At 40.0% G+C, this 57,671-nt stretch carries 47 protein-coding genes and 1 pseudogene (1 of these 48 cut by a window edge); 14 read left to right on the forward strand and 34 right to left on the reverse strand.

Annotated features, from left to right (window positions below):
* The 5 genes and pseudogenes from CTN01_RS02870 to CTN01_RS02890 all read right to left on the reverse strand — a co-directional run.
* Nucleotides 1-1,403, reverse strand: the 5' portion of a protein-coding gene (locus tag CTN01_RS02870) for a zinc/cadmium/mercury/lead-transporting ATPase (protein ID WP_107342081.1). It extends 1,177 nt beyond the left edge of the window; 1,403 of the gene's 2,580 nt are visible here — the first part of the coding sequence; the start codon lies at nucleotides 1,401-1,403; its stop codon lies beyond the left edge, outside the window.
* A 125-nt stretch (nucleotides 1,404-1,528) separates the two neighbouring features.
* Nucleotides 1,529-1,897: pseudogene (locus CTN01_RS02875) on the reverse strand (response regulator); the annotation flags it as partial.
* Between the two features lie 36 nt (nucleotides 1,898-1,933).
* Entirely contained in the window at nucleotides 1,934-3,451 is a 1,518-nt protein-coding gene (locus CTN01_RS02880) for an MATE family efflux transporter (protein WP_080896221.1), read from the reverse strand.
* Between the two features lie 111 nt (nucleotides 3,452-3,562).
* Nucleotides 3,563-3,979, reverse strand: a complete 417-nt coding sequence (locus tag CTN01_RS02885; protein WP_005368672.1) for a CBS domain-containing protein — start codon at nucleotides 3,977-3,979, stop codon at nucleotides 3,563-3,565.
* A 228-nt stretch (nucleotides 3,980-4,207) separates the two neighbouring features.
* The gene (locus CTN01_RS02890; RefSeq protein ID WP_045149515.1) at nucleotides 4,208-5,524 is read right to left on the reverse strand and encodes a DUF945 family protein; all 1,317 of its coding nucleotides are present in this window, start codon (nucleotides 5,522-5,524) and stop codon (nucleotides 4,208-4,210) included.
* Nucleotides 5,525-5,737: 213 nt separating this feature from the next.
* Here CTN01_RS02890 and CTN01_RS02895 point away from each other — a divergent pair, with 213 nt between their 5' ends.
* On the forward strand, nucleotides 5,738-6,730 hold the full coding sequence (locus CTN01_RS02895) for a 2-hydroxyacid dehydrogenase (RefSeq protein WP_045083387.1): 993 nt from the start codon (nucleotides 5,738-5,740) through the stop codon (nucleotides 6,728-6,730).
* 80 nt (nucleotides 6,731-6,810) lie between these two features.
* Here CTN01_RS02895 and dsdC read toward each other — a convergent pair whose 3' ends face one another.
* Both dsdC and CTN01_RS02905 read right to left on the reverse strand, forming a co-directional pair.
* On the reverse strand, nucleotides 6,811-7,716 hold the full coding sequence (gene dsdC, locus CTN01_RS02900; RefSeq protein ID WP_045083386.1) for a DNA-binding transcriptional regulator DsdC: 906 nt from the start codon (nucleotides 7,714-7,716) through the stop codon (nucleotides 6,811-6,813).
* An 88-nt stretch (nucleotides 7,717-7,804) separates the two neighbouring features.
* Nucleotides 7,805-8,404 (reverse strand): TfoX/Sxy family DNA transformation protein, encoded by a 600-nt coding sequence (locus CTN01_RS02905; RefSeq protein WP_005368682.1) that lies wholly within the window; start codon nucleotides 8,402-8,404, stop codon nucleotides 7,805-7,807.
* 305 nt (nucleotides 8,405-8,709) lie between these two features.
* On the opposite strand from CTN01_RS02905, the gene CTN01_RS02910 reads away from it, so the two are divergent.
* The 3 genes from CTN01_RS02910 to CTN01_RS02920 all read left to right on the forward strand — a co-directional run bounded on the left by CTN01_RS02910 (nucleotide 8,710) and on the right by CTN01_RS02920 (nucleotide 11,468).
* Nucleotides 8,710-9,297 (forward strand): LON peptidase substrate-binding domain-containing protein, encoded by a 588-nt coding sequence (locus CTN01_RS02910; RefSeq protein WP_045127849.1) that lies wholly within the window; start codon nucleotides 8,710-8,712, stop codon nucleotides 9,295-9,297.
* A 123-nt stretch (nucleotides 9,298-9,420) separates the two neighbouring features.
* A complete protein-coding gene (locus CTN01_RS02915; RefSeq protein ID WP_045129860.1) occupies nucleotides 9,421-10,344 on the forward strand; it encodes an HDOD domain-containing protein in 924 nt (307 codons plus the stop codon).
* A gap of 224 nt (nucleotides 10,345-10,568) precedes the next feature.
* Nucleotides 10,569-11,468: a LysO family transporter gene (locus tag CTN01_RS02920; RefSeq protein ID WP_045083384.1), complete on the forward strand. Its 900-nt coding sequence runs from the start codon at nucleotides 10,569-10,571 to the stop codon at nucleotides 11,466-11,468.
* A gap of 51 nt (nucleotides 11,469-11,519) precedes the next feature.
* On the opposite strand, the gene CTN01_RS02925 is transcribed toward CTN01_RS02920, so the two are convergent.
* The 16 genes from CTN01_RS02925 to yceD form a co-directional block, all read right to left on the reverse strand.
* Complete coding sequence (locus CTN01_RS02925) at nucleotides 11,520-11,975, reverse strand: RDD family protein (protein ID WP_236687997.1); 456 nt, start codon at nucleotides 11,973-11,975, stop codon at nucleotides 11,520-11,522.
* Between the two features lie 22 nt (nucleotides 11,976-11,997).
* Nucleotides 11,998-13,614 (reverse strand): PTS transporter subunit EIIC, encoded by a 1,617-nt coding sequence (locus tag CTN01_RS02930; RefSeq protein ID WP_045083382.1) that lies wholly within the window; start codon nucleotides 13,612-13,614, stop codon nucleotides 11,998-12,000.
* 850 nt (nucleotides 13,615-14,464) lie between these two features.
* The gene (locus tag CTN01_RS02935) at nucleotides 14,465-15,970 is read right to left on the reverse strand and encodes a PTS transporter subunit EIIC (protein WP_045127845.1); all 1,506 of its coding nucleotides are present in this window, start codon (nucleotides 15,968-15,970) and stop codon (nucleotides 14,465-14,467) included.
* A 601-nt stretch (nucleotides 15,971-16,571) separates the two neighbouring features.
* A complete protein-coding gene (locus CTN01_RS02940) occupies nucleotides 16,572-17,348 on the reverse strand; it encodes a TatD family hydrolase (protein WP_005368699.1) in 777 nt (258 codons plus the stop codon).
* A 56-nt stretch (nucleotides 17,349-17,404) separates the two neighbouring features.
* Complete coding sequence (holB, locus tag CTN01_RS02945) at nucleotides 17,405-18,367, reverse strand: DNA polymerase III subunit delta' (protein WP_045083380.1); 963 nt, start codon at nucleotides 18,365-18,367, stop codon at nucleotides 17,405-17,407.
* A 1-nt stretch (nucleotide 18,368) separates the two neighbouring features.
* Nucleotides 18,369-18,998 carry a dTMP kinase gene (gene tmk, locus CTN01_RS02950; protein WP_045149516.1) on the reverse strand — a complete coding sequence of 210 codons (630 nt, stop codon included), beginning with the start codon at nucleotides 18,996-18,998 and terminating at the stop codon, nucleotides 18,369-18,371.
* The gene (gene mltG, locus CTN01_RS02955) at nucleotides 18,995-20,014 is read right to left on the reverse strand and encodes an endolytic transglycosylase MltG (RefSeq protein ID WP_045149517.1); all 1,020 of its coding nucleotides are present in this window, start codon (nucleotides 20,012-20,014) and stop codon (nucleotides 18,995-18,997) included. The genes tmk and mltG overlap by 4 nt, the downstream gene beginning before the upstream one ends.
* Nucleotides 20,008-20,817 carry an aminodeoxychorismate lyase gene (gene pabC, locus CTN01_RS02960; RefSeq protein WP_045149518.1) on the reverse strand — a complete coding sequence of 270 codons (810 nt, stop codon included), beginning with the start codon at nucleotides 20,815-20,817 and terminating at the stop codon, nucleotides 20,008-20,010. Before pabC ends, mltG begins: the two co-directional genes overlap by 7 nt.
* A 112-nt stretch (nucleotides 20,818-20,929) precedes the next feature.
* The gene (gene fabF / locus CTN01_RS02965; protein WP_005368709.1) at nucleotides 20,930-22,168 is read right to left on the reverse strand and encodes a beta-ketoacyl-ACP synthase II; all 1,239 of its coding nucleotides are present in this window, start codon (nucleotides 22,166-22,168) and stop codon (nucleotides 20,930-20,932) included.
* A gap of 89 nt (nucleotides 22,169-22,257) precedes the next feature.
* Complete coding sequence (gene acpP, locus CTN01_RS02970) at nucleotides 22,258-22,491, reverse strand: acyl carrier protein (protein WP_005368712.1); 234 nt, start codon at nucleotides 22,489-22,491, stop codon at nucleotides 22,258-22,260.
* Between the two features lie 157 nt (nucleotides 22,492-22,648).
* A complete protein-coding gene (gene fabG / locus CTN01_RS02975) occupies nucleotides 22,649-23,383 on the reverse strand; it encodes a 3-oxoacyl-ACP reductase FabG (RefSeq protein WP_005368713.1) in 735 nt (244 codons plus the stop codon).
* A gap of 26 nt (nucleotides 23,384-23,409) precedes the next feature.
* Nucleotides 23,410-24,339 carry an ACP S-malonyltransferase gene (gene fabD, locus CTN01_RS02980; RefSeq protein WP_005368714.1) on the reverse strand — a complete coding sequence of 310 codons (930 nt, stop codon included), beginning with the start codon at nucleotides 24,337-24,339 and terminating at the stop codon, nucleotides 23,410-23,412.
* A 120-nt stretch (nucleotides 24,340-24,459) separates the two neighbouring features.
* Complete coding sequence (locus CTN01_RS02985; protein ID WP_005368715.1) at nucleotides 24,460-25,416, reverse strand: beta-ketoacyl-ACP synthase III; 957 nt, start codon at nucleotides 25,414-25,416, stop codon at nucleotides 24,460-24,462.
* A gap of 5 nt (nucleotides 25,417-25,421) precedes the next feature.
* The gene (gene plsX / locus CTN01_RS02990; RefSeq protein WP_161793982.1) at nucleotides 25,422-26,447 is read right to left on the reverse strand and encodes a phosphate acyltransferase PlsX; all 1,026 of its coding nucleotides are present in this window, start codon (nucleotides 26,445-26,447) and stop codon (nucleotides 25,422-25,424) included.
* Between the two features lie 9 nt (nucleotides 26,448-26,456).
* Nucleotides 26,457-26,627 carry a 50S ribosomal protein L32 gene (gene rpmF, locus CTN01_RS02995; RefSeq protein ID WP_005368719.1) on the reverse strand — a complete coding sequence of 57 codons (171 nt, stop codon included), beginning with the start codon at nucleotides 26,625-26,627 and terminating at the stop codon, nucleotides 26,457-26,459.
* Nucleotides 26,628-26,647: 20 nt separating this feature from the next.
* Nucleotides 26,648-27,166, reverse strand: a complete 519-nt coding sequence (yceD, locus tag CTN01_RS03000) for a 23S rRNA accumulation protein YceD (RefSeq protein WP_005368721.1) — start codon at nucleotides 27,164-27,166, stop codon at nucleotides 26,648-26,650.
* Between the two features lie 459 nt (nucleotides 27,167-27,625).
* Between yceD and CTN01_RS03005 the strand changes: the two genes are divergently transcribed.
* Nucleotides 27,626-28,207, forward strand: coding sequence for a Maf family protein (locus CTN01_RS03005; protein ID WP_045149519.1), 582 nt, complete (start codon nucleotides 27,626-27,628; stop codon nucleotides 28,205-28,207).
* 63 nt (nucleotides 28,208-28,270) lie between these two features.
* On the opposite strand, the gene rluC is transcribed toward CTN01_RS03005, so the two are convergent.
* On the reverse strand, nucleotides 28,271-29,215 hold the full coding sequence (gene rluC, locus CTN01_RS03010; RefSeq protein ID WP_045083428.1) for a 23S rRNA pseudouridine(955/2504/2580) synthase RluC: 945 nt from the start codon (nucleotides 29,213-29,215) through the stop codon (nucleotides 28,271-28,273).
* A gap of 436 nt (nucleotides 29,216-29,651) precedes the next feature.
* On the opposite strand from rluC, the gene rne reads away from it, so the two are divergent.
* The 6 genes from rne to CTN01_RS03040 all read left to right on the forward strand — a co-directional run bounded on the left by rne (nucleotide 29,652) and on the right by CTN01_RS03040 (nucleotide 37,949).
* On the forward strand, nucleotides 29,652-32,936 hold the full coding sequence (rne, locus tag CTN01_RS03015; RefSeq protein ID WP_045149520.1) for a ribonuclease E: 3,285 nt from the start codon (nucleotides 29,652-29,654) through the stop codon (nucleotides 32,934-32,936).
* 240 nt (nucleotides 32,937-33,176) lie between these two features.
* Nucleotides 33,177-34,733, forward strand: a complete 1,557-nt coding sequence (locus CTN01_RS03020) for a SulP family inorganic anion transporter (RefSeq protein WP_045149521.1) — start codon at nucleotides 33,177-33,179, stop codon at nucleotides 34,731-34,733.
* 160 nt (nucleotides 34,734-34,893) lie between these two features.
* Nucleotides 34,894-35,922, forward strand: a complete 1,029-nt coding sequence (gene cobT, locus CTN01_RS03025; RefSeq protein WP_045149523.1) for a nicotinate-nucleotide--dimethylbenzimidazole phosphoribosyltransferase — start codon at nucleotides 34,894-34,896, stop codon at nucleotides 35,920-35,922.
* A complete protein-coding gene (locus CTN01_RS03030; protein ID WP_045149524.1) occupies nucleotides 35,919-36,746 on the forward strand; it encodes an adenosylcobinamide-GDP ribazoletransferase in 828 nt (275 codons plus the stop codon). Before cobT ends, CTN01_RS03030 begins: the two co-directional genes overlap by 4 nt.
* A 9-nt stretch (nucleotides 36,747-36,755) precedes the next feature.
* Entirely contained in the window at nucleotides 36,756-37,361 is a 606-nt protein-coding gene (cobO, locus tag CTN01_RS03035) for a cob(I)yrinic acid a,c-diamide adenosyltransferase (protein ID WP_005368737.1), read from the forward strand.
* A gap of 153 nt (nucleotides 37,362-37,514) precedes the next feature.
* Nucleotides 37,515-37,949, forward strand: a complete 435-nt coding sequence (locus tag CTN01_RS03040; protein ID WP_005368738.1) for a phosphate-starvation-inducible protein PsiE — start codon at nucleotides 37,515-37,517, stop codon at nucleotides 37,947-37,949.
* 56 nt (nucleotides 37,950-38,005) lie between these two features.
* Here CTN01_RS03040 and CTN01_RS03045 read toward each other — a convergent pair whose 3' ends face one another.
* The 6 genes from CTN01_RS03045 to apbC all read right to left on the reverse strand — a co-directional run bounded on the left by CTN01_RS03045 (nucleotide 38,006) and on the right by apbC (nucleotide 45,558).
* On the reverse strand, nucleotides 38,006-39,058 hold the full coding sequence (locus tag CTN01_RS03045) for a metal-dependent hydrolase (RefSeq protein ID WP_045149526.1): 1,053 nt from the start codon (nucleotides 39,056-39,058) through the stop codon (nucleotides 38,006-38,008).
* 344 nt (nucleotides 39,059-39,402) lie between these two features.
* Complete coding sequence (yhjD, locus tag CTN01_RS03055) at nucleotides 39,403-40,368, reverse strand: inner membrane protein YhjD (protein WP_045149528.1); 966 nt, start codon at nucleotides 40,366-40,368, stop codon at nucleotides 39,403-39,405.
* 168 nt (nucleotides 40,369-40,536) lie between these two features.
* Complete coding sequence (locus CTN01_RS03060) at nucleotides 40,537-42,729, reverse strand: AsmA family protein (protein ID WP_045149529.1); 2,193 nt, start codon at nucleotides 42,727-42,729, stop codon at nucleotides 40,537-40,539.
* Nucleotides 42,730-42,960: 231 nt separating this feature from the next.
* Complete coding sequence (dcd, locus tag CTN01_RS03065; protein WP_005368745.1) at nucleotides 42,961-43,554, reverse strand: dCTP deaminase; 594 nt, start codon at nucleotides 43,552-43,554, stop codon at nucleotides 42,961-42,963.
* 124 nt (nucleotides 43,555-43,678) lie between these two features.
* Entirely contained in the window at nucleotides 43,679-44,323 is a 645-nt protein-coding gene (gene udk, locus CTN01_RS03070) for a uridine kinase (RefSeq protein ID WP_005368747.1), read from the reverse strand.
* A 143-nt stretch (nucleotides 44,324-44,466) separates the two neighbouring features.
* Nucleotides 44,467-45,558, reverse strand: a complete 1,092-nt coding sequence (gene apbC / locus CTN01_RS03075) for an iron-sulfur cluster carrier protein ApbC (RefSeq protein ID WP_045127831.1) — start codon at nucleotides 45,556-45,558, stop codon at nucleotides 44,467-44,469.
* A 244-nt stretch (nucleotides 45,559-45,802) separates the two neighbouring features.
* Between apbC and metG the strand changes: the two genes are divergently transcribed.
* From metG to CTN01_RS03090, 3 genes are all read left to right on the forward strand, one after another.
* Nucleotides 45,803-47,848: a methionine--tRNA ligase gene (metG, locus tag CTN01_RS03080; protein ID WP_045149531.1), complete on the forward strand. Its 2,046-nt coding sequence runs from the start codon at nucleotides 45,803-45,805 to the stop codon at nucleotides 47,846-47,848.
* Between the two features lie 448 nt (nucleotides 47,849-48,296).
* On the forward strand, nucleotides 48,297-49,610 hold the full coding sequence (locus CTN01_RS03085) for a dicarboxylate/amino acid:cation symporter (protein ID WP_045083364.1): 1,314 nt from the start codon (nucleotides 48,297-48,299) through the stop codon (nucleotides 49,608-49,610).
* Between the two features lie 189 nt (nucleotides 49,611-49,799).
* The gene (locus CTN01_RS03090) at nucleotides 49,800-50,654 is read left to right on the forward strand and encodes a hypothetical protein (RefSeq protein ID WP_107342082.1); all 855 of its coding nucleotides are present in this window, start codon (nucleotides 49,800-49,802) and stop codon (nucleotides 50,652-50,654) included.
* Between the two features lie 45 nt (nucleotides 50,655-50,699).
* Here CTN01_RS03090 and serS read toward each other — a convergent pair whose 3' ends face one another.
* The 4 genes from serS to CTN01_RS03110 form a co-directional block, all read right to left on the reverse strand.
* Nucleotides 50,700-52,007, reverse strand: a complete 1,308-nt coding sequence (serS, locus tag CTN01_RS03095; RefSeq protein WP_045083363.1) for a serine--tRNA ligase — start codon at nucleotides 52,005-52,007, stop codon at nucleotides 50,700-50,702.
* Nucleotides 52,008-52,135: 128 nt separating this feature from the next.
* Complete coding sequence (locus CTN01_RS03100) at nucleotides 52,136-53,491, reverse strand: replication-associated recombination protein A (RefSeq protein ID WP_279615362.1); 1,356 nt, start codon at nucleotides 53,489-53,491, stop codon at nucleotides 52,136-52,138.
* Between the two features lie 89 nt (nucleotides 53,492-53,580).
* Complete coding sequence (lolA, locus tag CTN01_RS03105; RefSeq protein ID WP_039872481.1) at nucleotides 53,581-54,195, reverse strand: outer membrane lipoprotein periplasmic chaperone LolA; 615 nt, start codon at nucleotides 54,193-54,195, stop codon at nucleotides 53,581-53,583.
* Nucleotides 54,196-54,296: 101 nt separating this feature from the next.
* On the reverse strand, nucleotides 54,297-57,437 hold the full coding sequence (locus CTN01_RS03110; protein ID WP_107188260.1) for a DNA translocase FtsK 4TM domain-containing protein: 3,141 nt from the start codon (nucleotides 57,435-57,437) through the stop codon (nucleotides 54,297-54,299).
* Nucleotides 57,438-57,671 lie beyond the last annotated feature (234 nt).

A 57,671-nucleotide genomic window follows, 5' to 3' on the forward strand; every position in this document is an offset into this window, starting at 1 on the left:
AATTTATCAATAAAACGCTCTAGCGGTGCTTTACGTGATTCTGCATCTTCAATGAGATGAAGAATACGGTCGATCGCATTTTCACCTTGCGCAGACACAATCGTTAATCGAACCACTTTGTCTGATGCCATACTACCAGCCATGACTTTTTGGCCCGGTGTTCTTTCAACAGGTACAGATTCCCCTGTTAGTGCGCTTTCATCAAAACTCGCAACCACATCTAAAACTTGACCGTCAGCAGGTAAACGCTCGCCGGGTACGACTTCAATCACATCACCGGGTTTTAATTCGCTTGCTGGAACTTTTTTCTTCTCGCCATTTGGCAGCACAACATTGGCATCTTCAGGCACCAAATCCATTAATGCTTTTACACCACTTCGTGCACGTGATGCGGCATACCCTTCTAATTGCTCGCCAATTAAAAACAGTAGAATCACCATTGCCGCTTCTGCGGTTTCCCCTAAGTACAATGCACCAATGGCAGCAATACTCATTAGGGTTTCAATCGAGAATGGTGAACCTGATTTACCTAAGCTAATGGCTTTTTTCACAATCGGCACTAAACCAACAATAGTGGTTAAAGTAAATGCCGCTAAACCCCATGAATGTGACACTTTATCAATTAAGAAAGAGGCAATCATCATTGCCGCAATGACAAGGACTTCTAAGTGTTCTTGAATAAATGACTTTTTTGGTAATGCTTCAGCCGCAGCAGCACTAGAAACTAGAGTAAAACCCGTTGCCTGTGCTTTATCTTCAATCTGTTTTTTTAATTCATTATTATCGGCTTGCTGATTGGCTTGCATGTTGACGATTAACTTTTCTGTCGCAAACATCACTTTTGCCGTTTCAACTTGAGTAAGACTCGAAATTGATTTTTCCAATTTAGCTGCACAGCTTGGACAATCCATGCCAATCACTTTCCAGCTAAATGTTTGACCATGAGCCGATTGTGCTAAAGACGCTTCAATCGCTTGATCTTGTTCTTTTGATGAGGTTGACTTTGAACAACAACTTTTTACTGAAGATGAATGACTTGAGTCGTCATGTTCTGAATGCTGGTTCTCAGACTCTACGTGCGCGTGTTGAGAAGCTATTTCAGTGTCTGATGGACTAATAGAAGATACTGTAAAGGTTGATTGTTTTTTATTTGGGTGAATGGCATCTATTGCTGATAATTTTGCAGCGTTAAGTACTGTGTCACTTTTTGATGAGCAACAGGAAGCAGGGCCGTCGGTATCAGATTCACCACAACCTTCGGTATGTTTTTGTACACTCTCAGAAGGGGTTGATGAACAGCATGTCGCTGATTCACAAGATTCAACAGTGACTGTCGCTTTTGTTACCGCTGTTGGTTTTGCAGCATGAACATGCATTTTTTTATTATTACATTGAGCACACATAATCGTTCTCCTTGAGTGCTTTGATTATCTGTAGTCAATATAAACCTTGGAGTAATGTCTAAGGTCAATAAAAAAAGCCAAACTTTTATCGTTTGGCTTTTGCAATCAATTTTTACTATGCGCATCTAACGTAATCGACATAATACCGTTGTGTTGTCTAACACCTCACCCCACGCTTGATAATCGAACCCCATATCGAAAATGTATTCCGTAAGCAGTGTTCTAACGCAATTCACCAACGTGTCTGCATCCCACGGCTTTTCAAAGTAACTTTCAATACGTGCTTGGTTAATCGCAGCAATAGTATCTTGATGAGTAGCTTGCCCTGTCAGTAATACTTTTTTAGTTTTGATAAAACGGCTATCGTTGTTCACATCAGTCAGTAGCTCTACGCCATTTTTACCCGGCATTATATGATCTGAAATAACGACACCAATATAATGTCCTTCAGCATCTAACTCATCCATCACAGCCAAAGCTTCATCACCTGAATCATTGATACTAATATCATGTGATTCAGAGCATATTTATTATTTGTTTTTTTCAGCTTTTACATCATCGTCGAGGTGTTCACTATTCAGTGCTTCTTCCAGTACCCCTTCGGTTCCCATATAAGTACGAGATGAACAGAACGGTGTTACTGGTACTGATGGCGTTAATATTTCATTATCGGCCACGTCTTGATGTTCATGCGCTAAACCCATTTTCTTCACTTGTTTTAATACCAAGTAAAAACCCAGTAAACCAAAGACAACAGAGCCAACCGCTTGACCGATTAACACCCCGCTCGCACCTGCAAGGTGCCCGCCAATAAGTACAAAAGGGATCGTACCTATTGTTGCTTTCCCCATGTTCAATGCTGTTGACCATGTAGGACGATTAAGGTTATTAAATGCCGCATTGGCAACAAAGAGTGCGCCATTAAAAATAAAGGTCACCGCGATGAAGGAACAGAACACACCAACAATTTCTGCGGCATCTCCCGTTAAACTAAAGATAGCAATGAGCTGATTTTGCCCTAGCCATAAAACAACAGATACGAAAACACAGTACACTGCAGTAAAGAGCATTGCATCACGTAGAATTTGTTGAATACGATCCCAGCGTTCAGCACCAAAGTTTTGCCCAATAATAGGACCAACGGCACCTGATAACGAAAAGACTAATGCAAAACAGACCGGCATAATACGCCCGATAACGGCATACCCAGCCACAAAGCTTTCACCAAATTGCGCGATGTTACTGGTAACGACCGCATTACCAATAGGTGTTGCGGTATTGGTTAAAATGGCAGGAAACGCAATTTTAGCAATGGTTGGCATCGCCAGTTTAAACTGAGAAAAATCAGGCTTAGCTAATAATTTATGTTTATAAATAACAACATATAACGAGAAAATGGTCACAGCTAGGCGTGCAATAACTGAAGATATCGCAGCCCCTTGCATCCCCATTGAAAAACCAAAAATAAATAAAGGATCAAGTACTGCATTTACACCACCACCAATCAGCGTTGCCATCATTGAACGACGAGCATCACCCACACCACGCATTGCAGCGCCTGCCGCCATAGATACCGCCATTAACGGTGCGCTTGGTAATAGAATAATCAGATATTGGCTAGCGGCTTCTGCGACATGCCCTTTTGCACCAATTGCATCAAGTAATAGAGGCAAGTTCCACAGCATAGCAGCAACCATCACAATACTAATAAAGACAGCAAACAACATGACATTCGTCGCCATACTTTTGGCTTGTTCTCGATCATTTTTACCTAAAGCGCGCGAGACAAGTGCGCCAGCTGCAATGGATGTACCTATCGATATAGAGGTAGAAAAGAAGACTAACGTACCAGCAAAACCAATAGCTGCTGCCAGTTCTACTTCACCCAAAAGGCTAATGAAAAACATATCTAATAAATCAACCAAAAACAGCGCCATCAAGCCGATTGCACCAGTTCCAGACATCACAATAATGTGACGCATTGGTGAACCTGTAACAAATTTAGCTTGTTGGTTTTCTGTTATTTCTGTTGATGAGTGCTGTTTCACTAAAACCTCTATACCTTATAAAACGGCTCGAATATCCTTATTTAAAGCCAAAAAAAATAAAGGCGCTAATTAGCGCCTTTACATAATCAATTAAGACTTAAATATATAGCATTAAAGTGGATGTTTAAAGCTATCCCCTAAATGAGTACTGATCGCAGTAAGAACATCACGACGCGTTATCACGCCAAGTAATTGTCCATTATCAACCACAGGATAAATCTTAGGTTTTTGACCCGTCATAATTTGTGCTAATTCAATAATTGAATCATCACTCGATACCGTTAATACATCATCTCGCATACAATCTTTAACAGTGTGAGAGTCTTGGCAGTGATAACCCACTTTCAGTAATGTATGGATCATATCTTGTTCTGATAAAAAGCCGATAACCTGCTTGTATTCATTGATAACAGGTCCACCAATTTGCTTTGCTGTCAGCAACTTGTCGAGTGCTACAGATAATGACATCGATTCACTGAATGTCACTGGGCGGACGTTCATATAATCTTTTACTTTTAATGATTCCATGTATCCCCCAAAATTACCTTTGAGTATGTAAAACTGACAAGCCTTTGTAGTTATTATTGATAGCTAAAAACCTGCCCCTTATTACAGTTAAGCCTATTTCTTCAAATTTACTAAATTAGAATTTGTATTTTTATCAACAGTTAAGGATATTTGACTCATAATTAATACATTGATACAAAAAAGCGCCTCAAAATTAGAGACGCTTTTCAATTAAGCAAATGTTTACTATTAATGCATCATCAGCATAGACAGCATTGCTAGCGGAATTTTCAGACCTGAACCAAAAACAAGCTGTGAACCTTCCACTTTCACTGTTAGCTTATAACTATCTTGATCTTCTGTAATGATCTTCTGTTGCAGTAATTCTGGCACTTTTGCTGCAAGCTGTGGTTCATTAGACACAAAACCTTTTGGCATTGAGATATTAATGTTACCCACTAATTTATTTGGTAATGCAGCTAAGTTTTCTGACGCACGCGCTAAGCCTGGTTTAAGCTCAAGTAAAAGAGATGCATTCACTTTACCTTGCTCTGTCATCATGCTGAGATCAGATAAATCAACAGTGGCACCTTTAGCAATTAATAAATCTAGAGCAAGCATTGCATCTTGCATCTGTGCTTGTTGCTGCTCTGCCGTTGTAGCCTCTTCCATAACTGCTAAACGGCTAATCGCTTTATAGTTAAGATCTTTTAATGCAAGTGCAAAATTGAAGTCTGTATATTGCTGACCATCAAGTGTCACAATTTTCTTAATTGAAATATTATTCGTATTCGTTACTTGCTGTGTTTCGTCTGTCGGTGTTTTTTCATCTTTGGGCTGACTTAACGCATTTTTCATCATCACACTCATGCCTTCTAACTCAACATGATTCTGATTATCTGCCGATGCGAAATTTGCTTTGCCTAATTTAAATGTCTGATCACCAATCCAGAAATTACCCTGCATTTGGCCACTACCTTGACCTGCAAAGGCATTCACTTGCATAGTTTCGCCGCTATCTGTTTTCACATCTAAAGAAGGTAACGTATAGTTGAAATCACCTGCACCATCCGCATTTGCACTACCCGTTAACACAAAAGCTTGGCTTTTTACAAATGCGCCCGACTGATTATAATCAATCGGATTAATCGTCATCGTAAAATCGGTATTTCCCGTCAAAGAGGAATCGGTCACTAAGGTAATAGGTTGAACATTTTCACCCCAGATACTACTAATCAATGGCGCGACTTGTTTATCAATTTCTAATTCACTGCTCGACTTAACACCTAAGAATCCGTTTTTAATATGATGCTTAACTAACCATGTGGTTGGTAAGCCTTCTTCTTCAAATGTTGTTTTTAAGGTATCTTTTAATTCAATACGAGAGACTGCATCAGAAGAAAGATAACCGCGCTCAAAACTTTGATTCGTAATGGTCATATAAGGGCTGTGATAATTTTTAATCGCCCCCATGTATAAACTTTGACCTATTTGTCCTGTGGCTAATGGCCAACAAAGGATCACGGCAACCGCACCCGCTCCTGCTACAACGTTCTTCAACAACATATTGAATCCTGATTAATAAATTTAAGTGCAAATATATGACTATATCATCAACTTTTTAAAGGCCTGACGTCAACTAGAACTCACTGATAACAAAGAAATCAGATCATCTTTGCAATGTCTCTTTTTAATACTTTTCCTATCAATACCAGAGTATTTTGATATGGTATTAACAGCACAGAATATAACAATGAATAAATAAGGTAATTTAGTCTTATGAAAATAGCTCTATTTAGCTCAAAAAAGTACGACCAAGAATCTTTTTCTAAAGTAAATAAATCCTTTAGTCATGATATTACTTACTTCGACTTCCCGCTGAATCTACAAACCGCGAAAATGAGTGAAGGTTTTGATGCTGTTTGTGCATTTGTTAATGATGATCTTAGTGCGCCAGTCTTAAAGTGTATAGCGAAGCAAGGGGTTAAAGTCATTGCAATGCGCTGTGCAGGCTACGATCTTGTTGATTTAGAGGAAGCCAAAAAGCTAGGACTACAAATTGTACGTGTTCCCGCTTACTCTCCAGAGTCTATTGCGGAACATACCTTAGGCTTAATGCTGAGCCTTAACCGTCGTATTCATCGAGCATATCAACGTACTCGTGATGCTAACTTCTCCTTAGATGGCTTAACCGGCTATAACTTTCACGGTAAAACCGTTGGTGTTGTAGGTACGGGTAAAATTGGCTTAGCGACAATTCGTATTTTAAAAGGCTTTGGCATGAATATTCTTGCTTTTGACCCATATCCAAATCCCGCGGCGATTGAGTTAGGTGTCACTTACGCCAGCCTTGACGAGATTTACAAAGTGGCAGATGTGATCACATTACACTGCCCTATGTCAGAAGAAAACTATCATATGCTTGATAAAGCGGCTTTCGACAAAATGAAAGATGGCGTTATGATCATTAATACCAGCCGTGGTGGACTTATCAATTCAAACGATGCTGTTGAAGCGTTAAAATCACAACGTATTGGTGCATTGGGTGTTGATGTGTATGAAAATGAAAAAGATTTATTCTTCCAAGATAAATCAAATGATGTGATTCAAGATGATGTCTTCCGCCGCTTATCATCTTGTCATAACGTACTGTTTACAGGGCACCAAGCATTCTTAACTGAAGAAGCCCTTGGCAATATAGCAGAGACTACATTGCAAAATCTGTCTGATTTTGAACAAGGTAAAGTCTCAGGAAATGAAGTGCTAGATTAATAAATAGTGCCGCTAAATATAAAAAATTTAGCGGCATTTTTATTTATGATATTGATTTTAAAAATCACACTCAGCTAATCTTAACCAATCTCACTGAATAACCAATCACTAAAGGCTTTTATTTTAGGGGTATTTTGCATGTTATGTCGGCACACGACATAATAACTAAAAGGTGAGGGTGCCATCATATCAAAAGGCGTCACTAACCGTTTTTCTACTAACCTTTCGGCAATAAATGAATGCCTCCCCATTGCAACACCGATCCCACACTCAGCCGCTTGTAAAGCCAAATCGGAGCGATCAAATGTACATTCCGATTCAGGTAATTGCGTACCGTATTGCTCGGCCCATAGCTGCCATTCATCATTTCGCCCAGCCCTTGCCCACGGCGCGGCATCATGCAGCAATAAACATTGCATTAAACCTTCAGGGTTATCATAAAGATCATTTGCGATCGCATAATCATGGCTACACACTGGCTGCATCGCTTCATCCATTAATTTACACGAATGCAAACCTTGATATTCCCCTTTGCCAAAATAAATCGCACAATCAAAACTTTCAGTTTGAAAATCAACAAGTTCATTACGGGTTCGTAAATGAATACGTAGCATAGGATAAAGATCTATAAAGGATTTTAAGCGGGGTAATAACCAAGTTTGAGCAAATGTTGGTGGTACAGAAATATTTATATCGCCGCTTAGCTCAACATTTTTCAAATCACGTATTTCGTGTGCAATATCGCCAAAGTTAGCAGCTAGCACTTGTTTTAAACGAAACCCTTCATCTGTGAGTATGAGTTTACGAGGCTGACGAATAAAGAGCTGTACGCCTAATGCTTCTTCAAGGTTTTTAATTTTATGGCTAACCGCACTTTGAGTTAAAAATAAAACTTCAGCAGCACGTGTGAAGCTCATTTGTTCAGCTGCTATAAGAAAGCAGTGTAAACCTGAAAGTACAGAACCAGAAAGGTTAGAAAGTTGCATAATACCGCCACATTAAAAATCTAGTAGCAAGCATAACAAGAAAATGATCGGGGCTCAGCTATAAATGCTACTCCCCGAATAACGCCAATTAATTAGTTGTACTATGGTATTGCTCAAGCAAGCCTGATTTATACTCGTCAGTTAATAATTGCCAGTGACATCCTTTGACAGCACCTGCAAAAATCCACAACAAATTACGATTGACTTCTTCCCCGTGGTGTTCACATACTTTGCGATAAACATTAACAGCACCCAACTCTAGAAAAGTAGGTACATCTAATACACCCGTTCGTTTTACCATTCTTTCTAGCGTTAATCGCATATTGGGTAAATCACGTAAACGTTTATTTGCACCAGACTGTTTAAATGCCTTATCTTTACATGAAAACTCAATCGATTTAGCAACTAATTGATTACAAACCTGCGGATCTTTTTCTAAAAGATCTCTTATTTCGTAATAATTAACTGTTGCCGTTTTGCTTTTCTTTATATGTTTAAATTTCGCACAACCTAATTTTATTAACTCAGGATCCAGTTTTTCGCCACCTCGAATATACATAGAAGCAGGTGTAACTATCGCAAACATCGCACCGTCTATAAATACTCCAGTTCCACCAAACATGGATCGTTTTTCTTGTTCTCCGAACTTGTTTAAATAATTTAAATAATCTTCCTTTGGTGATGTCACAACTAATTCTCCATAATGCGGTAATAATCAATTATTCCAAACACGTCAAATAACCTAGCCAAACAATAGATTAGATTGTTAATTATTCGACAAAGCAATTGTATGCTCTTAAGTATTATAGATTAAATAAGCAGCAGCCAAAGATGAGATTACTCGCATATTTTTTGTCGCAAAATAATGTAATCAAACTAGATTTGCAGCATTTATCACGCAAGAATCAATAATGAATTGCATATCTATCATCATTATTATCAGTGCCGACTATCTTTAAGATATTTACAATAGAAAGAGTATACGCTGGAGCTATGAAAAAAATCCCATTGTTCCCATATTCAAATCACATTCTTCCCGATGGAAGGACTCAATTAAAGATTGCACAAGCTCGTCATATTCGTATGGTGAAAGAAGCCCTTATTTCTAAAAAAGGGTTTGTAATGGCAATGATAGATAGCGAACGTGAGCATAGTGAAGTTAAAGATGTTCCTGCAATAAGTACGCACGTTAAAGTTATTGACTTCAATCGGCTCGAAGGCGATTTATTGGGTATTACGGTAGAAGGTATCGATCTTCTAAAAATAGAACAGATTAGGATTGAGGATGATAAGCTTTTAATTGCCGAATGTATGCCTTTTAGCACTTGGGCTCCCTCTCAGACGACAACCAGTAACCAGTGTTTAGCTCAACGATTAAAGCAACTTTATTCTTCTCAACCAGAAATGGGAAATTTATATCCTACACCACTGTTTGATGATATGACGTGGGTCTGTCAACGCTGGTTAGAAGTACTACCAATAGAAGTAAAATATAAACAAATGCTGATTCACCAAAAAACGCCCAACCTGGCCATTCGTTTTTTAATCAAGTTACTTCAAGATAAAAATTTAAACCATTAGTGGGATTAATATCATTTATTTTTAATTTATAACCTACTCACTTCAAATAAATTACGAGACAAACTACTCGATAAGGCTATGAAACGATAGAATTTGATTATTACTTTATAAGATTAGTTTTACATGTCGCATTTATCTTTTTTTTGGTTAAAACATAGCCGTGATCATCAAATAAAAGCGTTGGAATCTGAGTTTTGTAACTTAGTAAAACAATCTGCGCAGCAAAATAAGCTAGAGCTTCCTCCTATTCCTGATGTGCTAATGAAGCTACATCAGTTATGCAATGATGATGAAAGCACCATTCATGACGTGGCTGATTTACTACTTGATGATCCTGCCTTAACCGCTACCATTATTCGAACATCTAATACGGTATTATTTAACCGCCGTAATGTTGTCTGTAACGATCTTCTAACTGCGGTCTCTCGTCTTGGATTATTGCGGGTACGTGATATTGCCACCGCTCAAGCAGTTGCCGAATTACGAAAAGTAAAAACTGAAAACCTCGCGTGTAATCAGCTGCTCAGTCAAAGTGCAATTCGCTCACGTCAATTTGCAGGTACGATGGCTCTGATTTGCCAAAGCTTAATAAAACACAGTGAAAAACCTTTAAAAATAGAACCAGAAAAAGCTTTATTAACAGGCTTACTGGCTGATATTGGTGTCTTTAGTTTAATCTACGAATATCTTAATTATATTGAAAACGATAATTACCTAGATATCGATATTGCCAAATATATTTTCAAAGAAACCTGTATGAAAACAAGTTTGATCGTATTAAAAGAATGGGGATTTGATAATGATTATCTTGAAATCGCCTCTAATAAACGACAACCTTATGGAAATAATAACGATACGTTAAGTTATCTTGATATCGCCCGTATGGCACACCACTTATTGTTGTTTAAAAATAACGATGATGCTATCGACGAAAATGATGTTGAGCTTGATCTTGTAGGAGCAGAAGTCATGTATGAATTGACTAATTTACCTCCTCACGAATTTAACCAACGAGTTAAAAACATCGTTCGTGAAAGTGGATTCTGATCTGATCCCCATCCCCTTCTTTTTCTTACTTAAAAAGAAGGGGGAAACATCCACCTATAAGCATCCCCTACTCGCCTATATACTCCTTCTTTATCGCTGTGTTACATTAACTTTCTGTTAAAAATATAAATAAATGAATTAATTATTGCTGGTGACTTTGTGTTACATAACCAAATACTCTAGCAAATAAGCCACTAACCCTCTGAATATATTTAAGGACTAATATGTTGTCTGGGATTTTACTTATCTTTTTGCCGCTGATCATTGGTTACCTCATCCCGCTTCATAATAAAAATCACCTCGATTTTATTAATGCTCAAACTAGCCGCTTAGTATTGGTGATTTTGACATTAATGGGATTAAGCTTAGCTGCGCTAGATAATCTCAGCCAAAATTTAAACCAAATCCTTATCTACACCACGACATTTTTCATCTCAATCAGTGTATGTAACCTTGCTGCACTCCCTTTTTTAGACCGTTTATGGCCAACACAAACGACTGATGGACACCATCATTTACCGATGGCAAAAATGATGATGGAATCGGTTAAATTGGTTTTTGTTGTTGCAGCTGGATTGATCGTAGGCCTATTACTTAATGTCGATTTGTCATGGGTTGATCAAGCTAGTGAGGCTATTTTATTACTATTACTGTTTTTTATTGGCATCCAATTACGTAATAGCGGTATGACCTTAAAACAAATAGTACTCAATAAAAAAGGGATGATTATAGCTGCGGTGATTATTAGCACTTCTTTTCTAGGCGGGATCATCGCTGCCCTTATTCTCGGTATCCCACTCAATCATGGCTTGGCTATGGCATCAGGTTTTGGTTGGTATTCTCTCGCGGGTATTTTAATTGGCGACGGCTTAGGAAGTGTATTTGGTGGCGCTGCATTTTTAAACGAGTTACTCCGAGAAATTCTTGCGCTAATATTAATCCCACTCCTTATCCATCGTTATCCCAATACAGCTATTGGTTATGCTGGGGCAACGGCTATGGATTTCACTCTTCCCGTGATTCAAAACACAGGTGGTGTGCGCTGTGTACCTATCGCCATTGTCAGTGGTTTTATTCTTAGCCTATTAGTCCCTATCTTTATTCTATTCTTCTTGTCGTTGTAACATCGATAAAATTAGAGATAAAAAAACCGCAGTTTTCACTGCGGTTTTTATTTATCGTTCTACCACTGTTGTATGATTTTTTTTGTCATGCCAAGGTGGATTGGTAAACGTAAGATATTGCACACCAGCATAGAGGGGGTATAACCCCAATGTTGCTATACATAGATAAATCTTATCAAACTCACGCTTTAAATAACGTTGCTTTGTGAGCAGCTCATCATCGTTAGATATCACTTTCACACTTAACAAAGCGCGTGATAGTGAAGTGCCGAGTAAGCGATAACACAACCAATGATACCCCATAAAGACACCAATAAATAAAGCCATGATGCCGATAATTAACAGTAACAATACTGGTAGCGCCATAGTATCGTTAAGTGATAACGATACTCCTGCACCATTGGTAATATAACCAACCATACCAAGGAAGATATCTTTGACGATCATTGCAAACATCTGCACGATAGCCATATCAATCATAAATGTACCGACACGTCTGTATTTCAATGAAAAGCTGCTCATTGCCTAATTATTTACCAAGTTTTGAATTGATTTGAGCTTTAAATCCAGCCGCTTGCGCACCGTAGATAGCTTGGATACCCGTACCACCGACTTTTACTAAACCTTTAGCACCTAAGTTCTCAGTCCAGTATTTATTATCTTTAACAAGCTCACCGTCTTTAACAGTGATACGTAGACGTGTAATACATGCATCAACGTCAACAATGTTGTCTTTACCACCTAATGCTTCAATCATTTCATCGATTTGGCTGTCATCAGAACCACTCGCTTTTGCTGCTTGGTAATCTTTCTTACGTACAACCGCAACAGCACTCCCTTTACGACCCGGTGTCTTGATATCAAACTTCAGAATAAACCAGCGGAATAACAAGAAGTATACAGGACCATAAATTAGACCTAGTAGTGGGATGTAGTACCAGTGGTTTTCAGTCCCCGTAAGGCCAGGAAGCATACCGAATAGTGCGAAGTCAATAAAACCACCACTGAACGTCATACCAACTTTCACGTTTAGTAAGTCCATGATCATGAACGATAGACCAGCTAGTGGTACGTGAATAAAGTAGTAAAGCGGTGCAGATAAGAATAGGAATGTAAATTCAATCGGCTCTGTAATACCTGTTAGGAACGCTGTTAGCGCAACAGAGAACAATAGACCCGCAACTTCTTTCTTATTCTCTTTATCTGCCAGAGTGTACATCGCGTATGCGGCTGCAGGTAGACCAAACATCATGAATGGGAATTTACCTGTCATGAAGTTAGTTGAAGAGAACTGAGAATAATCACCGTTAGCTAAAGAGCCAAAGAAGATATTTTGTGTTCCTTTGTAAACTTGACCTGCAATTTCAGCTGTACCGCCAATCTCTGTCTGCCATAGTGGGAGATAGAATACGTGGTGAAGACCAACAGGGATTAGTGCACGTTCAATAATACCGAAGATGAATGATGCAATATAACCGTGACCAGATGCTGTCATTTCACCTAATGTTGCCCCGATAGTACCGAATGCTGCGCCGATGTAAGGCCAAATAAAGACAAGTGCAATACCATAGAATAATGCAGAAAACGCACTAACGATAGGAACAAAACGCGCACCGCCAAAGAAACCTAAGAACTCAGGAAGCTTAATGTCATGGTATTTGTTATGAAGAACAACTGTAATACCACCAGCGATAAGACCACCGAATACACCCATACTTAGCGTGTTGTGAATACCTAACACATCAGCTAACACTCCCGCATAATGGTTGCCCATTAGAATTACAGTGTTATTTGTTGTATCAACCATGCCAGCAACTGATAGCGTTTTCGCAATCGCAATATTCATTATTAAATAAGAAATTGTTGCTGCTAACGCCGCAGCGCCTTTTTCAGCACGAGCAAAACCGATAGCAATTGCAAGCGCGAACAGTAAAGGTAGGTTTGCAAAAATGATACCGCCAGCAGCTGTCATAACCTGTAGAAAACTATTTAAAAGTGTTCCGTCTTGCAAAATACCAATATTGTATGCATCAATCATACTCTGGTTGGTAAAACTACCACCAAGACCTAGCATAATACCTGCAGCAGGTAGTAGCGCTATCGGCAGCATCACTGCTTGCGATAGTTTACTAAAGAAGGCTTTCATTACCTTATCTCCTCGATATAGGATCTAAACTTGTATCAAAAATAATTAAGACTTAGTTTGTCTTTGTAATCATTATTTTTATTACTTCAATAAGCGTAGTAATGCACACTCACACGAGACAAGCTCAAATTACCGAGGTAATTAATTGTGATAGTGAACATTTTACTCCTGAGTACTATATTTACCTGAAATAACATAAACACTAACGACATACCCCCGTAGTCATAATGTTAGTATTCACTCCTTGTTATTTCGGCAGTAAGTATAAATTTCGATAATTAATATAACTTGATGATTGTCATATTTACTATTAGATAGTGATGCAAGATTTGGAATATATAATGGAGATCACATCAAAATAAATATATTAAAAAGCAGAAACAAACTTGCAAGATATTGATAATAAAAAGTTTTAAAATAAAATAACCGATTAAAAACAATAGCTAACTTTCTAAAAAGTAACTTGTGTAACTAATGTAACACTCATTAAGTTAATAAAACTATTTATCGTTAGAATAAGTGAAGATGGACTGAGCCTTTCGTATATCGATTCTAATTAGAATATCGTCATATAATAATTTATAAATTAAAAATGAGATTAAACAACTCTTTTTATTAAAATTAATGTAAATGAGAAAAAACACCAGTGTTGCTGATGCAATAGGGATTCTTGATTTTGATATGCAGTCCACTCTATAGCTAAGCAATTTCAAATGCATATCGTTGTAACAATTATAAATTTAAATGAAGTAACACCGTATCGTAGCTGGCTATTTCAAAACGGTTAAAAATGAAAAAATCCCGTAACTTTCATTACGGGATTATGAGCGTTCAGCGAATAAGGATAAACTTATTCTTTATGCGCTGCTTTTTCTTCTGGAGTACGATAATCGAAGAAGTAAATAAGTAACATAGGCACAATAAAGGCAACGGCAATTGATACTGCGTACACCCACATTGGGTTGAATACTGGGATAGTTAGTAACGAAGTAAATGCAAACGCCTGCGTTTTAATGCCACCGTATTGGGAGCCTAGAATTGCAATTGTTAAACCACCAGCTAGACAACCAGGAAGCATACGTGAGTAAACTTTCTTAAAGCGTAAGTGGATACCGTATAGTGAAGGCTCAGAAATACCACCAAATAGACCCGCAGCTAACGCACCAGAAGCTGTTTGACGCATGGTTTTATCTTTCTCACGCAGTGAAATTAGTAATACACCCGCTGTTGCACCGAAACATGCAAAGTTCCAAACACCCATAGGACCTTGAATGAAGTCATAACCCAATGTTTGAATATTCATTAGCATCAATGCATTTAGAGGCCAGTGAAGGCCAAGAGGTACAAGGAATGGGTATAACAATGGAATTAGAATTGCAAACACAAATGGTGCATTTGTATTTAGCCAAGCTAAACCAAGACCTAAATAAGTACCAATCCAAACACCTAGAGGACCAATTAGGAACGCTGTAAGCGGAATCATGATAATCAAAGATAAGAACGGCACAAATACCATGTGCAGATTCTCTGGAACAATCTTCTTCAGGAATCGATAAACGACAGCTAATACAGCAACCATGATTAGCGGAACAAATACATTACCAGAGTAATCATTAAGCTGCATTGGTAAACCAAACACATGGGCAACATGAGAAACAGTCCCTAAGGTCGTGTCTTTAATCGATGTTGTTGATGCAAGTGAGGTTAGTTTTTGGAAATCAGGCGTCATAAGTGCGCCCATGATTGCAGCACCCAACCAAGGATCAACCTTCAGTTTTTTAGAGGCGTTATAAGCAACCATAATAGGCAAGAAGTAAAAGACTGTGTGCCACATTGAGTCAACAAAAACCCAACCTGCAGACTTATCCCCCCTAAAGTCAACAATATGAAGGGCATCTAATACTGCACATAGTGCAATAATTAATGATGCACCTAATAAAATACCTAAAATTGGACGGAACGAATCTGAAAGGTATTCAAAAAAGCCATCAACCCAAGCGACTTTTCCTCGTACACCACTAGAGCGCATAGAGGCTTTGATATCATCATTTGATGCATTATCAGCTTTCGCTTGAGTCGTGTTTGTTGTGCCACTACCCGCTTCATCAATCAGTTGCTGTATTGCACTATGCATCGTCGCAACACCACCACCGACAACAATTTGGTAGCGATCACCGCTTTGAGGAATACACCCCATTACTTCAGGAATGGCATCTAATGCTGCTTTATCAACAATAGAATTATCATTTAATTCAAAACGTAAGCGAGTTGCACAGCAAGTGAAATATTTTATATTTCCTGCGCCGCCAACCCCTTCAAGGATCTTCTCAGCAGAAGACTTATTGCCATTCGACATAATTATTTACCCTTTATATATCTAAATACATAACTGCAGAATGTCATTAACACTCACAGAGACATCTTTGATAACTCATTAATTTGATTAGTATAGTTCGGATTTATTATAAAATGCTGTCTACTTTAATTAATTTATCCTTAACATTACTTAATAATAAATTGATTAAAGCATTCCCTGAAAGCATTACCCCCAATATTAATATTGCGCGTTTTTGACCGATTTCGCTAGAATATACGTAAATGACATCAAAAATATAGAACATTGATCACATTAATTAATGAAAAAGCAATAAACTGCTGATAATAAAGATGAAAAATCACTTTTTATTAAGTTTAAATGACAAATTTAAAACCAGATAGATACAATATTTTAACCAACAGACATCATTAAAAGATCTGTGACATTTAATAATACGGAAAACACCTCACTTACTTATATCAATTACATTTCATTTTATACTGAATATATAGACTCAGTTACTTTTGTTACTTTTGTAATAATTTAAATTAACGATTTATATATTTACTCTGTCTATATTTAAATCAAAAAAAAAGAGAAGCCAGACGCTTCTCTTTTTTTATAAGTAATATCGTCAATATTATTTCTTTGCTAAAGAAAAGAGCGTAAAGAAATTTTCAGTGGTTGCTTGTTCAACCTCTTCAATAGAAACGCCTTTTAGCAACGCAATGTATTGAGCAACTTCACGTGTATACGCAGGTTGATTTTGCTTTCCTCGGTACGGAATTGGCGCCAGGAACGGTGAATCCGTTTCAACTAACAAACGATCCAGTGGTAATTGGCTCACCACATTTTTCAGATCGCTGGCTGTATTAAATGTTACAATCCCTGAAATCGAGATATAAAAACCAAGTTCAATCGCATCTAATGCCATTTCAAGCGATTCCGTGAAACAGTGTAAAACACCGCCGCATTTTTCAGCCCCTTCTTCACGAAGAATACGCATAGTATCTTCACGTGCCATACGTGTATGGATGATTAGTGGCTTATTCAATTCAACTGCGACACGAACTTGTTGGCGAAAGATCTCTTGCTGAAGCTCTGCCGTATCAGGCTGATAATGGTAATCTAACCCTGTTTCACCAATAGCCACGACTCTTTCATGTTGTGCATAAGCCTTAAACTGTTCGTAATTATAGCCAGACTCAACATCTAAGGGGTGGATACCGCAAGAAGCAAAAACATTTTCGTAAGGGGCGATCATTTCCATCATTTTAGGAAAAGCGGCCAACGTTACACCAACAGAAAGAAAATACTCTACACCTCTTTCTTTGGCTTTATTAAGTACATCATCAATCCCTGTATGTAACTTATCGTAATCAAGTTTGTCGAGATGACAATGTGAATCAACTAACACGGGCATTCCTCTTTTATCTCTGAATATGACTATCAATACAAAGCTCAATACTACGCTTAATCTTGAATAAAGCCAGTTAGCCACTCTACAACTAACAGCTCAATATTCAATCCTGTATGCTGCTCTAGTTTACGGTAGAGCGTATTAATTTTCCTTGATTGCTCAAGTAACAAAGCACCTGAAACCTGTGTAGCAACCTGTTGTACTGCCACTAAAGATTCATTGTGCACAAAACTATTGCTTACACCTTGCTGATACTTAATACAGTCTACTAAAAAATAGCTCAGCCATTTTAATGTAATAATACCGTCTGCAGTACACATCGCGGTAACATCATAGATACCAATATTTGGTGGCTGTAAAAACTCGGCAAAAGCTTTGATCAAATTAGCATGACGAATATTCATACCACTTTCAACAAACGCTAACGTTGACAGTGGCGCCCCACTATTAAGGCGAATAGATTCAACGTTAATAGATTGCATTAATTTATGCTCAACCCACTGCTTTACATTTGCCTCAGCAGGTATTGGCAAACGCCATTTATTACAACGACTAACAATAGTCGGTAATAAACTATCTAAACTTTGCGCTGTTAGAATAAACTGACAACCTTGCGGTGGCTCTTCAAGCGTTTTTAAAATCGCATTCGAGCCCGCTTCTCCCATTGCATCAGCATGTTCAATTAAAATGACACGCTGACCATTTAAGTGAGAGGTTTCCGTTGCCCAGCGGTTACATTGTCGAACCGCATCAACACCGATTTGTTTGCCTTCTTGTTCAGGCTTAATAACATGAAAATCAGGATGGCTGTTAGCTTCAAACAATTTACAGCTATGGCAAACATCACATGGCTCTGTTTCATTGTTTTGACACAAAACGGTTTTAGCTAATTGGCGCGCAAGGACATCACGGCCACTGCCTTTTACCGCCAACAACAAAATGGCATGGTGAAGCCGCTTTTGCTCTAACAACTGTTGCCAATTCTGCCATAACGATTCTTGCCACGGATACAACATGTTATTGCTGCTCCAACCACGCATTCAGCGCAGACTGTAGATCTTCAGTAACTTTATCTAAACTCTGACTTGCATCGATAATAATGACGTTTGGTTGATTCTCTGATAATTCAAGAAAACGCGCACGCGCACGATGGAAGAAATCGACATTCATTTGTTCAATACGATCTAGCGCACCACGACCACGGGCACGTTGTAACCCCAGTTCAGGATCGATATCCATATAGATAGTCAGATCAGGACGAAAATCACCCAGTACCGTATCACGTAGATTTTCCATTAATGCTTTATCAAAACCACGTCCGCCACCTTGGTATGCTTGGGATGACATGTCATGACGATCGCCAACAACCCACTGACCTTGGTTCAGTGCAGGTTTAATTACGTTATCAACCAATTGAATACGTGCAGCATAAAGCAATAATAATTCAGCCATATCTGTTAATGGCTCATCAGGATGCCCTTCTTTAACCAGTGCACGCATTTGCTCTGCTAACGGTGTACCACCAGGCTCTCGCGTAGATGCTGGCTCATGAATACCATGCTGCGCTAATGTCGCGATAACTTGTTTAATCGCAGTACTTTTACCGGCCCCTTCAAGACCTTCGATGACAATAAATTTACCGATCATTGTGACTGTTTTCTTAATGTTTTCAGGTATGCACGAACCGCACGGTTGTGCTCAACCAAAGTTGTAGAGAATTTGTGCCCGCCTTTACCATCGGCCACGAAATAATAGTAATTGCTCTTATCAGGATTAACAGCTGCTAATACCGACGCTTTACTTGGCATAGCTATTGGTGTTGGTGGTAAACCTTTCATGGTATAAGTGTTATAAGGCGTTGGGGTTCTTAGATCTTTTTTACTAATATTGCCGTCATATTTATCACCCATGCCATAAATAACGGTTGGGTCGGTTTGCAAAGGCATCCCTTTACGCAAACGATTCATAAATACAGACGCAACCAAACCTCGTTCTGTTGGCACGGCGGTTTCTTTTTCAATAATAGAAGCCATGATCAATACTTGATAAGGATCTTTTAAAGGCAGATCTTTCTCACGTAGTTCCCACGCTGTCGCTAATTCTTTATTCATTGCTAGATAAGCACGTTTCAGTACCGCAATATCAGTAGTACCCGCCGTGTAATGATAAGTATCAGGCAATAAGTAACCTTCAATTTTCACGTTATCCATACCAATCGCTTTCGCAATTTGTGGCTCTGTCATACCATCACTAACATGCTTTAATTCAGGCGCAGCTTGGATTTTTTTTAACCATTCACTAAAACGCTCACCTTCAACCAAGGTAATTGAATATTGAAACTCCTTGCCAGAAGCAATCAATGCCAAGGCTTCTTGTAATGTTTTGTTTGGCTCTAGACCGTAAGTACCAGCCTTAATATCCGTTAAAGATGGATCTAACTTTCCGACCCAGCGCGTCCATTGTGATGACTTGATCACTTTATCTTGCACAAGCTGATTAATTAACCCTCTAAACGATGTCCCTGGTTTAACTGTTAACATTACCTGCTCAGTATTAATAACGGGCAGATTTAGCTCATTCTTAACTTGAGTATACGCCCAGCCAGCAGCACCTGCCGCTATTGCAACAAGAATGAAAACAATAAGAATCAACTTCTTTAACACGTATATAGCCTCTTTTTTAATACGTCGAGTAGTGACTGCTCTTGATAATAGGTAGAGTCAATTGCCTTTATTGGCACTAACTCCATTAATGCATTGGTTATAAATACTTCATCAGCACAAAGCAAATCTGCCAGTAAATAATCACCTAATTCTAACGTATATGGCAAAGTTGAAAGCAATGTAATGACATGTCGACGCATTACACCTTCAACTCCAGATCCAGTTAATTCAGGCGTATAGACAACATTCCCTTTACGCCAGAAGATATTAGATGCAGTTGTTTCAATAACATGATTATTGGTATTGAGCACCACTGCATCCAACCATTGATTATTTTCGACTTCTTGCTTTAAAAGCACCTGTTCTAGTCGATTTAAGTGCTTCATCCCCGCAAGCATTGGACTGTAACCCAATTGCTGCTGACAAACCCCCAGTATGATGCCTTCTTTCTGCCATTGTTCATAATGAGCAGGCCAATTGAAGGCACTAAAAATAACTGTCGTGTCTTCGCAACCCGTTGGACTATAACCCCGACCGCCGCTACCTCGACTAATTAATATTTTTACCCCACCCCGATCTGTATATGTCCCCGCGAATTTTTCAGCTTGTAAGAATACTTGATCCCAATCAGGCTCATTAATCGCCAATTTACGCAACGTTTGTTGTAAACGATCAAGATGAAACCGCCATAACAACAGTTTTCCCTGTTTAACGCCTATTGTCGAAAAACAGCCATCTCCATATTGTGTAGCACGATCAGTTATTGCTAACTCTCGTTGCTTCTGACTGTTAATAAACGCCATCGATTATCCTTTTTTATGATAAAAAACAGCCCGATACCTACAAAGATATCGGGCTGCTAATCATATCAGGTTATCAAGCGATTTTCCTGATGCTATTTAGAGACAAATGTAACTACATTTTCTTAAATAGTAATGAACCGTTAGTACCGCCAAACCCAAATGAGTTACACAATGCGTACTCTAGATTTGCTTGGCGCGCTTCACCTGGAACATAGTCCAGATCACAGCCTTCACCTGGGTTATCCAAGTTAATTGTTGGCGGAACCACTTGATCAACAAGACTTAGAATTGTGATGATTGACTCAACAGAGCCTGCAGCACCTAACAGGTGGCCAGTCATTGATTTTGTTGAAGACACCATCACGTTATCAACCGCACTACCCATAGCGCGCTTAATACCTAATGTTTCAGCAACATCACCTGCTGGTGTTGATGTACCGTGCGCATTAATGTAACCAATTTGGTCTGCATTAATACCCGCATCACGGATACATGCTTCCATTGCAAGCGCGCCACCTGAACCATCAGCACTTGGTGACGTCATGTGGTAAGCATCACCACTCATGCCAAAGCCAACAAGCTCAGCATAAATTTTAGCGCCACGCGCTTTCGCATGTTCGTACTCTTCTAATACAATCACACCAGCACCATCACCCAACACGAAACCATCGCGATCTTTGTCCCATGGACGAGAAGCCGCTTGAGGATCATCGTTACGTGTAGATAACGCTTTAGCAGCAGCAAAGCCGCCCATACCTAGTTCTGTCGATGCTTTTTCTGCACCACCAGCAACCATAGCGTCAGCATCGCCGTAAGCAATCATACGTGCAGCATGGCCAATGTTATGAAGACCTGTAGTACACGCCGTAGATATAGCAATGTTTGGACCGCGAAGACCATGCATGATAGACATGTGGCCAGCAATCATATTTACAATTGTTGAAGGAACAAAGAACGGGCTAATTTTGCGCGGACCTTTTTCCATAAAAGCTTGATGGCCGGCTTCGATTAAACCTAAACCACCAATACCAGAACCGATAGCAACACCAATGCGCGCTGCATTTTCTTCAGTAACTTCAATACCTGAATCTTTGAAAGCTTGTACGCCAGCGGCGATGCCATACTGAATGAATAAATCCATTTTGCGTGCATCTTTCTTAGACATGTAATCTTCACAATTGAAGTCTTTGATCATGCCGGCAAATTGAGTAGCAAATGCGCTTGCATCAAAATGTTGGATAGTACTAATACCACTAGTGCCAGACTGTAAAGCTTTCCAAGAAGATTCAACAGAATTACCAACCGGGGTAAGCATACCCATGCCAGTTACAACTACACGACGCTTAGACACGATTAATTTCTCCGGGAATTGAGGATAAAACAGGAAATTAAAAAAAAACAGGCGGTCATAAAGACCGCCTGGATATATTCATTTTTATATTACTGTGCGCTGTTTACGTAGTCGATTGCAGCTTGAACAGTAGTAATTTTTTCAGCTTCTTCGTCTGGAATCTCTGTATCGAATTCTTCTTCAAGAGCCATTACTAGTTCAACTGTATCTAGTGAGTCTGCACCTAGATCGTCAACGAAAGATGATTCGTTTTTAACTTCAGCTTCGTCTACGCCTAGTTGCTCAACGATGATTTTTTTTACGCGTTCTTCGATGTTGCTCATACTAATATATTTCCTTAACAAGAATTCGCTAATGCGATTTGCTGTAGTTTATTCATTACGACAAAAGTTGCAACACTCATAGTGCTGGTCAAACCACGATTTTATCATAAAACTAGATCAGTTTGACTTGCGTCATTAAGTATTGCAAATCTTTTGATTAAATCATGTACATACCGCCGTTAACGTGCAAAGTTTCGCCCGTTACATAAGCAGCATCATCTGAGGCTAAAAATGCAACTGCTGCTGCAATTTCGCGCGGATCACCTAAACGACCAGCAGGTACATTTGCAAGTGTTGCTGCACGTTGGTCATCATTTAACGCTTTGGTCATATCTGTTTCGATAAAACCTGGAGCTACTGCGTTAACTGTAATACCACGAGAAGCTACCTCGCGTGCCATTGATTTTGTGAAACCTAATAGGCCAGCTTTTGCTGCTGCGTAGTTCGTTTGACCCGCATTACCCATAGTACCCACAACAGAGCCAATGCTGATGATACGACCGTTACGCTTTTTCATCATTGCACGCAGTACTGCTTTAGAAAGGCGGAAGATAGATGTTAGGTTAGTATCAATGATATCTTGCCATTCATCATCTTTCATACGCATCAGTAGATTATCACGAGTGATACCAGCATTGTTCACCAAAATGTCAACATCGCCAAAATCTGCTTTAATCTGTTTTAAAACTGATTCAATTGACTCAGGTGAAGTCACATTTAGTGCAAGACCTTTACCTTTGTCACCAAGATACGCACTGATAGCTTCAGCACCACTTTCAGATGTTGCAGTACCAATAACTGTTGCGCCACGCTCTACTAAAATTTCAGCAATTGCACGGCCGATACCACGGCTTGCACCTGTAACTAGTGCAACTTTACCTTCCAGGCTCATTGTAAATCCTCTTTAAAGCTTAATGACTACTTAGCCATAGCCGCTTCTAATGAAGCAATATCATTAACTGCAGCACCGCTAAGTGCGCGATCAATACGCTTAGTTAGGCCAGTTAATACTTTACCTGGACCCATTTCTAATAATTCTTCAATACCTTCTGCAGCCATGCGCTCAACAGATTCAGTCCAACGTACTGGGCTGTATAACTGCTTAACAAGTGCAAGCTTAATCGCTGCAGGATCAGTTTCTGTTGCCACGTCAGCATTGTTAATAACAGGTACAGACGGTGCATTAAATTCGATAGCTTCTAGTGCTACTGCAAGCTTATCCGCCGCAGGTTTCATCAAAGCGCAGTGAGAAGGTACAGATACAGGAAGAGGAAGTGCACGTTTAGCGCCCGCTTCTTTACATAGGACGTTTGCACGCTCTACTGCTTCTTTATTACCCGCAATAACAACCTGGCCCGGTGAATTGAAGTTCACAGGAGAACATACTTCGCCTTGAGCTGCTTCTTCACATGCTTTCGCAATTGCATCGTTATCAAGACCGATAATTGCAGACATAGCACCAACACCAGCCGGTACTGCTTCTTGCATTAGTTGACCACGAAGTTCAACTAGTTTTACCGCAGCTTTAAAATCGATAACACCAGCACATACTAGTGCAGAGTATTCACCAAGGCTGTGACCTGCAAGTAGCGTTGGTTGCTCACCGCCTTGCTGCTGCCATACACGCCAAATCGCAACAGATGCTGTTAACAATGCAGGCTGAGTGCGTTGTGTTTGGTTTAAATCTTCTGCTGGGCCGTTTTGAACCAGCGCCCAAAGATCGTAACCTAGCGCATCAGATGCCTCAGAGAACGTTTCTTTAACCACATCAAATTGTTCTGCTAATTCAGCTAGCATACCAACGGTTTGAGAGCCCTGACCTGGGAAAACAATCGCGAACTTAGACATTCGAGAATCCTTCTTTATTGACTAATCATTAGTCGATTAATATGCATTAAAACTAATATATTGCTTATTAGTTTTAATGCACTAAAAATAAAAGCAAATCAGTAATGTTTAACCACTTGATTAAAACTTCACTAATGCTGAGCCCCAAGTGAAACCGCCACCAAACGCTTCTAGTAATAATGTTTGACCACGTTGAATACGGCCATCACGAACCGCTTCATCTAATGCTGTTGGGACAGTTGCAGCTGATGTATTACCATGACGATCAAGCGTAACCACAACTTGATCCATCGACATAGATAATTTTTTAGCCGTCGCTGAGATAATACGCATATTCGCTTGGTGAGGCACAAGCCAATCTAATTCTGACTTATCCATATTATTTTCAGCAAGCGTACTTTTCACTAAGTTCGATAACTGGGTTACCGCCACTTTAAATACTTCATTACCAGCCATGTAAAGCCACTTATTGGCATCAAAATCTTTACCATGTTCTGGCACAGCTAGACTTAATAAACCACCAAAATGACCATCAGCATATAAATGCGTTGAAATAATACCCGGCTCTTCACTCGCACCAATCACAACCGCACCCGCCGCATCACCAAATAAAATAATGGTTGAGCGATCTTCTGGATCACAGCAATGAGAAAGTGCATCAGAACCGATCACAAGTACATTTTTCGCCATACCCGTTTTGATATGCTGATCAGCAACACTTAACGCATAAACAAAGCCTGTACATGCCGCTGATAAATCAAATGCAGGGCAGCCTTTAATATCTAGCATACCTTGCACTTGGCAAGCTGCTGATGGAAATGAATGGCTGGCGCTAGAGGTGGCAACAATGATCAGATCGATATCTTCTTTATCAATCCCCGCCATCTCAATTGCCTTTAACGAGGCTTGGTAGCCCATTACGGCAACAGTTTCATCTTCAGATGAAATACGACGTTCACGAATACCAGTTCGTGTCACAATCCACTCATCGCTTGTTTCTACCATTTTTTCTAAGTCCGCATTCGAGCGTACTTGTTGTGGCAGGTAGCTGCCAGTTCCTAGAATTTTGCTATTCATGAAGACTAATAGTGCCTCTCGAGTAGGACCTCTTCTAAACGGTCACTGATTTTGTTCGGTATTTGTTGTTTAACTTCGTAAACCGCTTCACTTATCGCATGAGCGAAAGCGACAGTATCAGCACTTCCATGGCTTTTAACCACAATACCGCGCAATCCTAACAGACTTGCACCGTTATACTGGTCGGGGTTCAACTGTTGCAAGCTCTCAAATAGCTCACTAAACAGCCATTTAGCAATAATGCGTCGAATTGGGTTCCTACCTATTGCACGTTTTATCCGTTCAATAAATAAGTTTGCGACCCCTTCACTGGTCTTTAAACTCACATTGCCAACGAAACCATCACACACTATAACATCGGCTTTATCTGAATAAAGTTGGTGGCCTTCAACGTAGCCAACATAGTTGATATCCGGAGATTGAATCAACATTTCAGCACAACGTTTGACCAAATCATTACCTTTGATCTCTTCTTCGCCAATATTTAATAATGCGACACGCGGCGTAGCACCTAAGGTTTGTTCAGCAAGAACAGAGCCCATAACTGCAAACTGGAATAAAGTATCAGCATCACAAGACACATTCGCGCCAAGATCAAGAAGCCATGTTGGATTTTCACCACGATTGGGTATCGCTGAAATTAATGCAGGACGTTCAACACCCGGGAGTTGTTTCAACACAAAACGTGATAATGCCATGAGTGCGCCAGTATTACCTGCGCTGACACATGCATCTGCTTGGCCTGCTGCAACTGCATCTAATGCCATTCGCATAGATGAGCCTTTACTATGTCGAAGGGCTTGTGATGGACGTGTTTCGTTGGCGATAACGGTATCGCAATGTACGATCGTTAGCCTAGGATGGTTAAGCTTATTGAGGAGAGTTAACTGCGCAGTGATTGCACTTAGATCACCAAAAAGAATAAGTTTGAGCTCAGGCGAATGCAACAGTGCCTGCACGGCGGCAGGCACTGTTACTTGAGGACCGAAATCCCCGCCCATTGCATCAAGTGCAACGGTAAGACCCATCAAGGTTCAACCTTACTTGTTGATAACCTTGCGGCCACGGTAGAAACCGTCAGCTGTCACGTGGTGACGTAGGTGAGTCTCACCAGATGCTTTATCTACAGAAACTGCTGCTGTAGTTAGGGCATCGTGTGAACGACGCATACCACGTGCTGCACGTGATTTTTTGCTCTTTTGTACGGCCATTAACCCTACTCCTGTTAAATTTAACTCTTAAGATTTTTCAATACTGCAAACGGATTCGGACGCTCATCAGCAACGGGGATCTCACCAAAAGACATGTTCTTCGAGCCAATTTTACAATCAGCATCGTCGTGCATTGCGACTTGTGGTAATTCCAGAATCAATTCGTCTTCAACAAGTTGAATCAGGTTGATCTCGCCATTTTCGTCGACGATTGTCGGCTCATAGGCTTCCGGTAACTCATCTACGGCTTCTTCGTTGCGAACCGGACTATAACAGAATTCCACATGAATATGGTGTGGAAATTCTCCCTGACATCGCTGGCAGGTCAACATCACGTCTACATCTGCGATACCGCGGATGAAAGGAATACGACGTTGGTCAAGGTCAAAAGACAAGTTGACGTTTGCATCACTTATTACGCTCTGGGTTGATTCAGCTAGGCGAGACAAAAGATCGGCTTTGATGATGCCATCATAATCGAGTCTTTTTTGTGCTGTGCGTACTGGATCTACCTTTAGCGGCAATTTTACCTTTTGCATAGGGCGCGAATATTAGCCTTATAGTCTGTTTGAGTCAAAGGAAATGTGTGTGATTTAACAGCTTTTGACCAATTCTCATGCTGTGATGAAAATTACAAAACGCTTCGACACCACATCTCAGTAATAAAATTATAAATGTCTGCTACTCAATCACTTGATCGTGTCGGAACAATCGATGAAATAACACCCAACATAGCGCACAAAGCAACTGACATAGGCGCATAATCATATGCCGTCGCTATCAATAACCCACATATATTTTGAACAATATGAATCTTGCATTGGTCTAGTTGGGGATCTAACAAATTATGCGGGAACATACACCGAATTGTGGAATGAAACAACCGTAATACAACAATCTCAATTCAATATAATCCTAATAAAAGTTGCAGCAATCATAGTGAAACTTCCTATATCATTGATGTATTAAAATTCACTCTAAATGTGTAGAACACTGTTATGACACAACCATTATTACTAGCATCAACCTCTCCTTACCGAAAAATGCTACTCGAAAAGTTAGCGCTCCCTTTTGAAACGGCAAGCCCTGAAACTGATGAGACGGCATTACCCACAGAATCCGCTCAAGAATTAGTCTGTAGACTCGCACAATTAAAAGCCAAAGCTTGTGCCAGTACTTACCCAGATTCTCTTATTATAGGATCAGATCAAGTTTGTGTAATTGACGGGAAAATCTTAGGCAAACCTCATACTGAAGAAAATGCTTGTAAACAATTACAAGCCGCAAGTGGCAAAACCATTACCTTTTATACTGGGCTATGTGTTTACAATGCAAAAACACAATCAACTCAAGTGATTTGTGAACCCTTTCATGTTCACTTTAAAACACTAACGTCACAACAAATTGAGAATTACGTGAGAAAAGAACAACCTTTATATTGTGCAGGGAGTTTTAAAAGCGAAGGTTTAGGAATAGCACTATTTGATAAACTTGAAGGGCGCGATCCTAACACGCTCGTAGGATTACCTTTAATTGCATTAACTGAAATGTTAACTAATGAGGGTGTGCCTGTTTTATAAGACTTACGCCATTAACATTCGAGTAAACAAAAGGCGAGACTATTTTCTCGCCTTTCACTTTGGTTACATTTGACGTAGTTTTTCCAAACAACGTTCTAAAACCGGTTCCATTGGCGCGCTAATATCCATCGCTTCATCCGTACTTGGATGCGTAAATTTAATATTTGCAGCATGAAGGAACAAACGCCCTAAACCTGTTTTTTTAGTGTAGGCATCAAAACGTGGGTCACCATAACGATCATCCCAAGCAATAGGATGGCCTTCATACTGACAATGCACACGAATCTGATGCGTACGACCAGTTACAGGGCTAGCTTGTACCAATGTCGCCTGCGGGAATCGCTCTAATACTTTAAAACGCGTATCGGATGCTTTACCTTGTGGGTTAACACGTACAATACTGTTTACTTCATTTTTTAACAAAGGTGCAGTGACTTTTCGGCAATTCGCTTTCCATTCTCCCATTACTAAAGCGAAGTAATATTTCTGCACCGTTTTATTTCTAAATTGCTCTTGCAGTTGACGAAGAGCTGAACGCTTCTTTGCCACTAACAAAATGCCCGAGGTATCACGGTCAATTCGGTGAACAAGTTCCAAAAATCGCGCATCAGGGCGTAACGCTCGTAATGCTTCAATAGCACCAAATTTTAAGCCACTACCACCATGAACGGCTGTCCCTGATGGTTTATTCAGAATTAACATATGATCATCTTCATAGATGATGCAATGCTCTAATTCAGCGACTTTATTCAACTTGGTACTTACTGGTGCTTGTTCTTCTTTTTCAGGAACAAAAACCGGCGGTACGCGTACTAGATCACCATCCTGCAATTTATATTCAGGTTTAATACGTTTTTTGTTTACTCGCACCTCGCCTTTACGCAAAATGCGGTAAATCATACTTTTTGGTACGTTTTTAAGCCTAGCGCGGAGAAAATTATCAATCCGCTGGCCTGCAAAGTCATCGCTAATTTCGATGAATTGCACTTTAGGTTTATCTTCTGTCATGGGTTTGATTGTATCACGCAAATAAAGCAGATTGCCGCAAAAAAGTGAGCCTGCTATCATTGTGTGCTGAGGTCGGTTTTTTTGCCTACTTCATTGACAAGATGAGTATACAATCATCTTTATGGCTATTTTTTATACAACTCAGATAATCAACGCAGCAAATGGCGTAAGACGTTAGGGTTATCGGAGTTTTTTTTAGTGCGTCAAATTACATTTTTTTTTGATGTGACAGATACAACCACTTCAATGTGGTGATACCAGCTGTATTTTTTAGATCTAACCATCTCACATACAGTTGGCTGATAAGTGTGGCCAGAAAGCACTCCTGCATTCCAACCGTGAGGTTGCAACCGTACATCAGACTTGGAGTCCGGCGCCATCAAAAAACAGATGTAACTAGCGTACTAATACAACGACAATAAATGAGTACAATATAATGAAAAGAATGTTGATTAACGCAACTCAGAAGGAAGAGTTGCGCGTCGCATTAGTTGATGGCCAAAAGCTATTTGATCTTGATATCGAAAGCCCTGGTCACGAATCTAAAAAAGCAAATATCTACAAAGGCCGCATCACACGCATCGAACCAAGTCTGGAAGCAGCGTTCGTTGATTATGGTGCTGAGCGTCATGGTTTCCTTCCTCTTAAAGAAGTTGCGAAAGATTACTTCCCTGCCAATTATTCTTACCAAGGTCGTCCTAATATCAAGGAAGTCCTAAAAGAAGGCCAAGAAGTTATCGTTCAAGTTGATAAAGAAGAACGCGGAAACAAAGGCGCAGCCCTTACTACTTTTATCTCTCTAGCAGGTAGTTACCTTGTTTTAATGCCTAACAACCCTCGTGCTGGCGGTATTTCTCGTCGTATCGAAGGTGAAGAGCGTACCCAACTTAAAGCTGCACTAAGCACATTAGACTTACCGCAAGGTATGGGTCTGATTGTACGTACAGCTGGTGTGGGCAAATCAGGTGAAGAGCTTGAGTGGGATTTAAACGTTCTACTAAACCATTGGAATGCTGTAAAAGAAGCAGCCGATTCACAATCAGCTCCGTTTCTTATCCACCAAGAAAGTAATGTGATTGCTCGCGCAATCCGCGATTATTTACGTCGTGACATCGGTGAAATTCTTATCGATAGCCCGAAAATTTTCGACCGCGCACGTGATCATATTAAATTAGTTCGTCCTGATTTCTTGTCTCGTGTGAAGCGTTACGAGGGTGAGGTTCCACTATTTAGCCACTACCAAATTGAAAGCCAAATTGACTCTGCGTTCCAGCGCGAAGTTCGTTTACCTTCAGGTGGCTCTGTTGTTATTGATCCAACAGAAGCATTAACGTCTATCGATATCAACTCTGCTCGTGCAACAAAGGGCGGCGATATTGAAGAAACAGCACTACAGACAAACTTAGAAGCTGCCGATGAAATTGCACGTCAATTACGTCTACGTGACTTAGGTGGTCTGGTTGTTATCGACTTTATTGATATGACACCTGTTCGCCACCAACGTGAAGTTGAAAACCGTTTACGTGAAGCTGTTCGTATGGATCGCGCACGTGTTCAAATTGGTCGAATCTCACGTTTCGGTCTACTTGAAATGTCTCGTCAACGTTTAAGCCCTTCTCTTGCAGAAGCGAGCCACCACGTTTGTCCTCGCTGTTCTGGTACTGGTGTTGTTCGTGATAATGAATCACTATCACTATCAATCCTACGACTAATCGAAGAAGAAGCACTGAAAGATAACAGCTCACAAGTACTTGCTATTGTACCTGTACCTGTTGCCTCATATCTTCTCAACGAAAAGCGTCGTTCAGTTCAGCACATTGAAAAGTACCACGGTGTACGTGTTGTTATCGTTCCTAACTCTGATATGGAAACGCCGCACTTTGAAGTTCTGCGTATTCGTGAAGGTGAAGAGCAAGATACACTTTCATACCATATCCCTAAAACGTTAGAAGCGTTAAAAGAAGCTGAAGCAATTGAAGCACCACAACCTGAGCGCGTTATCAAAAAACGTGAAGAGCCAGTACTTCAAGGTTTCACTGCACCAAAACAACCAGCTCCTGTTGCAAAACCTGCAGCTAAGCCGACACCAAAAGTAACGGCTAAGCCTGCTACTGAATCAACCAATAAACCTGGTTTGTTAAGCCGTTTCTTCTCTGCATTAGCATCATTCTTCTCTGGTAGCCCTGAACAGCAACAAGAGAAACCTGTTGAAGTAAAAGCAGAACCAAACAACAATCAAAATAATCGTCGCAACAACAACCGTCGCAACGATCGTTCTGACAACCGTCGTAATAACCGTGACAACAGTCGTGATAACAACCGTCGTAATAATCGACAAGATAACAACGATGTTGAGAACAATGACGAACGTCAAGAACGTAATAACGAGCAACGCCAAAATCGTCGCCGCAATGACCGTAACGACAAAAACCGTCAACAGCAAAACGATAAGGCTGCAAAAGCTCCTCGCCAAAACCGTAATAACGATGAAGCGAAAGAGCAAAAGCGTCAGTCTCGTAAAGAAGAAACTCAAGCGCAAAAACAGCAACGTCAACAACAAGGCGAGCAAACAACTAAAGCAACAACTGAACAACCTGCTGATGCACAACGTGATAGCGAAGAAAAAGCGGTAAAAGTGAAGCAACGTCGCCAGCGTCGTCAACTTCGTAAAAAAGTACGTATCACAGATAATGTTGAAAAATCAGTTGAACAACAAAATGCAACCGTTGATGCTGTCGAAAAAGTTGAAGCTGTTGAAACTGCTGTAGAGCAAACACCATCACCATTAATGGCATTGGGCACCAGTATTGCTAAAGAAGCACAAGACAAACCTGAAAAAACTCAGGTTGTGTCTGACGAGCAAACTGATAATGAAGAGCAGGAAGGCACTCAGCGCCGTAATCGCCGCTCACCACGTCACTTACGTGCAAGTGGTCAGCGTCGTCGCCGCATGCGTGATACACGCGTAGAGAAATCTGACTTTGTTACCAATGAAGAAGCAAATGCCATTGAGCAGGCTGCTATTGATGCTGCTGATAGTATTAGCGAGATGGTTAATGTTGTTTCTATCGTTGAAAAGCCAAAAACAATGCGTCCTACTTCAGGTGTTGCAATCCCTGAAATGGCAATGGGTAAAGTTTGGTCTCGTATCAAGCCAGCCGTTGAAGCGCCTGTTGAGAAAAACATCACAGAAGAGAAAGCTGATACTGCAGATATGATTGATGAAGTTGAAACAAATGACATCATCATTAATACACCAGTAGTAGAAGCTAAATCTGAAGTAGTTGCAGTTGAAACGACGACACTTTCTGGCGTTGCTATTCCTGAAATGGCGATGGGTAAAGTCTTCCCACGCTATACAGCAGAAGAAACAACAGTGGAAATGAAGTCAGAACCTGCTGCTGAGCAAGTGGTTGAAAAACCAGTTATTGTTGAAGAAATAGCAGCTCCGGTAATCAAAACAGAAGAGACAGTTGAAATTAAATCACCTGTAACTGCAGTCGTTGATTTACCTGCTGTTGCAACAGCTGTAATGGCAACCTCACCTCGTGGTTTCCATGCTACCTCTGCAATGACAAAAGCGCCAGCACCTGAAGAACATGTTTCAGGCTCTGTTGTTCAAGCGGCACCATTACGCGAGCGTACTAATACACGTGCGGCGGGTAGCCAAACAGCAACAAACAGTGCTGCAGCACCAATGACTAAACCTTCTTTTGACTAAAAGTTAAGTTTAGCAATGAAAAAGCCATGCTCTTGCATGGCTTTTTTATTATCTAATTATGAGTCAAAACCAGCGCACTTTATGTTTAATAATTACATATAGCTCTAATTTTTTACTTGTAAGCGGAGTAAATGCCGTTATTAGCCGACAAAAGTTGAAGCTAATTACAACTTTCTGTAGCATTCTGTTAACCAAAATGCGCTTTAAATACAGCAAATAATAGAAGAATCCTCAACTAACATGTTAGATTTTCCCCAAAAAACTCATCAATCCGTCAAAAATGACGTACTTTCAGGCTTAACCGTTGCACTTGCATTGGTACCTGAAGCCGTTGCTTTCGCATTCGTTGCTGGCGTAGACCCGATGGTTGGCTTATATGCAGCCTTTATTGTCGGTTTAATTACTGCCGTTTTAGGTGGTCGCCCAGGTATGATTTCAGGTGCTACAGGTGCAATGGCCGTTGTGATGGTTAGCCTTGTTGCCCAGCACGGTATTCAATATCTTTTTGCTGCCGTCATGCTTGCAGGTTTACTGCAGATCCTTGCGGGGGTGTTTCGTCTCGGTAAATTTATTCGAATGGTACCTCACCCTGTCATGATCGGTTTTGTTAACGGTCTTGCGATTGTAATTTTCTTAGCTCAGTTAGGTCAGTTTAAAATTCCGTCTCTTGATGGTGGCTTAGAATGGATGCACGGCACACAGCTTTACATCATGTTAGGCTTGGTTGCGTTAACCATGCTTATCATCCATTTTTTACCAAAACTAACTAAAGCAGTTCCCTCTTCACTTGTTGCCATTTTAACTGTTACAGCATTAGTTCATATTTTAGGTTTAGACTCTCGTACTGTCGTCGATTTTGTTCGCACCATGAGTGGTGACGCAAATGCAACACTGGCAGGCTCTTTACCAACATTCGCTTTACCGGATGTTGGCTTTAACCTCGAAACCCTAAAAATTATTTTGCCTTACTCATTAATCCTTGCTGCGGTTGGTTTAATCGAATCATTACTAACGCTAACTGTGATTGATGAAATGACAAATACGCGTGGTCATGGTAACCGTGAATGTGTTGGTCAAGGTGTTGCAAACGTTACTTGTTCAGTATTCGGGGCGATGGGCGGTTGTGCCATGATTGGTCAATCCATGATCAATATTAACTCTGGTGGTCGTGGTCGTTTATCCGGTATTACAGCTGCTATTGGTCTTTTACTGTTTATCTTATTTGGTTCATCATTTATTGAAATGATCCCGCTTGCTGCACTTGTTGGCGTTATGTTCATGGTTGTGATCGGGACGTTTGAATGGGCAAGCTTCAAAATGATGCGCAAAGTACCTAAGCACGATTTCTTTACCATTATCTTAGTAACTAGCGTTACGGTAATTGCAGATCTTGCGGTTGCAGTACTTGTCGGTGTTATTTACTCTGCACTTGTGTTCGCTTGGAATCACGCTAAAGAAATTTATGCGGCAAGCCACATCGATGATAATGGCGCAAAAGTTTACCAAGTAAATGGTCCACTTTTCTTTGGTTCAGTATCACATTTCCTTGAGTTATTTGATGCTCAAAATGATCCAAAAGAAGTGATCATTGATTTTGCTAAATCACGTGTTGCCGATCATTCCGCTATCGAAGCGATTGATACGATTGCAGAACGTTATGCTAATCGTAATAAAACCATTCATTTACGTCACTTAAGTCCTGAGTGTAGTAAGTTGCTGAAAAAAGCAGGAAGTTTGGTTGAAGTTAACGTTCTTGAAGATCCAACCTATAAAGTTGCTTCTGACGTACTAGGCTAAGATATATTAACAAGCCCACTTACAAGGTGGGCTTTTTTCTACCTGTAGATCATATTTTACGTTTGTTTTTCTCATTCCGACTCCCCTTATGCCAGCTTTTCTGAAACAATCACTGTATTAAGTAATTAATAATTCAAACATTCGGCAAAGGATTCGCACTGTGTTTACCATTTATCCTGTAGATAAAACTCAATCTATCCACATTAAAAAACGCATTGATAATAAAACAAAGCCCATTGGTGCGTTAGGCCAATTAGAACCACTTGCTGAACAACTCGCATTAATACAACAACGCGATACACTGACTATCGATAATCCTCACCTCCTTATTTTCGCGGCAGATCATGGCATTTCACAACATGGAATAAGTATTGCGCCCGCAGAAGTAACCACCCAAATGGTCCATAATTTTTTAGCCGGCGGTGCGGCAGCAAACTGTTTTTGCCGTAGCAATAATATGTCGCTTAAAATTGTTGATGCTGGGATTTTAGGCGATGTTGATGATCATCCAGATTTAATCAGGCTGCCATTAGGCAAAGGAACTCAAGATTTCACCACTCAGGATGCAATGTCGCTTGATACCGTACAACAAGCAATTTCTGCAGGAGCGAGCGTTGTTGACTCGCTGCATCAATCAGGTACAAATCTTGTTGCGTTTGGGGAGATGGGGATCGGCAATACCAGTAGTGCAGCCGCAATCATGGCATTGCTGCTTAATCTTCCTGCAGATGCATGCACAGGGCATGGTACAGGTATTGATGACAGCCAATATCAAAAGAAATTAGCGCTTATTCGTCTTGCCTGCAAACATCACTATAGTGCGACAGGCGATCCGTTAAAAGTGTTATCCGCTGTTGGTGGATTTGAAATTGCACAAATCACAGGCGGTATACTACAAGCAGCTGAAAACCGTATGATTATATTAGTTGATGGCTTTATTGTAACGGCTGCAGCCTTGCTGGCTGTTGCAATTAACCCGAACGTTATCGATTATCTTGTTTTCTGTCATCATTCAGAGGAAGCCGGGCATCATCGTATGCTTCAACATCTTAATGCCTCTCCATTACTTAACTTAGGCTTACGTCTAGGGGAAGGGACAGGTGCTGTATTAGCACTGCCTTTAATTAAAGCTGCGTGCGCATTTTATAATGATATGGCGAGTTTTGATGATGCAGGAGTTACTGTGTGAGTACTGAACATCAAACACAGAGCAAATCATCACTAACGGAAAGTGGCTATCGATATCAATGGCAACTCTTTTTAGTCGCATTAGCGTTTTTCACTCGTATTCCTATACCAACCAGCACTCCATTTAGCACTGAGCGATTAAATCATGCCAATCGCTACTTTGGTGTTATTGGTATTATTGTAGGAGTGATATGTAGCTTAATATACCTACTATTTATTCTGCTTTTTCCCGCTACAATTGCGATTGGTATAGCAATGATTTCAGGTCTCTTAATCACGGGAGCTTTCCATGAAGATGGACTAGCTGATGTGTTTGACGGCTTTGGCGGTGGTTGGACGGTTGAATCAAAGCTCAATATAATGAAAGATTCTCGCCTAGGCACGTATGGCGCTTCAGCACTAGTCATGGCATTAGGTTTAAAATGGCTAGCACTGGTCTCATTGGCTGATATAAACCTCTACTTCCCTATCTATGCCTTCATTGTTATTCATTGTATAAGCCGAGTAGCTGCAGCAAGTCTTATCTTCTCTTACCCTTATGTTCGTGCAGATCAGGACAGTAAGGTTAAACCTTTAGCCAATCAGCAATCTTTGCTAGATATTGGGATCTTACTAACAACAGGAATATTAGTACTTTCAATATTACCTCTATCTCTTGCATTAAGTTGCCTTATAACAACCATCTTGATTCGTCAAAGTTGTGGCTATTGGTTCAACCACCAACTCGGTGGATATACTGGTGATTGTTTAGGAGCGACACAACAACTTGCAGAGATAGCCGGATACCTGACATTATTAACCTTTGCGAGTAATTATCATTTTTAAGGATTTCAGATGACAGATACAACCAACAAGGATGATCGCCATAAAGCGCGCCAACAAAAATTAAAAGAGCAAGTTGATGCTCGTATTGATGCCGCCCAACAAGAGAAAGGACTAGTTCTGGTAATCACTGGCAATGGTAAAGGAAAATCTACTTCAGGGTTTGGCATGATTGCGCGAGCCGTCGGACATGGTCAGCACTGTGGTGTCGGGCAATTTATAAAAGGCACATGGGACTGTGGTGAGCGTAATTTGCTAGCGCAACATGGTGTCAACTTTGCAGTCATGGCGACTGGATTTACATGGGAAACTCAAAATAAAGAAGCTGATACAGCTGCTGCAAAAGAAACATGGCAACAATGTAAAGCAATGCTAGCTGATGATAGCTATGATGTTGTATTACTCGATGAGCTTACTTATATGATCACCTATGATTATATTGCGTTAGATGACGTTATTGAGGCTATAGAAAAGCGCCCTACAACACAATCGGTGATCATTACAGGACGAGCGGCACACCGACAATTACTCGAAATTGCCGATACTGTATCAGAAGTGCGTAATGTTAAGCATGCCTTTGAAAGCGGAATAAAAGCGCGAAAAGGGATTGACTGGTAAATGCGAATAAGCCATTAAAAGTAATAAACCTTACTTTTAATGGCTAAATAACCAACAACCAGTTAATTTTTTACATTTATTACTATCACAGAGTCTATAGCTTCATATAATAGCGGCATGCTTATCAGCCATTAATGCTATTTTGGAGCAATTATGCCGTCCCATTTACCAAAAGCGTTTAGCAAACCTTTTCTTAAAATATTTCATACCTTAGAAGCAATTCTTTTGGTTGGGATAACACTTTCAACCGTCGTTGCCATGTTTAATGAATTTATACATGTCATCGTAGAGAGAAATATTCTACTAACAGACATTCTTTTAATGTTCATCTATTTAGAAATATTGGCCATGGTTCAACAGTTTGTTGTTAATGGTAAAATTCCAGTACGTTATCCTATCTATATTGCAATAATGGCGATTGCTCGCTACATCACACTGGGTATGAAAGAATTAGATGGCACCTTTATTATTTGGCTATCGTTAGCCGCATTTGTTTTAGCTGCAGCAACAGTACTTATTCGTATCGGTCATCATTACTGGCCTTATGAAACGCAAGAAGATCCAACCAAAAAACAAGCTGATGACTAATCTGATGATTTAAAAATTAAAAAAGGCACTCGATATTGCCTTTTTACTTTTGACCTCTAACTTTGGCTAGTAGTTACCAGTGGACACTCATTGATATGGCAAAGATCGGCATTTACATCCTGATTCCCCAGCAAACGTAGCCATAAAGCCGGAAGGTGTTTCGGTTTCACTTTTCGTTCTTCTATTCTAACCGGAGGAATTAATTGCCAATCTTTTTGAGATGTTCGTTTCGCAACCACAAATCGAAATGGTAGATACTCAATTAATCCCAACCGTAAATCAGTTACGACTAATTGATTATCAATAATCTTATATTGAATATAATTATTTGAAAATTTTTTAAGATCATCAACATGAACTGAAGTTTGCTCCAGCGGCCAAGATCCCCGCTCTCGCTGAGCCCATTGAATGGGATATTCGCCGTACTTTTTACTATCTAATAATGAGGAAAAACCTTCATAATATTTATTACCATCTAAAATAATGATCCGCCACAATACAGTATTAAACGGTGTTGGACTAATAAATATCGGTTTGTTGACTAAAGGCGTGTTTTTTACTTCATCATGGACACGCTGATTTATTATTGAATAAGCTGCGATAGACCATACTAAATAGCAACTTGATATTAATAGCCCGACACCACATAACTTCGCCATTTTCTCCTGCCACAACAGGCTAGCAATTAACATAACCAATAGCGGTAAGGTATAAAGCGGATCGATAATAAAGATGCTGGATATTGCTACGCTGACATCTAAAGGCCAGAAAAGCTGCGTACCATAAGTGGTAAACGAATCTAATAATGGATGGGTGAGCAAGCACGCCGCTATAAGCAACCATAACCGACTAAATGATAATACGTTAGGCCGAAAACGATCCCACAAAGCAGTGAGTAATAAAGAAAATGGTAGCAATACAAAAAGTGAATGGCTAAAGCCACGATGTTTCACCGTATCTGAAATAGGATCGCCATAGCTAATAAATACATCCAGATCTGGCAAAGTACCTAAAGCTGCTCCTGCTAATAACGTTTTCGGCTTACAGTGACGTCCAGCCACAACCGCTGCAACAGATGCGCCTAATGCTGCTTGCGTTATTGAATCCACATACACTCCTTTGTATTTCATTGTTTGTAAATGTGAAATTTTATTGCCATTTCAAAAAATTTTAACTGCGAACATTGCGAAGCCCCCCTTCAGCATAATGAAAATCAAGTGCTAGGTTACGCTATCGCATACATTGTAATTGTTAGTATTATCTTACTCTCCATTGGAATTAATACATTTATAACGATGGCTATTTCTGTCGTTAGTTACGCACTTATTCGTCATAAATTCATTGAACCTTTTATTGAGATTGAATGTAATCAGTCAATTCCTAACGGATCTAGAACTTTCCACACAAAAAAGGGATGACATGTTTTGTCATCCCTCCTCTTTTCTAACACTGTTTATTGTTTTTCAGCATCACTAGCGGGTAATACCCGATGTTCATTCGCTGTCGCAATCCAAGCGGCACAAAATAACGTCAGACGCGCAAAGAAATAGAAAAATGCCATTAAGCCTATAATTGAACCAAACGCAGCACCTGATGGGGAACTTGCCAGTTTAGGTAACATGAATGTCATGGCAAACTTAATTGCTTCAAAGCCTATCGCAGCAAGTAGTGTTCCTTTCATTAGTGCCCAGCGATTAAATCGGCGCTTAGGTAACATCCAAAAGATCCATAAAAACATAAGATAGTTAGCGCAGATCGATATCGTTAAAGCTGTAGTGGTAAGAACAGGGCGTAGCCAAGTAATACCTTCTAAACCTAGCGCATCAACAATCGTTGCTTGCGCAGAGCCAGCCACTGACGTTAGCACAACGGTAAAAATTAATGCACCAACTAACCCAGTCAATGCAACAAAATCTTTCACATATTGCAGTAAAAAGTGATCTTTATCTTCAGGTTTACGTTCCCATACATCACGGGTTTGTGCGCGAATGGCTTCACGTAAATTTCCCATCCAACTAATACCAGAATACAAAGCAATGGCTAAACCACTTAAACCGACGGTTGTACGCTGGCTAATTGCAATATTCACGGTGTTTTTTAATGTCGTTGCTAAATTTGGATCAGTAACACCCTCAACTATTTTATCAATAATACTATTTAACAATGAAGCATTTGAGGCCAATATAAAACCTGCTGCTGCAAACAACACCATTAAAATAGGGATAAGAGATAAAAAAGAAAAATAAGTGATTGCAGCACCAAACTGACTCCCTAATCGATCATTAAAGCGATCCGCAGCGCGGATCAAGTGATCAATGGGAGGTAATGCTTTTATTTTATCGACCACAAAAGTAACAATCGTCATTACTTTTGACATCAAGGTTGTTTTTTCATCTGTCGACGTCGGTTTATCTATCATAATTCATCATCATGGCGTCATTCATTTATCAAGTTACAGTAATCACTGCTCACCGTCTTACTATAAAGTCGCCATTTACTTTTTAGTATCAGATACATATAAAATAGAAAAGGCTTGCCTTAATAAGCAAACCTTTTCAATAATAACGTGACCAACATAAAAATATTGTTAATTAAACAAACCTTTAAGCAATTGATCCGCTACATTTTTAATCTTTTCGTCTTTGGCTTTATCGCCCAATAACTTTTCAAGACCTCGGTTTAGCTCTTTCTTCGCTTTCTGCTCTAATCCGCTATTTTGCTTAAAAAGATTTTTTAAATCTAATTGGTATTTAGGCTCCTGCCATGTGCCTTTTATTCTAATTGGAACAGTAATACCTTTCAATTCATCTAACCCTTTGCCACTTGCTACAATGGCGGTATCGACAGAAAAGTTTAATGACTCATTATTTAAATTAGTCGTACCACTACCATTAATATCAAGTAATGGTGAAACTAGATGAAGATTATCGATCTTTGCTTGGCCTTGTCCTAATTGCAGCAATGCCGTTAAAGAAGAGAAATCGGTTTTCTTTTGCTTCTGACTATCTGCTAACTTCTCACCTTTTAAACGGGCTTTTGCAGAACGGATCATCTCCGATATATTCACACCATAAACAGCGCCGTCGGTTAGATTCACATTAATCGTACCTGTACTGTTATTTTTCAAATGTTGTGAAGATAAGCCTTTACCTGCAAGGTTAACAATAATATTTGCACGTCCAGCTAACTGCTTATTATTAGCAACATCTTCCAATAATGGCTGGATATCAACACCCTTTATTTGATTATGGAATTGATAGCTAGCTAAAGGTGTATTTACATTCAATTGTGCAGATGCACTCACTGTGCCTTTATATAAATTTGCCGTAAACGAATTTAGCTTTGCAATCCCATTTTGAATGACAAGTGACAGTTTCACATCAGACAAATGTGCCTGTGAAATAATGAACTTTTTCGCCATTATCGTTCCGTCAACATCAATACCTTTTAATACTGAAAGATCCGGCTCTTGTATTGCAGGAGGAGTATTTGATGCCGATTGTGAAGATGTTTGTTGTGGCGTTGACGCAGCGATTTCGGTTGATGCGTTGTTTGCAGCTTGATCTGATGCTGCAGGCTTTTCAGATGAAACCTGTCCGTGTTGCTTGTTAAGCCAGTTATCAACATTAATATTGTCGCTAGATAAATTAAAACGGATAACGGGAACATCACGGTTGATAAATGATACATCTCCCATTAACGCTAGTTCATCAGCATTCAGATTGAGTTTTGATAACGTCGCTGTTTTTGTCGTTAAATCATAACTAGCATTAGTTTTAATGTTTACCTGCATCTTAGGGCGAGGTAACGCTTTGCCTGACAATGCATTATCTATTGATAAGTTCTCTAACGTCAGAATATTTCTATCAGACGATAATTTAAACTGGGTTTGCCCTTTGGTAACAAAAGCTAACTCTGGTAATTGGCCATCTATATTTAGATTAACCGTTGTCCATTGACCATATTGAAAGTGATCCAACGTCACTTGAGCATGTTTTATCTCTGTTTTTCCATCTTGGGCCGTCAGAGATAAATCTAGATTTTTTAATTCAGCTAATTGATATGCAGAAGACAAACTTAACTCGGTACTGCCTTTAGCTGCAAATTTTAGCGCATTAGCACTGCCCGAAATATCAAATGTCGCTTTCGTCCATGTATTTGGTGTCAGTTTGTCTAAGGTGAAATTCACCTTATTTAACGCGATATTCGATCCGGTTTTGTCATTAATAATATCAACACTAGCATTGATAAGTTCAACTCCAGCAAGAGATATTTTCCACGGCTGTGTCGTTACCTTTGACGCAGTTGACTTCTCATCCTGAACATTACTAACAGCATCTTTATTAGCTTTTGATGGTGTAGAGTCATTCACTTCTTTGGTTGATGACTTTTCAGTTAAACCATCTAAATTACTACGACCATCTTTCAATGTTTGCACAAAAACATGCGCACCATCTAAACGCACTTTACCAATATCAAGCTCATGAGATAAAAGCGGCAATACTGAAACAGACAGCTCAGCTTGCTTAAATTGAATCAGGTTTGGTTGAGCAAACCCTTGAGGGTTATTTAACGTTGTTTCCCCCACACTTAAACCTAATGTTGGGAAAAAACGCCAATTAATATCGCCGCGAATATCCAATTCTCGCCCTGTTTGCTTTTTTACTTGCTCTGCAATCGCAGCTTTAAACTGATTGGGATTTACTAACGTGACAAGGGCTGTGATCCCTAGTACAACGACGATAATAATACCGATTAAAACATACAGTAATTTTTTCATACTACCCTCTTTCCCTTGCGCCCATTATCACGATGAGAAATCTGCATAAGAAATATAAACTATTAAAATATAAACTTAATATTATTAAGCTCTGCGTTATGACAATGATTTATAATGATAGTTTCGACCTAAAACATCATAGTAGTACTATCAGGCGATAAAATATGACACATAACAAAAAGGCAATCACTATGGATTGCCTCTTAGTATACAAATTATTGAAGACTAAAATTAACCTTCTTTGTCATCTTCATTAATACGGCTGGCTACCGCACCTTGCTGATATTTATATTTAGCGTCAACACGTTTGTTATACGGTTTTTCAGCTTCACCAGATAAGGTTTCAAAACTTAACGCACCAATTGGCATATGTGGACGCAATGCCAGTGGTAAGCGGCCTGAATTATAAAATTCAAGTACGATACGACCAGACCAGCCTGGATCGATACGGTGTGCAGTAACGTGTACCATTAGACCTAAACGCGCTAATGATGATCGTCCATCCAACCAACCTACGATATTAGCAGGTAATGTCACTGATTCATGTGTCACGGCTAAAGCGAGCTGCCCTGGATGAAGGAAAAAAGCTTCTCCTTCCTCAACAACAATTTCATCACTCATTACTTTATCAAGCTGCGATGCTACATCTTCTTTCTTTCCAGAAAGGTCGATAAAGGGTGCGCCATGATCATTAAATATACGGAAGTTATTACCAAGGGTCACATCAACAGTTAAACCACTAATACAGTCATCTGCTGGACGTGGCTCGATATTGATTTTTCCTTCATCAAGGTACGCCTTGATATCCTTGTCACAAAGTCTCATTTGAGCTTTCTCCTGAATAACAAAACACACGTATTATCAATAAAATAATACCTGTGTAGGCAAATCTTAACAGGGTTTCCCGAAAGATAAAAATAAGGCTGGCAAAGGCCAGCCTTATAAAAAGTTAAGAACGTAACAACTTCGCTATATGCGCTTTAAGTACGTCGATAGCAATTCGGTTTTTACCACCGCGCGGAACAATGATATCAGCATATTGTTTTGACGGTTCAATAAATTGCATGAACATAGGGCGCACCGTCTTTTGATACTGAACAAGCACAGATTCCATTGTACGACCACGCTCAGCAACATCACGTTGTAAACGACGAAGTAGACAGATATCAAGTGGCGTATCCATAAATACACTTGCATGCATAATATCGCGTAGGCGAGGATCAGTAAGTAAAAGAATACCTTCTAAAATAATCACCTTTTTAGGTGTTAATAAAGTAGTCTCTTTCATACGAGTATGTTCACTGTAACTGTACTGTGGAACTTCTACCGCTTCACCTTTGATTAACTGCTCTAGGTGATCACAAAGTAAATCATGATCAAGCGCATTCGGGTGATCATAGTTAGTTTTGACCCGCTCATCCATGGTCAGGTGACTTTGATCGTTATAGTAACAATCTTCCGTAATAACACCGATCTGATGATCGCCTACTTTTTCTTTTAGTTCTTTGTATACAGTACTGGCAATCAGACTTTTACCGGATGCAGAAGCACCTGCAATACCAATAATAACGCATTGGTGTGAATTTTCAGACATATCAGAAGGCACCTGTTAGACCACGTGGCGAGATAAATAATTAAACCGCCTGATTATAAGCAGTTGTTATGCCAGATGCCAATAAAAATGAGACATCTGACACGTTTGAATACAAAACAGCCAAAGACCGTCTCATATTTTTGTTACATAGTACGAATTGTAATCTGCTCTACCGCCGTTTCGCCTTGCCAGTACAAACGACTTGCAACAGTCGCGGCTAATTCAATGTAAGCCATCGCTTGCTCAGAGTTAGGAGATACTGCCACAGTTGGTTTACCGTTATCAATATCTTGACGTACCTTAATATCAAGTGGGAGTTGCGCTAATAATGGCACTGAATATTCTTGTGCCATTTTTGCTGCGCCGCCAGTACCAAAAATATGCTCATGATGACCACAGTTACTACAAACGTGGTAACTCATATTCTCAACAATCCCTAGAACTGGCACATCCACTTTATTGAACATACTAATACCCTTAATAGCATCAGCTAAGGCTAAATCTTGTGGTGTCGTCACAACTAGCGCTCCAGTTACAGGTATTTGTTGTGATAACGTCAGTTGAATATCACCAGTACCCGGTGGCATATCAATCACAAGGTAATCAAGATCAGGCCACCAAGTCTCATTGATAATTTGTGCTAACGCTTTTGACGCCATAGGACCACGCCAAATCGTTGCACTTTCTGCAGGTACTAAATACCCCACTGAATTGGTATATAACCCGCAAGACTCAATTGGCAGCATCATTTTACCATCAGGAGATTGTGGCTTTTGATCCATGGTGCCTAACATCATAGGGACAGATGGGCCGTAAATATCTGCATCAAGTAATCCAACTTTAGCTCCTTGTTGCTGAAGACCTAAAGCTAAATTAACTGACGTTGTTGATTTACCAACACCACCTTTCGCCGAACTCACTACGATAATATTTTTCACACCGCGTAATGGTTGCTTATTCTCAACAGCCAAGGTAGCGACTTTTGCGCGTACATTAAAAGTCGCATTTGAAGGAATAACACCATTATGTTGCTCGCTGGCAATCCACTCTTCGAGTTCATTAACCAATTTAGCCGCAGCAAAAGGAATGGTGATGGTAATTAAACCATCTGCAGAGATAGAGACAACATTGGGCATATCCGCCCACTCTGAATTCAAAAGAGAATGCTCAAAGTGATTTAGCCATTGGCATATATCAGCAACATTCTGAAAACGATGAGTCACATCGTTAGTCATAAGTTAACGCTCCACATAATCTATTATCAAACGAGCAACAACTTAACCTTTAGTTAGTCATTTAAGAGCTTGTTGCTGCGCTAATTTTACTTGTTTTACTTAATGCTACCACCAAAGCATGAAAACTGCCCGATTTCACAAGCTTTTAAGCGGATAAAACCGTATCTGATGCTAGGAATAACGACAACCATCAGGTAGTATTTACAGCTACGTTTTTTACCCATCATGAGCGAAATAAGTAATTATGGCTGCCAATCCAAGAAAAATTCTGGTTACCTGTGCCCTACCGTATGCTAACGGTTCTATCCACTTAGGTCACATGCTTGAGCATGTACAAGCGGATATTTGGGTTCGCTATCAGCGCCTACGCGGCAACGAAGTTCATTTCATTTGTGCCGACGATGCACACGGAACTCCAATCATGCTTAAGGCCCAGCAGATGGGTATGGAACCTGAGCAAATGATTGCAGAAGTGAGCAAAGAGCACCAAGCTGATTTTGCTGGCTTTGATATTGATTTTAGTAACTACCACAGCACACACTCACCAGAAAACCGTGAGTTAGCATCTTTTGTATACACTCAGTTAAAAGACAAAGGCTTTATCACTAGCCGTACTATTTCTCAGCTTTTTGATCCTGAGAAAGAAATGTTCCTACCTGATCGTTTCGTAAAAGGTACATGCCCTAAATGTAAAGCTGAAGACCAATACGGTGATAACTGTGATAACTGTGGTGAAACATACAGCCCAACAGATTTAATCAATCCAAAATCAGCCGTTTCTGGTGCCACACCAGTCATGAAAGATTCTGAGCACTTCTTCTTCGACCTGCCTCAATTTGAAAGCATGTTAAAAGAATGGACTAAATCTGGTGCACTTCAAGAAGAAACATCTAACAAGATGCAAGAGTGGTTCGAGTCAGGCCTGCAACAGTGGGATATTTCTCGTGACGCTCCTTACTTCGGCTTTGAAATTCCAGGTGAAAAAGGCAAATACTTCTATGTATGGCTAGATGCACCAATTGGCTACATGGGTTCATTTAAAAACCTGTGTGACAAGCGCGACGATCTAAACTTCGATGAGTTTTGGAATAAAGATAGCTCAACAGAACTGTACCACTTCATTGGTAAAGACATTGTTTACTTCCACAGCCTATTCTGGCCAGCAATGCTAGATGGTGCGGGTTTCCGTAAACCAAACAATGTATTCGTACACGGTTACGTAACAGTAAACGGTGCGAAAATGTCTAAGTCTAAAGGTACGTTCATCAAAGCAGGAACTTACCTAAAACACCTAGATCCAGAATGTCTACGCTACTATTACGCAGCCAAACTAAACAGCCGTATTGATGATCTAGATTTAAATCTAGAAGACTTCACACAACGTGTTAACAGTGACGTAGTAAACAAGATTGTTAACCTAGCATCTCGTAATGCAGGCTTCATCGCTAAACGTTTCGATGGTAAGTTATCTGATAATTTCGTTGAAACTGAGCTTTATGCAGAGTTCGTTGAAGCCGCAGATCGTATCGGTGAACTATACGAAAGCCGTGAATTCGGTCGTGCAATTCGTGAAATCACTGCATTAGCAGATAAAGCAAACCAATATGTTGATGAAAAAGCACCTTGGGTTGTTGCGAAGCAAGAAGGTAAAGACCAAGAGTTACAAGAAATTTGTACTGTAGGTATCAACCTTTTCCGCGTACTAATGGCTTACCTGAAACCCGTTATGCCAAAACTGGCTGAGCGTAGTGAAGCATTCCTAAACGACACACTAACTTGGGAAAACATTGCCAAGCCGCTAACAGCTCACGAAGTAACGAAGTTTAAAGCTCTATTTAACCGTATCGATCCTGCACACGTTGCAGCTATGGTTGAATCATCGAAAGAAGAAGCTGCAGCAGATAAAGCAGCCGCTGAAGCCGCTGCAAAGCCTGCAAGCCCTTTAGCAGATGAGCCAATTGAAGCTGAAATCGAATTTGACGATTTTGCTAAAGTGGATATGCGTATCGCTAAGATTGTATCTTGTGAAGAAGTGCCAAAGGCGAACAAACTGCTTAAATTCCAACTAGATATTGGCGGTGAAATGCGCCAAGTATTCTCTGGTATTAAGTCAGCTTATACACCAGAAGAGTTAGTGGGCAAAATGACTGTTATGGTTGCTAACCTGAAGCCTCGCAAAATGAAGTTCGGCATGTCTGAAGGCATGATCCTAGCAGCAGGTCCTGGTGGTAAAGATCTTTGGATCCTAGAGCCACATGAAGGTGCACAGCCAGGTATGCGTGTAATGTAATTTACACCTCACCTCTATATAAGGGCACTGTATGTGCCCTTTTTTATTGCCATTTTTTACCACTCACGAATAAAAAGCCACATTTTAAGAATATAAATTCAACCAATGACCAACAAAATATTTTTATTTTATAAAATTATTATTAGTGAAATAGCTTAATCCTCTGAAATAGTACTATTTTCTTACAGAATGAGAGTTAACAACGTCTATTAGGTAGAGTTATATATAAGATAAAAGCGTGACCAACCCGAGATAAAAACCACTCAAATGTTAAAATGTGGTTAATATTGCTCTTATTTAACTTTAAAAATATATAAAAAACGTGACTTAAGCCATATAGTTAATATTTGATCGTATTTTTGCTTTGGTTGAAACATTGAAGTCCTGATAGTCTCTTTGTGGCTCTGATATACAGATGGACAGAGTGAATAATTATAAGGAAAATTCAATGTCAACGACAAAGAAAAAAATGTCCCTCACCTCCCGAGTGATCCTCGGTATGGTATTGGGTATTCTAACAGGATTTTTAATTCGCACCTTTTTAGCTGATATCTCTTTTATCCACGAATACATCGTTAACGGTTTGTTTGATGTGGGTGGCAAAATTTTCATTGCCAGCTTAAAGATGCTTGTAGTACCTCTCGTTTTTGTATCGCTGGTTTGTGGTACTAGCTCATTAAAAGATATTGCAACATTAGGTCGCCTTGGCGGTAAAACAGTCTTGTTCTATCTTGCAACAACTGCCATTGCTATTTCTCTAGCGCTTTTCCTTGCTAATGTTTTCGAACCTGGTGCAGGTGCAGATTTAAGCGCAGCAACAACATTTGCCGCAAAAGAAGCGCCAACACTAGGTAGCGTTATTGTTGGTATGTTCCCAACGAACCCAATAAGTTCTATGGCAAATGGTAATACTCTGCAAATTATTGTCTTTGCCGTATTATTCGGTATCGCAATTAGTGCTGCGGGTAAACCTGGAGAACGTATTGCTGAAGTTTTCAAAGATCTTAATGAAGTGATCATGAAGCTGGTTGCGTTACTAATGAACATTGCACCATTCGGTGTGTTCTTCCTAATGGCTAAGCTATTTACAGGATTAGGTCTAGATGCAATCTTTAATCTGATTAACTACTTCTTAGTACTTGTTGCCGCTCTACTGATCCACGGTTTAGTAACATACAGTGCAATGCTAAAGATCTTTACCGGTCTAAGCCCTATTACTTTCCTGAAGAAAATGGAAGATGCAGTGATGTTTGCTTTCTCAACGGCATCATCAAATGCAACAATTCCAGTTACGATGGAAACAGCAACCAAACGTCTTGGCGTAAATAACAAGATTGCTTCATTTACAGTACCGCTAGGTGCAACCATTAATATGGATGGCACGGCTATCATGCAAGGTGTCGCTACAGTATTTATTGCTCAAGCGTTCAACATTGACCTAAGCATGGGTGACTACATTGCTGTTATTGTAACTGCAACACTTGCCTCTATTGGTACTGCGGGTGTTCCTGGTGTCGGCTTGATCATGCTGGCCATGGTACTAAACCAAGTCGGTCTTCCGGTTGAAGGTATTGCAATCATCATGGGTGTTGACCGCCTACTTGATATGATCCGTACCGCTGTCAACATTACTGGTGACTCTGTAGTGACATGTATTGTCGCTAAGAGTGAAAACGAGCTTGATATTGAACGCTTCAATGATCCTACTGCTGCAGTTAAAGATGAAGAAGTTAAATTTCATCCACTAAAACAAAGCTCATAATTCGGTAATTCTTATTGTATAAGGCGCCTTTATGGCGCCTTTTTTATATCACTATTTTGGTGCAATTGAACCAAATCAGATCATAAGGCACAATAATACCCTATCTAACCTACTGTTTTAATTACTTAATATTAACGGCATAACAATTGCTTGCTCACTAAAAGAATAAGAGCAATTAAAGGGCTATTTATGTGGTTGATCATAGCTATCGTTATTTCACTATTAACTATTGGATATATCACTTGGAAAACAAAAAAAAATAACACCCAGTTACAACTACAATTTGATCAAATAATACAGCTTAGGCAATTGATACAATTCATTCGTTATCATCGCCGCTATTGCCATCAAAAAATTGTAAGTAACAATACAAACAATAAACTTCATGAATCTATTCAGAATAAAAGATATGCCTCGAAGCAAACACTCTCGATATTAATTTATCAAGCTGATACCAATCACAAACCGATGTATCGGATCTTAAGACAAGAAATACAGCGTTTATTTACAGATAGTCCTAACTACTCTTTACAGCGCAGCCAAGCCGTTCATGGCAGAATTATTCGGCACATTATGTATCTTATTGACGATGTGATTAGTGCTAGCTTGCTTACGGCTGAAAAAGACACCACTTTCGAACATTATCAGTCAGCTTGGCCTGTTACATTAAATGCACTAGATAGTTTAAATAAATTCCGTTGGACGATTGAACAACACCCTTTAGAAAATAAAAGCTATGCGCAAGAGTTAGAAATGCATGTAAAGATGATCCAACGAAGACTTGGACAGATATCGATGATAAGCCATCAGACACCACCTATTTGGCCTATTGAAAAGCTCATGCAAACATTTCAAGAGATACAATTTCATAACCAAGATGAAAATAAACTTAAAGAGGAGCTTTACCTTTATTCTATTCAGATATCAGACACTATTTTTCAGTTCTTCGATCTTATTATCAATGATATTGCTGACGATCTTGCTATAACGGGTCCAAACATAACGGCATGTGCTATTGATTTTAGTCACAACAAGCAGACATAAAAAAACCCAGCACGACGGCTGGGTTTTCAAACGACTAATCAGTGATTAACCGATGTGTGTCATACCATTCATGTACTTACGTAGTACTTCAGGGATCTCGATACGACCGTCTGCCTGCTGATTATTTTCTAAAATAGCAACCATTGTACGACCAACTGCAAGACCAGAACCGTTTAATGTATGAAGAAGCTCTGGCTTCTTCTCACCTTTGCGACGGAAACGTGCTTGCATACGACGAGCTTGGAAATCCCACATGTTTGAACAAGAAGAAATTTCACGATACGTTTCTTGAGCAGGAACCCATACTTCAAGATCGTATGTTTTACATGCTCCAAAGCCCATATCGCCAGTACAAAGAACCACTTTACGGTATGGAAGCTCTAGAAGCTGCAGTACTTTCTCTGCGTGACCTGTTAACTCTTCTAGTGCAGCCATTGAATCTTCAGGTTTCGTAATTTGTACAAGCTCAACTTTATCGAACTGGTGCATACGAATAAGACCACGAGTATCACGACCGTAAGAACCAGCTTCAGAGCGGAAACATGGTGTATGTGCCGTCATCTTAACTGGAAGCTCCGCTTCATCAGTGATGGTATCACGCATCATGTTTGTTACAGGTACTTCAGCTGTTGGGATCAATGATAGAACACGAGGCTCTTCATCATTAACTTTTTCAGTTAAAGGCTGTGTATGGAACAAGTCTTCACCGAACTTCGGAAGCTGACCTGTGCCAAATAAGCTATCTGCATTTACCAGGTACGGTACATACATTTCTGTGTAGCCGTGCTCTTCGGTATGAAGATCAAGCATAAACTGTGCAATTGCTCGGTGTAAACGCGCAAATTGACCTTTCATAACGATAAAGCGTGCACCGGTAATTTTTACAGCACTAGCAAAATCAAGACCACCCGCCATTTCACCAAGATCTACGTGATCTTTCACATCGAAGTCGTAAGCTTTTGGCTCACCCCAACGAGAAATTTCTACGTTTTCAGATTCATCTTTACCTACAGGTACAGAATCATCTGGGATATTTGGTACAGATTGTGTAATAACATCAAGCTCTGCTTGTAACTCAGCTAACGCTTTTTTCGCGTCATCAAGCTCAGAACCTAGGTTACCCACTTCAGCCATAATACGCTCGGCTTCTTCGTGATCACCTTTCGCTTTTGCCTGACCAATCGACTTCGATCGCGAGTTACGTTGAGCTTGAAGCTCTTCTGTCTTCACTTGAAGGGATTTACGCTTCTCTTCAAGGTTACGTAAAGTTTCTACATCAAGGTTAAAACCACGACGCGCGAGTTTTTCAGCTGTTTCATCCAGCTCTGTTCGAAGTAATTTAGAATCTAGCATGCTAATCCTGTGCTCTTAATATTCTGAAATGCACGTTATTTAGACGATTTTTATCAAAATAGTCTGTAATTAGGAAGGCAGTTCTTACATGGAACTGCCAGTCGTTTAACGATACCCAAAAAGCCTTATTATTGGTAGCGCTTTAACGGGCTTTTTGCATCTAATGAAGCAAGATAATCCAACTTTTCGGATATTTTCATTTCTAAACCACGGTTTGATGGTTGGTAATAAACCCGATCACGAATTTCACGCGGTAAATACACTTCACCAGCCGCATAAGCCCCTGCTTCATCATGGGCATAACGATACCCTTCGCCATAACCTAATTCTTTCATTAACTTGGTCGGCGCATTACGTAAATGATGAGGGACTTCAAAATCGGGAAATTCGCGAGCATCTGCTTTGGCAAGATTAAATGCCACGTAAACTGCATTACTTTTCGCCGCACAAGCTAAGTACACAATCGCTTGTGCTATGGCTCGCTCACCTTCATAAGCGCCAACACGGGTATAACAATCCCACGCAGAAACCGCGACTTGCATCGCGCGAGGATCAGCATTACCGATATCTTCGGAAGCAATTGCCAGTAGACGACGAGCTACATATAGAGGATCACAGCCAGCTTGGAGCATACGTGCAAACCAATACAAAGCACCATCAGGATTAGAACCTCGAATTGATTTATGCACAGCCGAAATCATGTCGTACCAAAGATCACCTTTGTTATCAAAGCGCGCAACCTTTTCGCCTGTGACTTCCGCTAATAATTCGACCGTTATTTGCTTAATGCCTTCATCATCCTCTTCAGCCATATCAATAAGCTGCTCAAGATAATTTAAAGACATACGAGCGTCACCACGAACAAACTCAGCTAATTTTTCTTTAATATCATCCGCAAAGTGTAAATTCGTTTCAGTTACACCTCGCTCTTTATCTGTTAATGCTTGTTCAATCACTTGTAAGATCTCATCATCCTCAAGTGACTTTAACTTATAAACACGAGCTCGAGAGAGTAATGCGTTATTAAGTTCAAACGATGGGTTTTCTGTCGTTGCACCAATAAAGGTTACAGTACCATCTTCAATATGCGGTAAAAACGCATCTTGCTGACTTTTATTAAAACGATGCACCTCATCAACAAATAAAATAGTGCGACGCCCTGCCATTTTATTGTCACGAGCCTTATCAATCGCAGCTCGAATATCTTTAATACCTGATGTTACAGCAGACACACGCTCTACTTCAGCGTTGGCATAATGTGCAGCGACTTCTGCTAATGTCGTTTTTCCTGTCCCCGGTGGCCCCCACAAAATCATTGAATGTAGTTGCCCGCCTTCTAAGGCTCGACGTAAGGGTTTTCCTTGTCCCAAAATATGTTGCTGACCGATATATTCTTCTACTGTTCGAGGTCGCATTCTTGCGGCTAGCGGTCTGAAGTCAGAAGAAAAATCAAGGCTGAAGTTATTCAAAATAACCACTCCCATAAACAGAAAAAGGTGGCTAACAGCCACCTATACAATTTAGATTAACAATACATACATGCTAACTCATAGCATCATATCGATTGTTTTATTCATTGACGTTGGTCGTCCAGTTCTACCCCTTTCGGTGGCGTAAACTTAAATAAGTCTGCCGCAGGCGTAGTACGTGTAAATTTAGATAATGTGTAGTTACTGCGTTGCCCATCACTCTCTACCACAGAGAAATTACGTACTTGGCCATCTTTAGATACTGTCACGATAAACTCATCCATCGAAGATGTTTTATCTTTCGGCGTTAAGGTAAAAGTATCTGCTAATTGCTTAACATTATAACGCGACCAGTCTTTTTCATTATTACGTGTTAACAAAACAAACGGTGTTTGTTCTGTTGCATCTTTTAGCCACATTGCCGTGACCTGTTCAACAAATGGACTGTAATACCATACTGTTTTGCCATCTGAGACTAGCAAGCTTGCATCCGGTGTTTTAGTATCCCAACGGAATAAATTAGGACGTTTAATGGATAAATCGCCAGTCCCATCAACCAGTATTTCACCATCAGGACTAATCACTTTCTGAGTAAAGTTAGCACTAAAGGCATTCACTTTATCAAGTCGGCTACTTAATGTTTGTTGTGGTGTAGCCCAAGCACTTGTTGTTGCAAGCATTGGGACGGCAACTAACATACTTAGCCATAACTTTTTCATCATATTCGCTAACCTCTGTTAAAGTAAACCGCCGAACATACTATGCGCAGCGGTTTAAATTACGCTATAAATTTACTGACAGCAAGGTGTCGGTTTATTCATTAATCGTGGATCTGTACTGGCGCAGGTGCTAGTACTTCTCGGTTTGAATTGTGCCCCGGCGGGCTAACAATGCCATGCGCTTCTAGTTGCTCAACAATTCGTGCTGCACGGTTATATCCAATTTTAAAGCGGCGCTGAACACCCGATACTGATGCACGACGCGTTTCAGTTACAAATGCAGCCACTTCATCAAACAGTTGATCGATATCATCATCACCACCTGTGGATGTTTCACCCGGTAATAGACTTTCTGAACCTTGGTCTGAACTTAGGATACTATCTATATATTGTGGTTTACCACGCGCTTTCCAATCATTCACCACGTTGTGTACATCATCATCCGATGCAAATGCACCGTGAACACGTGTTGTATGGCTTTGACCTGGTGGTAAGTACAGCATATCACCCATACCAAGCAAGGATTCTGCACCACCTTGATCAAGAATGGTACGTGAGTCTGTTTTCGTTGATACGGTAAATGCCATACGCGTAGGAATATTTGCTTTAATTAAGCCGGTAATAACATCCACAGATGGACGCTGAGTAGCAAGTACTAAGTGGATACCTGCCGCACGAGCTTTTTGAGCAAGACGCGCGATAAGTTCTTCAACTTTCTTACCTACAACCATCATCAAGTCAGCAAATTCATCAATGATCACTACAATACTTGGCATTTTTTCAAGTAATGGTGGGTATTCATCCATAGTATCGCCTGGTTGCCATAATGGATCATGAATAGGGTAACCCGCCGCCGCTGCTTCCTCTAACTTAGCATTAAATCCCGCTACGTTACGTACTCCACATTTAGCCATTAACTTATAACGACGTTCCATTTCCCCGACACACCAACGCAAGGCATTACCTGCATCTTTCATGTCAGTCACAACTTCAGTTAATAGATGCGGTATACCTTCATAAATAGATAACTCCAACATCTTTGGATCGATCATAATAAAGCGACAATCTTCAGGCTTACACTTATATAGTAAGCTCAAGATCATTACGTTTACACCAACAGATTTACCCGATCCTGTTGTACCCGCAACCAACAAGTGAGGCATTTTACTGAGATCTGCCACAACAGCTTCACCAGCAATATCGCTACCTAAAACAATCGGTAATGGACCATCCATATTCTGAAAACGCTCACTGGCGACCACTTCAGACATGTATACCGTTTCTCGACCTTTATTCGGCAATTCTAAACCAATATATGGTTTACCCGGAATAGCCTCAACGACACGTACAGCCATTACAGACAACGCGCGCGCTAAGTCTTTTGCCAAACCAGAGATACGACTAACTTTCACACCTGGCGCTAAATCTAATTCAAAGCGAGTAATAACAGGCCCTGGATAGATCCCTTTCACCTGAGCTTTAATTTTATAATCAACTAACTTAGATTCAATTAACGCTGCCGTCGCTTGCAACTCTTCTTCAGAGGCTGGCTCAACAGTTCGACGAGCAGGTTGTAATAAATCTAATGTTGGCATTGGTGACGTTGGAGTAGGAAGATCAACTTCTGTTTGCATTAAAAACGGATTATCTAATCCAGCCAAGTGTGCTTGTTCTTTCTGTAAATCACGAATATTTTGCAAAAAAGCTTCCTGATCATCTTTTTCTTTTTGCTCAGGCGTCAACTCATCAGCTTCGCCACGCTCTAGTTCAGACATACCATCTTGCACGCCAATTTCAATATCACTTCCCGGAACAGGCTGTGATGTTGTTGGTTGTGGAGTAACAACTTGAGGTGCTATATGTGTTGTCTGTTGAGCTGTCATAGATTCTTCGGATTGACTTGGTTCAACAACATTCTGCTGTGAAGAATGGTAAGCCGGTGCAGCGGTTACTGCTGATTCAGCCGCTTCAATTGCACTTTGCGTATACTCATCTACTGGAACAGTAAAATCTTCATTTTTATCTAGTTCGCGTTCTAAATCTTCAATCGAAAGACCACGAGGCTGAGTAGTTGGTTGTGGCGCTGTCTCTTGTGGTTGTTGAACAGCTACTTGCGGTTGTGTCACTGACTGATTTACCACTGGTTGTTGAACAGTTGGTTGTGGTTGTGCCGCAGGCTGATTTACCACTGGTTGTTGAACAGTTGGTTGTGGTTGTGCCGCAGGCTGATTTACCACTGGTTGTTGAACAGCTGGTTGCGGTTGTGCCGCAGGCTGATTTACCACTGGTTGTTGAACAGCTGGTTGCGGTTGTGCCGCAGGCTGACCTACCACTGGTTGTTGAACAACTGGTTGCGGTTGTGCCGCAGGCTGACTTACCACTGATTGTTGAACAACTGGTTGCGGTTGTGCTTCTGGTTGATTTATGACAGGTTGACTCATTTCTAACAATGGATCTCGTGCCATATCAGAATTCGGTCGAACAATCTTATAAGGTGAAGATTCTACTTCTTTTGCATTATTCTCTGATGGATTGTTATTAACATAAGATGACAATAACGGGTCGTCTTCATCATCAACGTCATCTATGTGTGCCATGTAAGGCATTTCTGATTCATCAGGAATTTCAGTTGCAAAAGGTCGCATAACCTCATGTTTATCTGAACGAAATTTATTTAGAAACCAAGTTAACGAAGCAAGTGTCTTCTCACCTAATGTATCAACAATTGATGTCCATGAAATACCCGAGAACAAAGTAAAGCCAATAGCCCAAATAAACATCAGTACTAATGTTGTACCTAGCACATTAAGCAATGGCATTGAAATGTTTGAAACAACATCCCCTACGACTCCACCAGATGAAAAGTACCAAATATCATCAAAGTTTAAATCAGCAAGACCACAGCTAGTTAATAGCAATAAAATAAGGCCTAAAAGACGAGTGCCGTAAACCATATAATCGTGAGATAAACTTTTTGAACGGCGACGGAATAAATAATAGCCAAGTAAGACTATTAAGGCTGGAAAAACATAGGCTAATGAGCCAAAACTGAAGAAGAAAGTATCAGCCACTAAAGCGCCAAACGCGCCAGCTTTATTCTGAACAACCCCTTCCCAAGCAGTTTGTGACCATGAAGGATCTGCAGGGTTAAATGTTACCAATGCCACCATAATATAAATAGCAGCTAAAATACTGATGATTAAAAAACCTTCAACAATGCGTTGTGTACCTGACAAACGCATCTGGGACAGTTTTTTACCTTTAATCTTCCTCAAGGATAACTCCGATGTCTCTATAAAACTCAAAAATTTGCCAGAAATCTAAGACATTCATCGAATAATACTAATCTCTACAGTCAAATACGCTATAAAGCTTAGCCAAATATAAGAAATACAATGTCATTTTCTCAATGCCACTATTCTATACTAAATGCGCGCATTGTCTGTGTACCGAAAAAGCTTTTAGTGAAAATTTTT

Origin of the sequence: Photobacterium angustum (assembly GCF_003026365.1) — a bacterium.
GTDB classification, from domain to species: Bacteria; Pseudomonadota; Gammaproteobacteria; order Enterobacterales; family Vibrionaceae; genus Photobacterium; species Photobacterium angustum.

Coding starts and splice junctions, on each gene's coding strand:
- CTN01_RS02885 (WP_005368672.1), bottom strand. CDS start 3,979: ATGGAATCATTAAAAGTAAAAGATTATATGAACGTCCGCCCAGTGACA.
- CTN01_RS02890 (WP_045149515.1), bottom strand. CDS start 5,524: ATGTTGTTGAAGAACGTTGTAGCAGGAGCGGGTGCGGTTGCCGTGATC.
- CTN01_RS02895 (WP_045083387.1), top strand. CDS start 5,738: ATGAAAATAGCTCTATTTAGCTCAAAAAAGTACGACCAAGAATCTTTT.
- dsdC (WP_045083386.1), bottom strand. CDS start 7,716: ATGCAACTTTCTAACCTTTCTGGTTCTGTACTTTCAGGTTTACACTGC.
- CTN01_RS02910 (WP_045127849.1), top strand. CDS start 8,710: ATGAAAAAAATCCCATTGTTCCCATATTCAAATCACATTCTTCCCGAT.
- CTN01_RS02915 (WP_045129860.1), top strand. CDS start 9,421: ATGTCGCATTTATCTTTTTTTTGGTTAAAACATAGCCGTGATCATCAA.
- CTN01_RS02920 (WP_045083384.1), top strand. CDS start 10,569: ATGTTGTCTGGGATTTTACTTATCTTTTTGCCGCTGATCATTGGTTAC.
- CTN01_RS02930 (WP_045083382.1), bottom strand. CDS start 13,614: ATGAAAGCCTTCTTTAGTAAACTATCGCAAGCAGTGATGCTGCCGATA.
- CTN01_RS02935 (WP_045127845.1), bottom strand. CDS start 15,970: ATGTCGAATGGCAATAAGTCTTCTGCTGAGAAGATCCTTGAAGGGGTT.
- holB (WP_045083380.1), bottom strand. CDS start 18,367: ATGTTGTATCCGTGGCAAGAATCGTTATGGCAGAATTGGCAACAGTTG.
- tmk (WP_045149516.1), bottom strand. CDS start 18,998: ATGATCGGTAAATTTATTGTCATCGAAGGTCTTGAAGGGGCCGGTAAA.
- pabC (WP_045149518.1), bottom strand. CDS start 20,817: ATGGCGTTTATTAACAGTCAGAAGCAACGAGAGTTAGCAATAACTGAT.
- acpP (WP_005368712.1), bottom strand. CDS start 22,491: ATGAGCAACATCGAAGAACGCGTAAAAAAAATCATCGTTGAGCAACTA.
- fabG (WP_005368713.1), bottom strand. CDS start 23,383: ATGAGCCTGGAAGGTAAAGTTGCACTAGTTACAGGTGCAAGCCGTGGT.
- fabD (WP_005368714.1), bottom strand. CDS start 24,339: ATGTCTAAGTTCGCGATTGTTTTCCCAGGTCAGGGCTCTCAAACCGTT.
- CTN01_RS02985 (WP_005368715.1), bottom strand. CDS start 25,416: ATGAATAGCAAAATTCTAGGAACTGGCAGCTACCTGCCACAACAAGTA.
- rpmF (WP_005368719.1), bottom strand. CDS start 26,627: ATGGCCGTACAAAAGAGCAAAAAATCACGTGCAGCACGTGGTATGCGT.
- yceD (WP_005368721.1), bottom strand. CDS start 27,166: ATGCAAAAGGTAAAATTGCCGCTAAAGGTAGATCCAGTACGCACAGCA.
- CTN01_RS03005 (WP_045149519.1), top strand. CDS start 27,626: ATGACACAACCATTATTACTAGCATCAACCTCTCCTTACCGAAAAATG.
- rluC (WP_045083428.1), bottom strand. CDS start 29,215: ATGACAGAAGATAAACCTAAAGTGCAATTCATCGAAATTAGCGATGAC.
- rne (WP_045149520.1), top strand. CDS start 29,652: ATGAAAAGAATGTTGATTAACGCAACTCAGAAGGAAGAGTTGCGCGTC.
- CTN01_RS03020 (WP_045149521.1), top strand. CDS start 33,177: ATGTTAGATTTTCCCCAAAAAACTCATCAATCCGTCAAAAATGACGTA.
- cobO (WP_005368737.1), top strand. CDS start 36,756: ATGACAGATACAACCAACAAGGATGATCGCCATAAAGCGCGCCAACAA.
- CTN01_RS03040 (WP_005368738.1), top strand. CDS start 37,515: ATGCCGTCCCATTTACCAAAAGCGTTTAGCAAACCTTTTCTTAAAATA.
- yhjD (WP_045149528.1), bottom strand. CDS start 40,368: ATGATAGATAAACCGACGTCGACAGATGAAAAAACAACCTTGATGTCA.
- CTN01_RS03060 (WP_045149529.1), bottom strand. CDS start 42,729: ATGAAAAAATTACTGTATGTTTTAATCGGTATTATTATCGTCGTTGTA.
- dcd (WP_005368745.1), bottom strand. CDS start 43,554: ATGAGACTTTGTGACAAGGATATCAAGGCGTACCTTGATGAAGGAAAA.
- udk (WP_005368747.1), bottom strand. CDS start 44,323: ATGTCTGAAAATTCACACCAATGCGTTATTATTGGTATTGCAGGTGCT.
- apbC (WP_045127831.1), bottom strand. CDS start 45,558: ATGACTAACGATGTGACTCATCGTTTTCAGAATGTTGCTGATATATGC.
- metG (WP_045149531.1), top strand. CDS start 45,803: ATGGCTGCCAATCCAAGAAAAATTCTGGTTACCTGTGCCCTACCGTAT.
- CTN01_RS03085 (WP_045083364.1), top strand. CDS start 48,297: ATGTCAACGACAAAGAAAAAAATGTCCCTCACCTCCCGAGTGATCCTC.
- CTN01_RS03090 (WP_107342082.1), top strand. CDS start 49,800: ATGTGGTTGATCATAGCTATCGTTATTTCACTATTAACTATTGGATAT.
- serS (WP_045083363.1), bottom strand. CDS start 52,007: ATGCTAGATTCTAAATTACTTCGAACAGAGCTGGATGAAACAGCTGAA.
- CTN01_RS03100 (WP_279615362.1), bottom strand. CDS start 53,491: ATGGGAGTGGTTATTTTGAATAACTTCAGCCTTGATTTTTCTTCTGAC.
- lolA (WP_039872481.1), bottom strand. CDS start 54,195: ATGAAAAAGTTATGGCTAAGTATGTTAGTTGCCGTCCCAATGCTTGCA.
- CTN01_RS03110 (WP_107188260.1), bottom strand. CDS start 57,437: ATGCGTTTGTCAGGTACACAACGCATTGTTGAAGGTTTTTTAATCATC.